55 protein-coding genes and 1 tRNA gene are annotated in these 56,731 nt (G+C 64.7%); 23 read left to right on the top strand and 33 right to left on the bottom strand.

Going from position 1 to position 56,731, the window contains the following annotated elements; genetic code table 11:
- Positions 1-64: 64 nt before the first annotated feature.
- From BM118_RS38490 to BM118_RS38475, 4 genes are all read left to right on the top strand, one after another.
- Entirely contained in the window at positions 65-856 is a 792-nt protein-coding gene (locus BM118_RS38490) for a DNA-binding transcriptional regulator (protein ID WP_092193031.1), read from the top strand.
- Between the two features lie 75 nt (positions 857-931).
- Complete coding sequence (gene mhpA, locus BM118_RS38485) at positions 932-2,440, top strand: bifunctional 3-(3-hydroxy-phenyl)propionate/3-hydroxycinnamic acid hydroxylase MhpA (protein WP_092193029.1); 1,509 nt, start codon at positions 932-934, stop codon at positions 2,438-2,440.
- A gap of 26 nt (positions 2,441-2,466) precedes the next feature.
- Complete coding sequence (locus BM118_RS38480) at positions 2,467-3,318, top strand: fumarylacetoacetate hydrolase family protein (RefSeq protein WP_092193028.1); 852 nt, start codon at positions 2,467-2,469, stop codon at positions 3,316-3,318.
- Between the two features lie 46 nt (positions 3,319-3,364).
- The gene (locus tag BM118_RS38475) at positions 3,365-4,576 is read left to right on the top strand and encodes an ABC transporter substrate-binding protein (protein WP_092193026.1); all 1,212 of its coding nucleotides are present in this window, start codon (positions 3,365-3,367) and stop codon (positions 4,574-4,576) included.
- A 3-nt stretch (positions 4,577-4,579) separates the two neighbouring features.
- Here BM118_RS38475 and BM118_RS38470 read toward each other — a convergent pair whose 3' ends face one another.
- From BM118_RS38470 to BM118_RS38460, 3 genes are all read right to left on the bottom strand, one after another.
- Positions 4,580-5,422, bottom strand: a complete 843-nt coding sequence (locus BM118_RS38470) for a hypothetical protein (protein ID WP_092193025.1) — start codon at positions 5,420-5,422, stop codon at positions 4,580-4,582.
- Between the two features lie 207 nt (positions 5,423-5,629).
- Positions 5,630-6,121 (bottom strand): SRPBCC family protein, encoded by a 492-nt coding sequence (locus tag BM118_RS38465; protein WP_092193024.1) that lies wholly within the window; start codon positions 6,119-6,121, stop codon positions 5,630-5,632.
- Between the two features lie 2 nt (positions 6,122-6,123).
- Positions 6,124-6,510, bottom strand: coding sequence for an ArsR/SmtB family transcription factor (locus tag BM118_RS38460; RefSeq protein ID WP_177235068.1), 387 nt, complete (start codon positions 6,508-6,510; stop codon positions 6,124-6,126).
- Between the two features lie 240 nt (positions 6,511-6,750).
- Between BM118_RS38460 and BM118_RS38455 the strand changes: the two genes are divergently transcribed.
- Together BM118_RS38455 and BM118_RS38450 are read left to right on the top strand one after the other, a co-directional pair.
- Positions 6,751-8,220 (top strand): outer membrane protein, encoded by a 1,470-nt coding sequence (locus tag BM118_RS38455; RefSeq protein ID WP_177235063.1) that lies wholly within the window; start codon positions 6,751-6,753, stop codon positions 8,218-8,220.
- A 224-nt stretch (positions 8,221-8,444) separates the two neighbouring features.
- On the top strand, positions 8,445-9,500 hold the full coding sequence (locus tag BM118_RS38450; RefSeq protein WP_177235062.1) for a serine hydrolase: 1,056 nt from the start codon (positions 8,445-8,447) through the stop codon (positions 9,498-9,500).
- A 71-nt stretch (positions 9,501-9,571) separates the two neighbouring features.
- On the opposite strand, the gene BM118_RS38445 is transcribed toward BM118_RS38450, so the two are convergent.
- A complete protein-coding gene (locus tag BM118_RS38445; protein ID WP_092193016.1) occupies positions 9,572-10,396 on the bottom strand; it encodes an outer membrane protein in 825 nt (274 codons plus the stop codon).
- Positions 10,397-10,668: 272 nt separating this feature from the next.
- Positions 10,669-11,373, bottom strand: a complete 705-nt coding sequence (locus BM118_RS38440; RefSeq protein WP_092193014.1) for an SDR family oxidoreductase — start codon at positions 11,371-11,373, stop codon at positions 10,669-10,671.
- A 100-nt stretch (positions 11,374-11,473) separates the two neighbouring features.
- On the opposite strand from BM118_RS38440, the gene BM118_RS38435 reads away from it, so the two are divergent.
- Positions 11,474-12,316, top strand: coding sequence for a GNAT family N-acetyltransferase (locus tag BM118_RS38435; protein WP_092193012.1), 843 nt, complete (start codon positions 11,474-11,476; stop codon positions 12,314-12,316).
- A gap of 13 nt (positions 12,317-12,329) precedes the next feature.
- On the opposite strand, the gene BM118_RS38430 is transcribed toward BM118_RS38435, so the two are convergent.
- The 7 genes from BM118_RS38430 to BM118_RS38400 form a co-directional block, all read right to left on the bottom strand.
- Entirely contained in the window at positions 12,330-12,788 is a 459-nt protein-coding gene (locus tag BM118_RS38430; RefSeq protein ID WP_177235061.1) for a hypothetical protein, read from the bottom strand.
- Positions 12,789-13,048: 260 nt separating this feature from the next.
- Positions 13,049-13,330 carry a hypothetical protein gene (locus BM118_RS38425; protein WP_092193010.1) on the bottom strand — a complete coding sequence of 94 codons (282 nt, stop codon included), beginning with the start codon at positions 13,328-13,330 and terminating at the stop codon, positions 13,049-13,051.
- Between the two features lie 12 nt (positions 13,331-13,342).
- Positions 13,343-13,783 (bottom strand): curlin, encoded by a 441-nt coding sequence (locus tag BM118_RS38420; protein ID WP_283806390.1) that lies wholly within the window; start codon positions 13,781-13,783, stop codon positions 13,343-13,345.
- 65 nt (positions 13,784-13,848) lie between these two features.
- Positions 13,849-14,271: a curlin gene (locus BM118_RS38415; protein ID WP_244550335.1), complete on the bottom strand. Its 423-nt coding sequence runs from the start codon at positions 14,269-14,271 to the stop codon at positions 13,849-13,851.
- 26 nt (positions 14,272-14,297) lie between these two features.
- On the bottom strand, positions 14,298-14,690 hold the full coding sequence (locus BM118_RS38410) for a curlin (protein ID WP_092193004.1): 393 nt from the start codon (positions 14,688-14,690) through the stop codon (positions 14,298-14,300).
- Positions 14,691-14,755: 65 nt separating this feature from the next.
- Complete coding sequence (locus BM118_RS38405) at positions 14,756-15,157, bottom strand: curlin subunit CsgB (RefSeq protein ID WP_177235060.1); 402 nt, start codon at positions 15,155-15,157, stop codon at positions 14,756-14,758.
- 166 nt (positions 15,158-15,323) lie between these two features.
- Positions 15,324-15,983, bottom strand: a complete 660-nt coding sequence (locus tag BM118_RS38400) for a response regulator transcription factor (RefSeq protein ID WP_092193000.1) — start codon at positions 15,981-15,983, stop codon at positions 15,324-15,326.
- Positions 15,984-16,583: 600 nt separating this feature from the next.
- On the opposite strand from BM118_RS38400, the gene BM118_RS38395 reads away from it, so the two are divergent.
- The 5 genes from BM118_RS38395 to BM118_RS38370 all read left to right on the top strand — a co-directional run bounded on the left by BM118_RS38395 (position 16,584) and on the right by BM118_RS38370 (position 23,267).
- Positions 16,584-18,014: an efflux RND transporter periplasmic adaptor subunit gene (locus BM118_RS38395; RefSeq protein ID WP_092192998.1), complete on the top strand. Its 1,431-nt coding sequence runs from the start codon at positions 16,584-16,586 to the stop codon at positions 18,012-18,014.
- Complete coding sequence (locus BM118_RS38390) at positions 18,011-18,736, top strand: ABC transporter ATP-binding protein (protein WP_092192996.1); 726 nt, start codon at positions 18,011-18,013, stop codon at positions 18,734-18,736. Before BM118_RS38395 ends, BM118_RS38390 begins: the two co-directional genes overlap by 4 nt.
- Positions 18,733-19,956: an ABC transporter permease gene (locus BM118_RS38385; protein WP_092192994.1), complete on the top strand. Its 1,224-nt coding sequence runs from the start codon at positions 18,733-18,735 to the stop codon at positions 19,954-19,956. Before BM118_RS38390 ends, BM118_RS38385 begins: the two co-directional genes overlap by 4 nt.
- A gap of 52 nt (positions 19,957-20,008) precedes the next feature.
- The gene (locus BM118_RS38380; RefSeq protein WP_177235059.1) at positions 20,009-20,326 is read left to right on the top strand and encodes a response regulator transcription factor; all 318 of its coding nucleotides are present in this window, start codon (positions 20,009-20,011) and stop codon (positions 20,324-20,326) included.
- A gap of 1,075 nt (positions 20,327-21,401) precedes the next feature.
- Entirely contained in the window at positions 21,402-23,267 is a 1,866-nt protein-coding gene (locus BM118_RS38370) for an alkaline phosphatase family protein (RefSeq protein WP_177235058.1), read from the top strand.
- Positions 23,268-23,303: 36 nt separating this feature from the next.
- Here the strand turns inward: BM118_RS38370 and BM118_RS38365 are convergent, their stop codons facing one another.
- Complete coding sequence (locus BM118_RS38365; protein ID WP_092192988.1) at positions 23,304-23,876, bottom strand: hypothetical protein; 573 nt, start codon at positions 23,874-23,876, stop codon at positions 23,304-23,306.
- A 392-nt stretch (positions 23,877-24,268) separates the two neighbouring features.
- On the opposite strand from BM118_RS38365, the gene BM118_RS38360 reads away from it, so the two are divergent.
- On the top strand, positions 24,269-24,928 hold the full coding sequence (locus BM118_RS38360; protein WP_092192986.1) for a peroxiredoxin: 660 nt from the start codon (positions 24,269-24,271) through the stop codon (positions 24,926-24,928).
- A 146-nt stretch (positions 24,929-25,074) separates the two neighbouring features.
- On the opposite strand, the gene BM118_RS38355 is transcribed toward BM118_RS38360, so the two are convergent.
- Positions 25,075-26,805 (bottom strand): methyl-accepting chemotaxis protein, encoded by a 1,731-nt coding sequence (locus tag BM118_RS38355; protein ID WP_092192984.1) that lies wholly within the window; start codon positions 26,803-26,805, stop codon positions 25,075-25,077.
- Between the two features lie 162 nt (positions 26,806-26,967).
- Here BM118_RS38355 and BM118_RS38350 point away from each other — a divergent pair, with 162 nt between their 5' ends.
- On the top strand, positions 26,968-28,359 hold the full coding sequence (locus BM118_RS38350; protein ID WP_244550336.1) for a cryptochrome/photolyase family protein: 1,392 nt from the start codon (positions 26,968-26,970) through the stop codon (positions 28,357-28,359).
- Positions 28,360-28,425: 66 nt separating this feature from the next.
- Positions 28,426-28,713 carry a histone gene (locus BM118_RS38345; RefSeq protein WP_177235057.1) on the top strand — a complete coding sequence of 96 codons (288 nt, stop codon included), beginning with the start codon at positions 28,426-28,428 and terminating at the stop codon, positions 28,711-28,713.
- A 72-nt stretch (positions 28,714-28,785) separates the two neighbouring features.
- On the opposite strand, the gene BM118_RS38340 is transcribed toward BM118_RS38345, so the two are convergent.
- From BM118_RS38340 to BM118_RS38330, 3 genes are all read right to left on the bottom strand, one after another.
- Positions 28,786-29,529 (bottom strand): hypothetical protein, encoded by a 744-nt coding sequence (locus BM118_RS38340; RefSeq protein ID WP_177235056.1) that lies wholly within the window; start codon positions 29,527-29,529, stop codon positions 28,786-28,788.
- 95 nt (positions 29,530-29,624) lie between these two features.
- Positions 29,625-30,497 carry a DMT family transporter gene (locus tag BM118_RS38335; RefSeq protein WP_092192979.1) on the bottom strand — a complete coding sequence of 291 codons (873 nt, stop codon included), beginning with the start codon at positions 30,495-30,497 and terminating at the stop codon, positions 29,625-29,627.
- Positions 30,498-30,592: 95 nt separating this feature from the next.
- Positions 30,593-31,039 (bottom strand): hypothetical protein, encoded by a 447-nt coding sequence (locus tag BM118_RS38330; RefSeq protein WP_092192977.1) that lies wholly within the window; start codon positions 31,037-31,039, stop codon positions 30,593-30,595.
- A 292-nt stretch (positions 31,040-31,331) separates the two neighbouring features.
- Here BM118_RS38330 and BM118_RS38325 point away from each other — a divergent pair, with 292 nt between their 5' ends.
- Positions 31,332-31,595 carry a hypothetical protein gene (locus BM118_RS38325; protein WP_027549261.1) on the top strand — a complete coding sequence of 88 codons (264 nt, stop codon included), beginning with the start codon at positions 31,332-31,334 and terminating at the stop codon, positions 31,593-31,595.
- Positions 31,596-31,625: 30 nt separating this feature from the next.
- Here BM118_RS38325 and BM118_RS38320 read toward each other — a convergent pair whose 3' ends face one another.
- Positions 31,626-32,087 carry a host attachment protein gene (locus BM118_RS38320; RefSeq protein WP_177235055.1) on the bottom strand — a complete coding sequence of 154 codons (462 nt, stop codon included), beginning with the start codon at positions 32,085-32,087 and terminating at the stop codon, positions 31,626-31,628.
- 321 nt (positions 32,088-32,408) lie between these two features.
- On the opposite strand from BM118_RS38320, the gene BM118_RS38315 reads away from it, so the two are divergent.
- The 3 genes from BM118_RS38315 to BM118_RS38300 all read left to right on the top strand — a co-directional run bounded on the left by BM118_RS38315 (position 32,409) and on the right by BM118_RS38300 (position 36,429).
- On the top strand, positions 32,409-32,693 hold the full coding sequence (locus BM118_RS38315; protein WP_092192974.1) for a hypothetical protein: 285 nt from the start codon (positions 32,409-32,411) through the stop codon (positions 32,691-32,693).
- A 457-nt stretch (positions 32,694-33,150) separates the two neighbouring features.
- A complete protein-coding gene (locus BM118_RS38305; RefSeq protein WP_092193061.1) occupies positions 33,151-34,113 on the top strand; it encodes an AraC family transcriptional regulator in 963 nt (320 codons plus the stop codon).
- Positions 34,114-34,365: 252 nt separating this feature from the next.
- The gene (locus tag BM118_RS38300) at positions 34,366-36,429 is read left to right on the top strand and encodes a hypothetical protein (protein WP_143099595.1); all 2,064 of its coding nucleotides are present in this window, start codon (positions 34,366-34,368) and stop codon (positions 36,427-36,429) included.
- 121 nt (positions 36,430-36,550) lie between these two features.
- Here the strand turns inward: BM118_RS38300 and BM118_RS38295 are convergent.
- The 3 genes from BM118_RS38295 to BM118_RS38285 all read right to left on the bottom strand — a co-directional run bounded on the left by BM118_RS38295 (position 36,551) and on the right by BM118_RS38285 (position 38,032).
- Positions 36,551-36,627: transfer RNA gene (locus BM118_RS38295), tRNA-Arg, on the bottom strand.
- 152 nt (positions 36,628-36,779) lie between these two features.
- On the bottom strand, positions 36,780-37,295 hold the full coding sequence (locus BM118_RS38290) for a hypothetical protein (protein ID WP_092192970.1): 516 nt from the start codon (positions 37,293-37,295) through the stop codon (positions 36,780-36,782).
- Between the two features lie 170 nt (positions 37,296-37,465).
- Entirely contained in the window at positions 37,466-38,032 is a 567-nt protein-coding gene (locus BM118_RS38285; protein ID WP_177235053.1) for a hypothetical protein, read from the bottom strand.
- 182 nt (positions 38,033-38,214) lie between these two features.
- Between BM118_RS38285 and BM118_RS38280 the strand changes: the two genes are divergently transcribed.
- Positions 38,215-38,601 (top strand): VOC family protein, encoded by a 387-nt coding sequence (locus tag BM118_RS38280; protein ID WP_092192966.1) that lies wholly within the window; start codon positions 38,215-38,217, stop codon positions 38,599-38,601.
- A gap of 57 nt (positions 38,602-38,658) precedes the next feature.
- On the opposite strand, the gene BM118_RS38275 is transcribed toward BM118_RS38280, so the two are convergent.
- Positions 38,659-39,156 carry a hypothetical protein gene (locus BM118_RS38275; protein WP_092192964.1) on the bottom strand — a complete coding sequence of 166 codons (498 nt, stop codon included), beginning with the start codon at positions 39,154-39,156 and terminating at the stop codon, positions 38,659-38,661.
- Between the two features lie 258 nt (positions 39,157-39,414).
- Between BM118_RS38275 and BM118_RS38270 the strand changes: the two genes are divergently transcribed.
- Positions 39,415-39,768, top strand: coding sequence for a GrlR family regulatory protein (locus tag BM118_RS38270; protein WP_027549252.1), 354 nt, complete (start codon positions 39,415-39,417; stop codon positions 39,766-39,768).
- Here the strand turns inward: BM118_RS38270 and BM118_RS38265 are convergent, their stop codons facing one another.
- From BM118_RS38265 to BM118_RS38210, 11 genes are all read right to left on the bottom strand, one after another.
- On the bottom strand, positions 39,769-42,456 hold the full coding sequence (locus tag BM118_RS38265; protein ID WP_092192962.1) for a PAS domain S-box protein: 2,688 nt from the start codon (positions 42,454-42,456) through the stop codon (positions 39,769-39,771).
- 128 nt (positions 42,457-42,584) lie between these two features.
- On the bottom strand, positions 42,585-43,499 hold the full coding sequence (locus BM118_RS38260) for a DMT family transporter (protein ID WP_092192960.1): 915 nt from the start codon (positions 43,497-43,499) through the stop codon (positions 42,585-42,587).
- Between the two features lie 78 nt (positions 43,500-43,577).
- On the bottom strand, positions 43,578-44,375 hold the full coding sequence (locus BM118_RS38255; protein WP_092192958.1) for an NUDIX hydrolase: 798 nt from the start codon (positions 44,373-44,375) through the stop codon (positions 43,578-43,580).
- Between the two features lie 4 nt (positions 44,376-44,379).
- Positions 44,380-45,333, bottom strand: coding sequence for a dihydrodipicolinate synthase family protein (locus BM118_RS38250; RefSeq protein WP_092192956.1), 954 nt, complete (start codon positions 45,331-45,333; stop codon positions 44,380-44,382).
- A 104-nt stretch (positions 45,334-45,437) separates the two neighbouring features.
- Complete coding sequence (locus BM118_RS38245; protein ID WP_092192954.1) at positions 45,438-46,316, bottom strand: SDR family oxidoreductase; 879 nt, start codon at positions 46,314-46,316, stop codon at positions 45,438-45,440.
- A 194-nt stretch (positions 46,317-46,510) separates the two neighbouring features.
- Positions 46,511-47,371 (bottom strand): MaoC family dehydratase, encoded by an 861-nt coding sequence (locus tag BM118_RS38240; protein WP_092192952.1) that lies wholly within the window; start codon positions 47,369-47,371, stop codon positions 46,511-46,513.
- A gap of 222 nt (positions 47,372-47,593) precedes the next feature.
- Positions 47,594-47,983 carry a Zn-ribbon domain-containing OB-fold protein gene (locus BM118_RS38235; RefSeq protein ID WP_092192950.1) on the bottom strand — a complete coding sequence of 130 codons (390 nt, stop codon included), beginning with the start codon at positions 47,981-47,983 and terminating at the stop codon, positions 47,594-47,596.
- The gene (locus BM118_RS38230) at positions 47,983-49,140 is read right to left on the bottom strand and encodes a thiolase domain-containing protein (protein ID WP_092192948.1); all 1,158 of its coding nucleotides are present in this window, start codon (positions 49,138-49,140) and stop codon (positions 47,983-47,985) included. The genes BM118_RS38235 and BM118_RS38230 overlap by 1 nt, the downstream gene beginning before the upstream one ends.
- 1,003 nt (positions 49,141-50,143) lie before the next feature.
- Complete coding sequence (locus tag BM118_RS38220) at positions 50,144-50,614, bottom strand: immunity 26/phosphotriesterase HocA family protein (protein WP_177235052.1); 471 nt, start codon at positions 50,612-50,614, stop codon at positions 50,144-50,146.
- Between the two features lie 35 nt (positions 50,615-50,649).
- Positions 50,650-51,156 (bottom strand): DUF4262 domain-containing protein, encoded by a 507-nt coding sequence (locus BM118_RS38215; protein WP_092192942.1) that lies wholly within the window; start codon positions 51,154-51,156, stop codon positions 50,650-50,652.
- 182 nt (positions 51,157-51,338) lie between these two features.
- Positions 51,339-54,830, bottom strand: a complete 3,492-nt coding sequence (locus tag BM118_RS38210) for an indolepyruvate ferredoxin oxidoreductase family protein (RefSeq protein ID WP_092192940.1) — start codon at positions 54,828-54,830, stop codon at positions 51,339-51,341.
- A gap of 292 nt (positions 54,831-55,122) precedes the next feature.
- Here BM118_RS38210 and BM118_RS38205 point away from each other — a divergent pair, with 292 nt between their 5' ends.
- Both BM118_RS38205 and BM118_RS38200 read left to right on the top strand, forming a co-directional pair.
- Positions 55,123-56,349, top strand: a complete 1,227-nt coding sequence (locus BM118_RS38205; RefSeq protein ID WP_092192938.1) for a c-type cytochrome — start codon at positions 55,123-55,125, stop codon at positions 56,347-56,349.
- A gap of 151 nt (positions 56,350-56,500) precedes the next feature.
- On the top strand, positions 56,501-56,731 hold a 231-nt coding region (locus tag BM118_RS38200; protein WP_143099594.1), incomplete at its 3' end, for a DUF4372 domain-containing protein.

Here is a 56,731-nt window from a genome sequence, read left to right as displayed (position 1 = left end):
GATCGCTTCGCGTTTGCAATGACGATAGTCGCGGAGCGAAGCGGCACAAGGGAGGAAATGCGAAGTGTCCAAGGAGCGGACGCGGACCGGAGCGCCGCGGCAGTCGGAGGGCGTCCGCGCCTTCAAGCGTGGCCTGGACGTGCTGCACGAGGTCAACCGGTCCGGCGGCATCCGCGCGGGCGACGTTGCCCGCGCACTCGACCTGCCTCGCCCGACCGTCTACCGCCTGCTCGAGACGCTGGAGGAACTCGGCTATGTCGCCCGCAGCGCCAGCGACGACCGCTTTCGCGTGACCCGGCGCGCGCTCAGTCTCGGCGACGGCTACGATCCCGGCGTGGTGATCTGCCAGGTGGCGGCGCCCTATCTGGCTGAGCTGAGCAAGAACCTGGTCTGGCCGGTCGATCTCTCTACATATGAGAACGCGGCGATGGTGGTACAGGAAACCACTCATTCCCGCAGTCCGCTCTCGATCGACCGCGGCATGATCGGAAAGCGCCTGCCGATGCTGCGGACGTCCGCGGGCCGCGCCTATCTCGCCGCCTGTCCCGTGCGCGAGCGCGACCTGATCGTCAGTCATCTCCGCCGCATCGACGAGGCCGACGATCGCCCCTTCCTCGACGAAGCCCGCCTCGACCGCATGATCGCGGAAACCGCCGCGCGCGGCTATGCGATCCGCAGCGAGGGCGAATACAACCCCAAGACCGCCTCGATCGCCGTGCCCATCGTTCGGAACGGCGTCGTATTCGGCTGCATCTCCATCATCTGGATTCGCTCGGCTCTCGGGATCGAAGAGGCGGCGGCGCAGTTTGCAGGACAGCTTCAGGAGACGGCGTCGGCCATCCCGGTCGAGGTCTAGCGGGTCCGTCCGCTGGGCGGACACTTGGCGCAGCGGCATTGATGCTGCGGCGCGGCTTGGGGAAGAGATAGCCCCATGCAGGATAAATCCACCCCCGAAGAGTTTGATGTCGTGATCGTCGGCCGTGGCCCGGTCGGCGCGACACTTGCCAATCTGCTCGGCCTGTGCGGCGTCCGGACGCTGGTGCTGGACCGCGAGGCGCGCACCTATCACCTGCCCCGCGCGGTGCATTTCGACGACGAATGCATGCGCGTGTTCCAGACCATCGGCCTCGCCGACGCGATCCTGCCGCATGTCATCCTCAGCCCCGGCATGCTCTTTCTCGACGCCGGCGGCAGGATGCTGCTGGACTGGTCGCGCCCGCAGGCGCTCACGCCGATGGGCTGGAATCTCAGCTACCGCTTCCACCAGCCCGATCTGGAGGACGTGCTGATCAGCGGCCTTGCGCGCTGGCCGCACATCGCCTTGCGCAGCCGCTGCGACGTGTTCGCACTGGATCAGGACGAGACCGGCGTGCGCGTCCGCTACGAGGATCTGGCCAACGGACAGCTCAGCGAGGTCCGCGCCGGCTATGTGATCGGCTGCGACGGTGCCCGCTCTCTGGTGCGCCGCTTCATCGGCTCCGGCATGGACGATCTCGGCTTTCACGAGCGCTGGCTGGTGATCGACGTGCTGCTCAAGCGCGACCGCGGCGACCTCGGCGACTACAGCATCCAGCACTGCGATCCCCGGCGGCCGGCGACCTATGTCCGAGGCACCGGCACCCGGCGGCGCTGGGAAATCACGGTCCTCCCGGACGAGGATTCGCAAGATGTGGCGCAGCCGGCCAAGGTCTGGGAGTTGCTGTCGCGCTGGATCACGCCCGACGACGCCGAGATCGAGCGCGCCGCGGTCTACACGTTTCATTCCGTCATCGCGCAGCAATGGCGGAGCGAACGGCTGCTGCTCGCGGGCGATTCCGCACACCAGACCCCGCCCTTCCTCGGACAGGGCATGTGCGCCGGCATCCGTGATGCGGCCAACCTCGCCTGGAAACTCGGCGCGATCATCCGCGACGGCGCCGCGCCTGAATTGCTCGACACCTATCAGAGCGAGCGCCAGCCGCATGTGCGCGAATTCATCGAGCTCGCCATCCGCCTTGGCGGTGTCATCAACACCAAGGCGATCGAAGCGGGCCTGGCGGTCGGCGAAGCCCGCGCGAATGCGCCGGTCAAGCTCGAGGTGAAAAAGCCCCTGCTCGGCCCCGGGCTTGCGCTCGACGGCCTGCCATTGGCCGGGCATCTCGCACCGCAGTTCGAGTTGAGCGACGGACGCAGCAGCGACGACCGGACCGGGTATAACCATGTGCTGCTCGTCGAGACTGCGGCCGCGCTGCCATCGCGTCTCACCCAGTCGCAGGCCGGGATCGCGATCCTGACCGGCGACGACGCCGAAGGCGTCGGGCACTGGCTGTGTGAGCACCGCATCATCGCCGCGCTGGTCCGTCCCGACCGCTACGTGCGCGGCACCGCCCGCAACGACTCCGAGCTCGAACGGCTCGTCGCCGCCGTCACTGCTCCAACCCACGTGCCGTCCGCGGCCTGACCGAACCCGCTTTCCAAGGATATCTCATGAAGCTGCTCTCTTTCATCGCCGACGGTCGCGCCTCCTTCGGGGCCATCAAGGACAACGACGTGGTCGATCTCGGCGCGCGCATGGCAGGCCTCAGGACACTGAGGCAGCTGCTCGAAGCCGATCGCGTTGCCGAGGCGGCAAAGCTCGTCGCCTCCATGACGCCCGATCATGCCCTCGACAAGATCAGCTTCGCACCCGTCATCCCTGATCCGGGCAAGATCATCTGCGTCGGCCTGAACTATCGCGACCATGTCGCCGAAACCGGCCGTACCGTTACCGAGAAGCCGGCGCTGTTCGTGCGCTTTCCCTGTAGCCAGGTTGGCCATCTCCAGCCGATCGTGAAGCCAAAAGTCAGCGACGATTTCGACTATGAGGGTGAGCTTGCGCTCGTCATCGGCAAGGAAGGCCGCCACATCCCCGCGCACCGCGCGCTCGACCACATTGCCGGCTATTCCTGCTACAACGAAGGCAGCATCCGCGACTGGCAGCGCCACACCAGCCAGTTCCTTTCCGGCAAGACCTTTGCAGAGAGCGGCAGCTTCGGCCCGTGGCTGGTGACGGCGGACGAGATCCCCGATCCGTCAAGGTTGACCTTGCGGACCCGGCTCAACGGCACGGTGGTACAGGACACCACCACCGATCTCCTGATCACCGCCATCCCCGGGCTGATCGCCTACATCTCGACAATCTGCCCGCTGGTCCCCGGCGACGTCATCGTCACGGGCACGCCCGGCGGCGTCGGCGCAAAGCGCACGCCGCCTTTGTGGATGCGCCCCGGCGACACCGTCGAGGTCGAGATCTCCGGCATCGGAACCTTGCGCAACAAGGTCATCGCCGAGGCGGAGTGACCTCTGCCTTCGATCAAATCAAAACGATAACAAATCAGGAAACGCCATGGCCATTCACCGCACGACCTCCACCGCCATCCTGCTGATCATGCTGGCGCTCGCAGGCACCGCCGCGCGCGCCGAAATCAAGGGCGAAGCCATCCGGATCGGCGTCCTCACCGACATGAACGGGATTTTCGCCACTGCCATGGGCCCGGGCTCGGCCGAGGCAGCGCGCATGGCTGCGGAGGAGTTCGGCGGCAAGATCAATGGCAAGCCCGTCGAGATCCTGCAGGCGGACCACCAGAACAAGCCGGACCTCGCAGCCTCACTCGCGCGAAAGTGGTTCAGCGACGGCGTGCAGGCGATCGCGGACGGTGGCAGCTCGGGCGCGGCGCTCGCGGTGCAGGAGCTGGTGCGCGGCAACGGCAGGATCTTCCTCGTCTCCGGCGCAGGCGCCAACCAGCTCACCGATGAGGCCTGCGCGCCAACCAGCGTGCAATGGACCCAAGACGCCTACTCCACCGCGACTGCCGTGGTCTCCGGCATCATGCAGACCAGCAAGGAGCCGTGGTTCTTCATCACCGGCGACTACGCCTTCGGCCATTCGATCGAGGCGACCGCGCGCGCCCGCATCACCGAGCTCGGCGGCAAGGTTGCCGGCAGCGTGAAAGCCCAGCTCGGCACGCCCGACTACAGCTCGTTCCTGCTGCAGGCGCAGTCCTCGGGTGCAAAGATTCTCGCAATCAACGTCGCCGGCGACAACGCCACCGCGATCAAGCAGGCCGAAGAATTCGGGCTCGCCGCGCAGGGCATGAAGATCGTGCCGATGTCGTTCCAGAATGTCGACATCGAAGCGGTCGGCCTGAAGGCGACGCGCGGCGACCTTATCGTGACCTCGTTCTTCGAGGACGTCTCGCCGGCGGCGCGGAAATTTTCCGATGCGTTCCATGCGCGCCGCAAGGCGATGCCCTCGCAGATCCAGGCAGGGGTCTATTCCGCCGTACGCCACTATCTGCAGGCCATCAAGGACACCGACTCGGACGACAGCGCGATCGTGATGGCCAAGATGAAGGCGACGCCGGTGTCGGATGCCTACACCACCAACGGCCGCATCCGCGATGACCAGCGCATGGTGCACGATCTCTATCTGGTCCAGGTCAAGACGCCGGAAGAGTCAAAAGGCCCGTGGGATTTCGTCAAGCTGGTCGCGACGATCCCGCCCGACCAGGCCTTCCGCCCGCTCGACCGCAGCAAGTGCAGCCTGGTCGGCAAGTAACGCTCAGGCCAGATAACGCGTCAGATAGCCTTCCATGGCGTAGAGCGCGCAGAGCGCCAGGCTCGACCACACCGCCGCGCTGAAATACAGGAACATCCAGGTCAGCTCGCCCTTCCAGTGCGCGATGTCGTGGGTCACCACCCAGCGCGTCGAGACGTCATGCAGGCCTTCGAGGAAGCCCAGGAACCTGCCGCCCTCGGCATGCCCTGCCCGCCAGCGGCTGAGATACATCGGCACGTCCACCGTGACCAGGAACGCGAGGAAGCAGGCGATGCCGACGATGCCGGCGATCAGCGCCCAGCGCACCACGCCTTGGAATTCCGGCATCAGCCGGCACAAAGCGATGCCGGCGAGGAAGAAGGTGACTGCCCACAGCGAATTCTCGATCGCGTTGTAGAGGAAGTTGGTCGTCACCACCGCGTACCAGGAGAAACACTCCGCGATGATGATGATAGGCACAATCACGAGCGCGATGTTCACCGCGGTCTCCGCACCCGTCATGTGACCTAGCTGATACAGGATGATGGCCCATTGCGCGGCAAAGCAGACCTCGGCCACGGTCGCGACCGAACGGCCGACGACGACGCTCGACAGCCAGGTGTCGAACAGGCAGATGCGCTGCACGTCGGCGCGCGGCAGGAACGAGCGGAAGGCGCAGCCGAACACGTAGCCGGCGCAGAGCAGGAACATCAGCCCGATGTCGGAGCCGCCGCCGACGCTGCCCGCAACCGTCGGGTAGAACTCGCGATACAGCATGAACCAGACGAGGATGTTGGCGCTGCTGACGAGCGTGAGCGACCCCCACCACCACGCGAGGGGATTTGACCGCGCCTGCCACTGCAACATGAATCGCTCCGCCGTAATCGATCTGACATTCAGCGGTAGCAATTCTGTCATAAATCCGTCGTTGGGGGCGACAAAAATCTGCGTTATGGCACTGTCATAATTGCGCTATGCGATGTCATATTCGCGAAGGCGATCTGCCCTCCACCAATTTTCTACACCCATTCCGGAGCCGCCTTTTTGAGGCGCCCCCGGAATGATGCGAGGAGCTTATTTCTTCATCCCGCCCACATAAGCCGCCAGCTTGTCGAGCGTCTGGTAGCCGTATTCGACCGCGCCAAACCCGATCATGCCGTCGCGCTGCTCCGTGCTCGAGGCCAGTTGCCGCATCATCAGCACGGTCTTGCCGTTGCTCTGCTCGGCGAACGTGACGGTGAAGCGAAACATGCCGGGATCGTCGTCCTGGTCGGTGCCGTGATCCATCTCCATCAAGGACGGCCGCTCGATACGGCGGAAGCGCATGCGGTTCGGATAGACCGTGCCGTCGGGGCCGATCATGTTGAAGCGCCAGACGCCGCCGACCCGCACGTCGATCTCGAAGGTCTCGACCTTGAAACCCTTCGGCCCGAACCATTGCGGCAGATGCTTGGGGTCGGACCAGGCCTCGAACACCAGCTCGCGCGGCGCGTCGATCACGCGCGACATCACGATCTCACGGTCGAGCGACCATTGCGACAAGGCGGGGTTGGCAGAATTCGTCATCGTCAGGCACCTTTCCGTTTGGTTGTGCGGGACGGCCGCTTGGCGGCCGCCCTCTCCTTCTCTTTCTTGAGCTGCATCACGTAGGCCTCGAACCGGTCGAGCCGCGCCTCCCAGATCGCGCGCTGCTGCTGGAACCAGTCTTCGGCACCGAGAAGCGCGTCCGGGCTGAGGCGGCACGTGCGCACGCGGCCGGACTTCTCCGACAAAACGAGCCCGCTCGTCTCCAGCACGTGGATGTGTTTCATGAAGCTCGGCAGCGCCATGTCGAAGGGATCTGCGAGCTCGCCGACGGATGCTTCGCCCACGCAGAGCCGCATCACGATCGCCCGCCGTGTCGGATCGGCGAGCGCGGAAAAAACCTGGTCAAGTCGGGACAATTGGTTAGCCATGTAGCTAACTATAGCCGGCACCCGGATCGACGTCAACAATTGTTAGCTTATTGGCTAAGTGATGCCCGCCCCGCCGGTGTCAGCGAGGCCCCGCGGTGCAGGCCCGCCGGCTGAAATACCTGCGATTGTGGCGGCCGGGTTACAGCCGAAAAGCAGGTCCTTGTGCTGAAATGACACAGGACCATTTTCGATTCATTTTCAGCCCGATTTGGAATGGCAATGCGATTGAACCGGATTGGCTTGGGAGCAGCGATCCTGGCAGCGTCGGCGTTCGGCGCATCGGCTGCCGACCTTCCCGTCAAGTACAAGGCGCCGCCGCCCGATCCCTGGAGCTGGAGTGGCCTCTATGGCGGCGTCAACGCCGGCTACAGCTTTGGCCGCGACACGTTTGACCAGTCTCTCGCAGGCATTCCGCCCGGCCGCGAGCAGCAGGCGTCAGGCAGGGTGCTGCCGACCGGCGGCGTGTTCGGCGGTCAGCTCGGATACAATTGGCAGGCCGGACGCTGGGTACTGGGGCTCGAGGGCGACGCCCAATGGACCGGCCAGCGCGACCCAGGCTGCGGCGGCTTCGAGTGCATCCAGAACTACAATGCCGAAATCGGCGCCGCGCGCGTCCATCACGAGCTCGAATGGTTTGCGACCGCACGCGCCCGGCTGGGCCTCGCCAATGCAGGTTACCTGCTTTACGTCACCGGTGGCGGCGCCTGGGCCGGCGTGCGCGAAACGGCGACGCTCCAGTTCGACGACTCTGTCGCCTCGTCCACGGTGAGGAACACCGTCGCCGGATGGGCGTTCGGCGGCGGCATCGAGGGACGGTTGTGGCAGAACTGGACTTTGAAGGTCGAGTATCTGCATCTCGACTTCAGGCCGACGACCACGACGACGCGCATTGCCACGACCGGCGGCCTCTTGCCCTTCGACGAGACGAACACCGTGAACAGCCACGTCACCGACAACATCATCCGTGTCGGACTGAACTACCGGCTGTGGAATACGCAAAGCATGGCTCCCGTGCCGGTCGATCCGGCCGCCAATGCGTGGCGCTGGACCGGCGTCTATGGCGGTCTCAACGGCGGCTACGGCGTCGGCAACACCTCGTTCCGGGAATTCAAGTATTTCGACCCGGCCGCGCCTCCGCTTGCCGGCGAGCTTACCCATTACATCTCCTCCTTCGCGCCGCAGAAGGTGTCGCCGCAGGGCGCGCTCGCCGGCGGGCAGCTCGGCTACAACTGGCAGACCGGCCATGTCGTGCTCGGCGTCGAAGGCGATGCGCAATGGAGCGGCCAGAAGGACACCGCCTGCGCCATGAGCTGCTTCACGGCCGGCGGTCCCATCGAGACGGTGTCGCAGCGCTTCAACTGGCTCGCGACCGTGCGCGGCCGGCTCGGCTATGCCGACCGCGGCTATCTGCTGTTCGTCACGGCGGGCGGCGCATGGGCCGAGGTCGAGGAGACCGACGTGTTCTCCGGCGCGGCCGTCTACACCTCGGCCTTCAAGCAGACCAAGGGCGGCTGGGTCGCAGGCGGCGGCATCGAGGCCTGGCTGTTCGGCAACTGGACCGGGAAGATCGAATATCTCCATTTCGATCTCGGCAACATCAACCACACGTTCGCGACGCCCGATCCCGGTTTCCCGACCATGGGGGCCCAATCCACCGTGCGCAACGACGTCATTCGCGTCGGCGTGAACTACAAGCTCGGCGGCGGCTAGAAGGTCCGCCGCGGAACTTCCAACGCGCGATTGTGAATTGAGGCGGGACGCGGTTTGCAGGTACGACTGCCGCCGGGGGCGTCGGCAATCTGTTCATCAAGCGCGTGCCCCTACTTGTCACCTCACGACCTCTTTCGATCAGCCGGCGTGGCTTCGCCAAGGCGGCCCTGCTTCCACTCGCAATCGGCCTCATCAGGCCGCGCGAGGCGGCCGCGGATTCCGACATGATCGCGCAGATGCGCGACATCGTCGCCAACGAGCTGGCGCCGACCGCGACGCCGGACCAACCGGGCGGCCTCGCCGCCGCACTCTATGCCGGCCGCCATGTCGAGTTTTTCAACTACGGCTTTGCCGACGACGCAACGCGACGGCCGGTGACATCGGACACGTTGTTCAACCTCGGCTCGCTGCGCAAACCGTTCGAGGCGGCGCTGGTCGCGCTCGGCACGCTTCGCGGCGAGTTGCGGCTCGACGATCCCCTGCCGAAATACCTGCCCGAGCTCACCGGCGACACCATCCGCCGCGTCACCGTCGGCGAGCTCGTCACGCACACGTCGGGACTGCTGCTGCCGACCGACCATCCGCCCTGGCCCAACGAGCAATTCTCGCGCGCGCAGTTCATCGAGATGCTCAACACATGGAGACCGCGGACTGGCGAAGCGCCCGGCAGGCAGCGCATCTACAGCCATGCCGGCTATGTGCTGCTCCAGCTCGTGCTCGAACGCTGTTACGGCGCGCCGATCGCAACCCAGTTCGAACAGCGCATCTTCAAGCCGCTGGGCATGACCGCGACCTCGGTGCCCGAACGCGGCGAGGACAACCGCGCCGTCATGGATGCTGCGTGGATGCAGCGGGTCGTCCAGGGCTATTCGGATCAGGGCATCGCGATCGGCCCGCCCGGCAACCAGCAGAGCTATTTCGACTTTCCCGGCACCGGCCAGGTGTTCTCTTCGCCGCGGGATCTTTCGACCTTCGTTGCGGCCTGCGTCGATGGCCGCTCGGTCGATCCGCACTTGCGCGAGGCATTGCGGATGACGCAGCACGAGGCCTTCCGCGTCGACGAGAAATTCGGGCAAGGCATGGCCTGGGAGACGGTGCATCTTCCCGAGGCCACCGTTGTCGACAAGCCGGGCGGCCTCAACAATGCCTCCGGCTATATCGGCCTCGTGCCGTCGCGGCGGATCGGCATCGTGCTGCTGGCCAATCGCGGCGAATATCCGCACGAGATCGCGCGCTACAGGATCCTGCCGGCGCTGGCGAAGCTCGTGGCCTCGCATTGAACCCGGCTCTCGAAACGGAAAGCCCCGGCTGAGCCGGGGCTTTCCGCACCAGATTCGGAACGGGATGAATCTCAGTATCTGGCGACGACCGGTCCGCCGAACTTGTAGTTCACGCCGACGCGCACGATGTTCGACTTGAGATCGACGGAGTGGGTGAAGGTCTGGGCTGCCAACGCCAAACCGATATTCAGATTGTTGCTGGTCATGCTGCTGCGACCGAGATCGACGTAGAGGTATTCGGCCTTGAGCGACCAGCCATTGCCCACCGCGTATTCGCCGCCGAGGCCGGCGGTCCAGCCGACGCGGGTGTCGCGGATCGATCCGGACTCGGTCGCGCCCGCAAAAGTATCGGTAAAGGTGAAGTTGCCCTTGACCTCGGCGATCGCCGCGCCGCCGGTGGCATAAAGCAGCCAGCTCGGCGTTGCGAGGAAGCCGATGCGGCCGCGGATGGTGGCGAGCCAGTCGGCCGAGACCGACGACGACACGGTAAAGCCGGTCGGCGCGCAGCAGGGATAAAACGCCGAGCCGGTCGCACTGCCCTTGAAGCCGAAATAATTGATGTCGCCTTCGAGGCCGAGCACTGCGTTGTTGACCTGCCAGTTGTAGCCGGCGGTGAAGCCTCCGGTCACGCCGGAGCTGTTGATGTGCTGGGCGCCGACCGCCGCGATGGCATCCACGCTTGAGTTCGCGAAATACGTGGCCACCGGAAACAGCGTCGTGGTAGCCGGGTTCGCGCTGCCCCACTGCCCGCCGACATTGCCGCCGACGTAAAATCCGGTCCAGTTGTAGGCCGCCGCCATCATCGGTGCCTTGGTGTAATGCGCCGCGAGGTCGGCCGCCTGCACGGATGCAGTGCCCAAAACAACCGAAGCGACCGCCAGCAAAAACTTCTTCATTCCAGTCTCCTTGCCCACGCGATCAGCTCGCGTTTCAAATGCGCGCGGGCGGGAGGCATCCGGCGCAGATCGGGCATAGGCTGCCGGCCTCGTTCCGTCTTGGGCTGCGGCGAAGTTCATAGAGACTGTGACGTAGTGTGCGCCCCACGTCGTGCGAACGGATGAGGAGTGTGGCCCGTGAGCCACGCCACATCCTTCATCGGCGGCGCGCAGCGCGCGGCCGTGTCGCATCACGACAAGGTCCGCGCGAACGTGATGCGAATCCGCCGGCGTCAGACCGAGCGCGTCAGCCCGCCGTCCACACGGATGTTCTGGCCGGTGATGTAGGCTGCGCCGTCGGACGCCAGGAACGAGATCGTCGCCGCGATCTCCTCGACCTTGCCGTAGCGCTTCATCGGCACGCTGTCGCGGCGCGCATCCAGCTGCGGCAGGCTGTCGATCCAGCCCGGCAGCACGTTGTTCATGCGGATGTTGTCGGCGGCATGGGTGTCGGTGAAGATCTTGGTGAAGGCGGCAAGGCCTGCGCGGAACACCGCCGAGGTCGGAAACATCGCGCTCGGCTCGAATGCCCAGGCGGTCGAGATGTTGATGATGGCGCCGCTCTTCTGCGCCTGCATCACCGGCGTCACCAGCCGCGTCGGCCGGATCACGTTGAGCAGATACGTATCGAGGCCGGTGTGCCACTGCTCGTCGGTAATCTCCGTGATCGGCGCGCGCGGTCCATGGCCCGCACTGTTGACGAGCACGTCGATGCGCCCCCACTTCGCCATCGCGTCGTCGACGAGACGCTTCAGATCGTCATTCGACTTGTTGGAACCGGTGACGCCAAGCCCGCCGAGTTCGGCCGCCAGCGCCTCGCCCTTGCCGGAGGACGACAGGATCGCGACGCGAAAGCCGTCGGCCGCAAGCCGCCGCGCGGCCCCTGCCCCCATGCCGCTGCCGCCGGCGGTGACGAGTGCGACTTTCTCTGCTGCCATGACCGATCATCCCTGTCTTGAGGCGAGCCGCGGGCCCGGCCTATCATGAGGCCTTCTACCGCCAGACTTGCCGGCAGGTCCACCGTCGAAGGCATCCGTCATGAGCGATTTGCAGATCCGCAATCTGCGCCCCGAGGAGATCTCCATCGCCATCGACTGGGCCGCGGCCGAGGGCTGGAATCCGGGCCTGTCCGATGCCGCCTGTTTCGCGATCCCCGACGCGCAAGGCTTCTTCGTCGGCGAGCTCGGCGGCGAGCCGGTCGCGACCATCTCCTGCGTCAATTACGATGACCGCTTCGCCTTTCTCGGCTTCTACATCGTGCGCGAAAGTTTTCGCGGCTCCGGCCACGGCCTGCGCATCTGGAACGCGGCGATCGCGCATGCGCGTCCCCGCGTGATCGGCCTCGACGGCGTCGTCGCGCAGCAGGACAATTACAGAAAGTCCGGCTTCCAGCTTGCCTACGCCAATATCCGCTATGGCGGCACCGTCGCCGCGCCACCGGGGTCACCCGCCGACGTCGTCGCGCTCGACACCATCCCGTTCGCACTCGTTGAAGCCGACGATGCCACGGTCTTTCCCGCGCAGCGCAGTGCCTTCCTGCGCGCCTGGATCAAGACATCAGGCCATGTCGGCCGCGCGCTGCTGCGCGACGGCAAGCTCGCCGCATGGGGCGTGATCCGCCCGTGCCGGACCGGTCGCAAGATCGGCCCGCTCGTCGCCGACGATCGCGCGGCGGCCGAAGCGGTCGTGCAGGCCTTGCTGGCGAGCGCGGACGGCGGCGAAGTCTTCCTCGATCTCCCCGCCGTCAATCGCGAGGCCATCGCACTCGCGGAACAGCTCGGCCTCAAGCCGGTGTTCGAGACGGCGCGAATGTACACCGGGCCGATCCCGCCGTTGCGGCTCGACCGCGTCTTCGGCGTGACCAGCTTCGAGCTGGGTTAGCGCAACGCGCCGCTCAGTAGCAGCGCATGATGTTGACGGTGTGATCGCCGCCGCCACGGCCGGGCACCGTCACCTGCTCCGTCGGGCAGCTCGGCACATAGGGCCGGTCCGACGGCACCACGTTGGGCGGGAAGCGATGCGTCCAGTCCCAGGGAACGTCATAGGTGTAGGTGTAGCGCACGTCGTTGGAGAGCGGCGGTCCGGCATCGGCGAAGGGCTGGCCATAGCCTGCACTGTCGTAGAAGAACCCGCCTCCGCCCGGCCAATAGACCCACGGCGTGTTGCGGCCGCGGAACCGCGCACCCGGCGCGATCGGCGGACGCATTGCCGCAGTCGGCGGCGCCGCAGTGAACCCATGCGGAGCGGCGCCGCCGGGCCTTGAAAAACTGTCGCTGGACGAAAGGAGCAGCGCGGCTGCGCTGAGCGAGGCGAGCAGCGCCCCAAATGATCTGCCATGTGATCTGGACATCATGATACGCACCAACTCGTTTGGCTTCGGCGGCTCCCCACCGCAGGCTAGGCCGGGCTGTCGCCCACCCGCAAACGTATAATTAATTATTGGTTAAGACACGGGATTAACGGGGAACCCGGTGCGGCAGAACGCCCGGAATTCTGTGCTGATTTCAGACACTTCGTTCCCACGGCGTGTCGCTTGATGATGAGTAGATCATGTCAGCCGAATGGGTCCGGAACGACGGCCCACCTTCCCGGTGGACGGTGGGCCTTCGTGCGTCAGCGGCCCTGGTGCTTGCGCAGCCAATCGAGCATGTCCTGCGCATTTCCGGTGCCCTGCGTCACGATCGCGGTGTTTCCGCCGCTGCGCCGGTACACGGTGGTGCGCCCGGGCTCTTTCTCGATCCTGACCTCGGCCTGCGCGGGATCGCCGCTTTGCGTGATCGCCGCCGTCCCGTTTTCGTCCTGGACCACCGTGGTATGGCCATCGCCGGCTCCGGCCGGTGCCATCGCAACCACGCTCATGAATCCTATTCCGGATGCGAGCAGGAGCAATCTCATGTCATACCTCCATCATCGGCCGAACTGAAAGATCGCCAGCCAGTTGAAACGTCCGAACTGCCTTACCGCTCCCGAGTTCATGTCGCCGATCTGAAGCAGGAGCGCGTTGGTGGAATTGCCGATCTGGGTGATTTCGGCGGTGTTGCTGACGCCGGACTGACCGATCGCCGCGTTGGTGGTGCCGCCCACCTGGATCACATTGGCATAGTTGCGCGTGCCGTTCTGGATGATGGTCGCATCCACCGTTCCCGTTCCGCCGATCTGGATCACCCGCGCGATATTGATGCGGCTGTTCTCCTCGATCGTAACAGGTTGAACGTCGTTGCCGAATTGCACGATCGTCTCGATGCTCACGTTCCGGTTGGTCACGCTGCGCTGGACCGATCCGGCCGGCGCCGGCGTCGCCATGCCGACGGCGACAAGCAACGCCGCCGCGGCCAGAACCCGCTTCAAGACCTCTCTGCCGCACCGCATCGCGCTTCCCCGCTGGTTCCCGACGCCGATGAGTTCGCGCGTCCTTACGGACCGGTCTGGACGATCGTCGACTTGTTGACCGTGCTGAATTGCGCCACCGTGCCCGTGTTCATGGCGCCGAGCTGCGACACCAGACTGGTCGCCGACTGGCCGGTCTGGCCGACGAAGACGAAATTGTTCGTCCCGGCCTGCCCGATCGAGGCCGAATTCGTCCCGCCGAATTGCAGGACGCCCGTGGCATTGTTGGTGCCATTCTGGACGACGGTCGCACTGGTGCTGCCGCCGATCATGAACACGCCCGCCATGTTGAGCTGACTGTTCTGGTTCAGCACGACCGGCGGTCCGCCGACCGACACGATGGTCTTGATGTCGGCGGTCTGGGCGCCGGCCGATCCGGCGCCGGCGCAGCCGAGAGCGAGCATTGCGGCACTCGCGCTTCCCAAGAGACGTTTCAAGAGACGTTTCATGACGTGCCTCACCACTTCCGAATTGCTCACGGTGTCTGCTGGAGAATCGTCGAGCCGTTCAGGATTCCGAGCTGCCCGACGCCGGCCACATTGTTCGCGCCGATCTGGCCGATCAGGCTCGAATTGGCGCCGCCGATTTGGCCGGTCAGCGCCGTGTTGGACGCCGTCGCGGTGGTGCCGCCCTGCCCGGTCACCGCGGTGTTCACGGTGAGCAGCGAGCCCGTCTGCAAGGTGGTCGCCGTATTGGTCGCGCCGAACTGCAACGTCGTGGCGCTGTTGCTGGTTGAGCCCGTCTGCGAGATGAAGGAGTTGTTGGTCGTGCCGAACTGCAGCACGCTCGCCGAGTTGCCGGCCTCTGCATCGACGGCAGTCAGCGCACCGAGCGCCGCGACCATCGCAACGAGATAGGTGATCCGCATGTCATTTCCTCCAGAATGGCCCGGACGCACCGCAACTGGGTGCGCCCGGCCGAACGGTACGTGGGTCAGTGCGCCGTCTGCGAGACGGTGCTGCCGTTGACGCCGAACACGCTGAGCTGGCCGACGCCGGCGGAGTTGTTCTGGAGCGCGGCGGGTCCGAACGAATTCTGCGTGATCGCACTGGTGTTGTTGCCGAACGCCACCTGGCCGGTGGTGGCCGAGTTCTGCACGCCGATCTGGTTGACCGTGCTGGCGTTGTTGAGCGAGGCAGAGCTGGTTCCCTGCATCGTGGACGCAGTGTTCACGAGGCCGAGCTGGCTGGTCGAGGAAGTGTCATTGGTGAGACCGTTCTGCGTGACGCTCGAGCCGTTCACGAGGCCGACCTGCACCGTGGTCGAGGTGTTGGCAGCCTGCGCCGCGGAGGACAGGGCGAGCACGGCAATGGAAGCAAAAAACAATTTACGCATGGAGTATTCCTTTCGGGCCAAGTTGTTTGACTGGGTTCGGATGCCGGTCCTGAATGCGACTGACATCGTGGGAATACTCTGAACTGATCATGTGCCGCGCGACAGACTGCAGTTCATGCTAATCGGTACGGACTAGACGTTGCGCGGCATGTCGCCACTCGCAACCTCAGTTTTGCGGCTGTCCCGCGCCGGCGCGCGTCGTCTCCGCTTCGCGTCCCATGCTGTCGATCAGCCGCGCCACCTCGATCGGCGAACGCAGCTCCAGCTTTCGCATCATCCGGGCGCGATGGACCTTCACCGTCACTTCGCTCACGCCAAGCCTCGCCGCGATCTGCTTGGCGACGAGCCCCTCGGCCATCAGCAGCATGATCTCGCGCTCCCTCGCCGTCAGCGTCTCGATGCGCTGCCGGGCGTCGCGCACGGCATCTTCGCGCTCGATCCGCCTGCGGTCGCGCTCGATGCCATGCCTGATCGCGTCGAGGATCTCCTGCTCGCGAAAGGGTTTTGGCAGGAATTCGACCGCGCCGCGCTTCATCGCCTCGACCGAGACGCGGACGTCGGAGTGGCCGCTGATGAAGATGATCGGAATGGACACGCCCGTCTCGGCGAGCCGGCGCTGCAGCTCGAGACCGGTCGGCGACGTCCCGGGAAAGCGAACGTCGAGTACGAGGCACGAAGGCCCGCCGGAAAGACTCTCCGCCAGAAACTCGTCGGTCGAGGCAAACAATCTCACCTGGTGTCCGGTCTCCTCGCAGAGACTTCCAATCGCAGTTCGAATCTGAACCTCGTCGTCAACGACGTAAACCGTGGCTTGACCTGAACTCATGGCAAACGGACTCCCCGGCTTGGGACTCGATGAGCAAGCAACGAGCCATCCATTCTTCTTGCAAGCGAGATCAAGGCGCTCGGATGAATTCGCGCAGATCGAACGAGTCTCGTCGATCCACCGGTACGACGTCTTAGGGCCAACACTCCGTGAAGACGAGTGAAGGCGTTCACACTTCGGGCTTCGTGATTGCGGGGATTCGGTCCGGCCACCGGCGGCATCGCGGCGAGATGCAGCATCGGGCATGCGGCAATCCGGCATCCTGGCCGCGATATCGCCGACTGCGTCATGGCGTCACTACCCATGGGCTGACGCGAACGCCGGCGACTGACCGCCTCGGCCAGATCATACGGGACGTTCAGCCAGCTTATCGAGTTCGATACCGCGCGCAACCTCTGGCATACGCCGGGTATTCGATTCACGCAAATCACGAAAGGTCGCGCCCGCGCATTTTACTTCTGGATCGTTCAGCGCGCCCGACCGTCGCCCCGGTCGCGACGACATACTGACGTATCGATATTGATTTCGACAATTTGCAACCATAGCGCGATCTCGCTCAGCGCCGGCAACGAAGCCATTTCAAGCAGGCGGGTTTTTGATATGCGATTTGTGCCAATTATTGCCCTGCTCGGAACTGCATGCGGCCTCGCCGCAGTCTTCGCCGCGGAGCCGGCCGTCGTCGCGGGCGCCGCCGGAAGCGCGGCAGACACGGCGGCTCACGCCTATGACTCGACGAAGCGGCTGCTCGTGCCGGGCGGGCGCGAAGCTTCGGCCTTCGGGTCGGATGCGCCAATGTTCCGCTATGCCGCGATCCAGCGCGGCAGCATCGAGCAGACGATCACCGTCACCGGCGCGCTACAGCCGGTCAAGACGATCGAGGTCGGCTCCCAGCTGTCGGGGCAGCTCGCCCGGGTCTATGTCGACTTCAACGACACCGTCAGCAATGACCAGCCGCTCGCCCTGATCGATCCGCGCAGCTTCGCGGCCAAGGTCGACGAAGCCAAGGCGTCCCTGGCGGTCTCCAATTCCCTGGTCGACATCGCGCGCGCCAAGCTCGATCGCGCCAGGATCGACCTGCAGAACGCCAAGGGCAGCCGCGACGTGCTCGCCGCCAAGCTCGAGAGCGCCCAGGCGGTCAAGAGCTCGGCACAGAAGACCTTGCAGCGCAAGCTGGCGCTCCAGTCGCAAAACGTGGTGGCGACGACGACGGTCGACGACGCGCAGACCGAGTTCACGGCACGTCTGGCCCAGGAGCGCGAGGCCGAGGTCCTCATGTCGCTCAACGCCTACTCCGTGGACGGCGTGCAGGCCGACGTCCGCCGGATCGAAGCCGAGCTGCAACAGGCCCGAATGGCGGTGCCGGAGAAGGCGGCCGTTCTCGCCGCGGCGCAGGCCGATCTCGACCGCACCGTGATTCGCTCGCCGATCGACGGCGTCGTCGTCGGCAGGTTCGTCAACGAGGGCCAGACGCTCGCGGTCGGGCTGGAGTCGCGCACCACCTTCGTGGTCGCCCATCGCCTGGAAGACATGGAGATTCACGCCCAGGTCGACGAGGCCGATATCGGGCGCATCGCCTCCGGACAGCGCGCCTATTTCACGGTGGATGCCTACCCCGACCGCCGCTTCGAGGCCGTGGTGCGGCAGGTGCGCAAGGCGCCGCAGAACCAGCAGCACGTCGTCACCTACACCGTCGTGCTGTCGACCTCCAATCTCGACGGCGCGCTGCTGCCTGGCATGACGGCCCTGGTGAAGATCGTGATCGAGCGGCAGGACGACGTGCTGAAGGTGCCGCTCGCCGCGCTGCGTTTCCAGCCGTCCGGCGCGCGTCCGGACCCGACCACCGCGCACAGCGGCGTGTGGGTGCGCACTGCCGGCGGCTCGCTCCAGCGCATTGCGGTGACGGTCGGCGCGGCCGGAACCGAACAGGTCGCGCTCAAGAGCGGCGACCTCGTCGAAGGCAGCCAGGTCGCCGTCGGCCAGGCCATCCGGCCGGCGGGCATGGAGTTTTTCGGAATCAGGTTCGGATCATGACCGCCCCCCTTCCCCTCATCAGTCTCCGGTCCGTATCCAGGACCTATCGCACCGACGGGGTCGCGGTGGCGGCGGTGCGCAACGTCAGCTTCGACATCGCGCAGGGAGAGATCGTCGCCGTGATGGGACCGTCGGGCTCCGGCAAGTCGACGCTGATGAACATGATCGGGCTGCTCGACCTGCCAAGCGAAGGCGAGGTCCATCTCGAGGGAGCGAATGTCGCCGAGCTCTCGGAAGATCGCCGGTCGTCCTTGCGCGCCCGCAGCATCGGCTTCGTGTTCCAGTCCTACAATCTGCTCGCGCGCCACAATGCGATCGAGAACGTCGCACTGCCGCTGGTCTATTGCGGCGTCAGCCGCAAGGCGCGCCTGGCGCGCGCCGAACAGAGCCTTCAGGCCGTCGGCATGCTGCACCGGGCCCATCACTTTCCGCGACAGCTCTCGGGCGGCGAGCAGCAGCGCGTCGCGATCGCGCGCGCACTGATCGCCTCCCCGCTGATCGTGCTCGCCGACGAGCCGACCGGCGCGCTCGACAGCCGCACCGGCGCCGAGATCCTGGCGCTGTTCGCCGCGCTCAACCGGACCGGCCAGACCATCGTGATGATCACGCATGACCCCGGCATCGCGACCCAGTGCCGGCGCACGATCCGCCTGCACGACGGCGAGCTCGTCGGCGACGAGACGCTGGTTCCGCTGCTGCCGAAACGGAGCGCCGTGTCATGACGATGCTCCAGGGTTTTCAGATCGCCCTGCACGCCCTGCGCCTCAATCCATTGCGCAGCTTCCTCACCATGCTCGGCATCGTGATCGGCGTCGCCTCGATCGTGACGGTGTTTGCGATCGGGTCCGGCGCACAGCTTCGCCTCCAGGAGCAGATCCGCTCGATCGGCGCCAACGTGCTGATGATCACGCCGGGCGCGGTCTATCAGGGCGGCGTGCGCCTCAAGGACGGCAGCAAGCTGACGATGACCGAGAGCGACGTACAGGCCATCCTCGAGCAGATTCCGGAGATCCAGGCCGCGGCCGGCTCGATCGCCGGAACGGCGCAGGTCATCCACGAGAGCAAGAACTGGAATACGACCATCAACGGCACGACGACGGGTCACTTCATGGTGCGCGACTGGCAGCTCGCGGCCGGACGCTATTTCTCCGGCACCGAAGAGGCCGGCGCCGGCAAGGTCGTGATCCTCGGCAGCACGGTCGCACGCGAGCTGTTCGCGCCGGGCGACGATCCGATCGGCGCGCAGATCAGGATCATGAAGGTCCCGCTCGAAGTGGTCGGCGTGCTCGATCGCAAGGGCCCGGCGCAGGACGACGTCGCCTTCGTGCCGCTCAGCACGGCCAAGCTGCGCTTCCTCGGCAGCGCGAGCAACATCAACCGGGATTCGGTCGCCTACATCATCGCCAAGGTGGCCGCGGACGGTCAGATGGCGGGCGCGCGATCGGAGATCGAAAGCCTGCTGCGGCAGCGCCACCGTATCCCCGCCGGCCAGGAGGACGACTTCAAGGTCCAGGATCCGGCCGCCGCCATGGAAGCGCAGCAGGGCGCGATCCGCACCGTGGCGCTCCTGCTCGTCGCCATCGCCTCGGTCTCGCTGCTCGTCGGCGGCATCAGCATCATGAATGTGATGATCGTCTCGGTCACCGAGCGCACGCGGGAGATCGGAATCCGCCGCGCGCTTGGCGGCCGGATGCGGGACATCCGCCTCCAGTTTCTCTGCGAGGCGCTCGTCCTCTGCCTGCTCGGCGGCGCCATCGGCGTTGCCGGCGGCATCACGCTCTCGATGACCGTCGCCCGCATGGCCGGATGGATCACCTCGATCGACGGCGAGGCGATCGGCCTTGCCCTCGTCTTCTCGATCGCGACCGGCCTGATCTTCGGCTTCTACCCCGCCCACAAGGCGTCCAGACTCAGCCCGATCGAGGCGCTCAAGACGGAGTGAGAAGATGCCCGGGGGCGGCCGCATCAACCAGAAGACCAGGGAGGAGCCAGTCATGAGCCCGGATCCGAAGGATTCGATTACACCGACGCCGCGTGAGCGTGAGCTGATGATGTTGATCGCGCGGGGCATGCAGAACAAGAACATCGCCTACGAGCTCAAGATCTCGGAGAACACGGTGCGGGCGCATATCGGCAACATCATGCGCAAATACCGCCTCCAGAACCGGACCCAGATCGCGATCATCTATGCGCTCAAGACAGCCCCGCTTTCGCTGCGGCGCGATCGGAGCAGGAGCGCCGCCAACCCGGCCGCCGTCAAGCCGGCACAGGCCCTCGCGCAGGCTCCGCGGGTGCCGACGGCGCCGGAATGACCGCCCCGGCCACAATCCCTTGGCAGCCCGTCGGGCAAGACACCCAAGACCGGGGTCAAGCGACCAGCATCGAAATAATTCTATTTATTCGAATTCGGAATTTTGTTAGATATTATTCACTCCGGCCCAAGGAAGAGGGGCGTATCGCGATCGTCACGACACGCGGGCCGGGCAGCGGTGGACGCAGGCTTCACTGGCGCGAAGGCTTCGCAGGGCGGAGAGCCGTGAGCGAAAAGCGTCGCGCACACGACCGGTGCAGCTTGCGTACGGCAAAATCGTGTGGTCCTGGCGCCCGGGGTCTGTGCGTCAAGTCTTGCGGTGATGTTGCGGCCCGACCGGGTACGCGCATCAGTCATCCGCACGGCGACGGGGGCAATAGTGCATCGCTCCCCGGGGAGCTCACGACATAAGCCGTTCCAACCATCCGCGCAGGGAAGGCCGGGATGTCTCCGGTTGCCCTGTGGTTTTTCCGCCTGTGCTTTGTAGCGCAGCCTATCTTGCGCACAGGCGGCCATGGGAGCCAGCCGGCTCCCGGCCTTCCCTGCGCCCTCTTTCATTGATGAGGGTGAGGCGACAAAGCAAAACTCGGGCGAAACGCGCCGCGAGGATGCGGAAGTGCGTCTGCTCGAATGCCAGCGTTGCTGCGAGCACCGATCTGTGACCGTCACCCTGAGGTGCTCGGCTTGCGAGCGTCCGCATCGCAAGCCTCGCACATCAGGATGACGGGATGGATACTGTCACTGCGGAAAGATTCTGGATTGCTTCGCTGCGCTCGCAATGACGAGGTTGATGCAGTTTGCGCACGCCCCTCTCCAACGTCGTCCTGGCGAAAGCCAGGACCCATTACCCCGGGTCAGCGTGGTCTTGGCGCGATGGGGCCCCCAGCGGTCGCGACAACGCGGTTCGGCGGCTATGGGTCCTGGCTTTCGCCAGGACGACACCGAGGGTGTTGCCGCCGCCCCCCCAGCCCTCTTGCATCGGCAACAGGTCTTGTAACAAAACTGTCACGCAGCAAAACTAAACGATGGCAGGGCCGCGGTCGCGGCCGTGCCGCCTCACCGTTAGGAGAGATTTGATGCGCCGTTCACTGGTGTTGCTGTCCGCCGGACTGACTGTGCTGTCCACCGGACTTTCCACAGGACTTGCCTCCGCCCAAAACAACACCCCCCGCAACCTCATCCTGTTCATCCCCGACGGGCTGCGCGCGCTGAAGGTCACCCCTGAGACGACCCCCGCGATGGCCGAGGTTCGCGACAAGGGCGTCAACTTCAAGAACCCGCACTCCCTCTTCCCGACCTTCACGATGGCCAACGGCTCGGCGATGTCGACCGGCCACTATCTCGGCGACACCGGCGTGTTCTCCAACACGATCTGGACCAACTACACCTCCACGCCCGCCGGCGACACCGTGGTCCCCTTCATCGAGAACGACGCCGTGCTCGGCGACATCGACGAGCATTTCAAGGGCGACTATCTCAACGAAGAGACCATTCTGAAGATGGCCCGCGACAAGGGGCTGAGCACGGCGGCGATCGGCAAGGTCGGCCCGACCTACCAGTTCGACCACACCGACAAGCCCGAGAAGCCCGGCCTGCATTCGGTCGTGTTCGACGACTCCACCGGCGGCAAGAACGGCGTGGCGCTGTCGGACGAGGTGAAGGCGGCGCTGACCAAGGCCGGCCTGCCCCTCGCCACGCCGCCGCGCGGCGACAACAGCAAGGCCGGCGATGCCAAGACGCCCGGCACCACCGTCGCCAACGTCGCGCAGCAGGCCTATTTCGCCGACGTCGCCGCCAAGGTGGTGCTGCCGATGTTCAAGGCGCGCAACAAGCCGTTCGTCCTGGTGTTCTGGTCGCGCGATCCTGATGGCAGCCAGCACAACACCGGCGACAGCCTCAACCAGATCTCGCCCGGCATCAACGGGCCGACCTCGATGGCCGGCATCAGGAACGCCGACAACAACCTCGCCCAGCTCCGCAAGGCGCTCGACGAGCTCGGGCTCGCCGCCTCGACCAACATCATCGTCTCCGCCGATCACGGCTTCTCGACCATCTCCAAGGAAAGCAAGACCAGCCCCTCGGCCAAGGTCAGCTATGACGACACGCCGAAGGACTTCCTGCCGATGGGCTTCTTGGCGCTCGACCTTGCCAAGGCGCTCGACCTGCCGCTGTTCGACCCCAACGACAAGAACGCGAAGATCGAGGGCAACAAACATCCCAAGGCCGGCAACGGCGTGCTCGGCAAGGATCCGGAAAAGCCCGATCTCGTCGTCGCCACCAATGGCGGCTCGGACCTGGTCTACCTGCCCAGCAAGGACAAGAAGCTGGCGGTGAAGACGATCAAGGCCCTGCTCGAGCAGGATTACGTCTCCGGCCTGTTCGTCGACGACTCGCTCGGCCGCTTCCCCGGCACGCTGCCGCTGTCGCGCATCAATCTGCGCGGCAAGGCGGCGACGCCGACGCCGTCGATCGTCGTCAACTTCCGCTCCTATGCCAGCGATTGCGGCGAGGCGCCGACCAACTGCTCGGTGCAGGTCGCCGACACCGTGCTGCGCCAGGGCCAGGGCATGCATGGCAGCTTCAGCCGCGGCGACACCATGAACTTCATGGCGGCGATCGGTCCGGACTTCAAAGCCGGCTATGTCGACGAGATCCCGGTCAGCAATGCCGACGTCGGCATGACCGCCGCCCAGCTGATGGGCCTGCGCGGCGCCCACAACGGCGGCCTGATCGGCCGCGTGATGTCGGAGGCCCTGCCCAACGGCGTCGTGCCGAAGGCATTCAAGGGCGTCGAGAAGTCGAAGATGTCCGAGAACGGCCTTCAGACCGTGCTCAACGTCCAGCGCGTCGGCAGCCAGCGTTATTTCGACGCCGCCGGCTTCCCGGGCCGCACGCTCGGCCTCGAGCCGGACACCGGCAAACAAAAAACGGCGAGGAAATAACCCCGCCGCTCCTTCGCGCTCTCAAGAGACGCAAATCTACACGCCGATGTCGAACACGTTCGGCCATTGGCCCGCCAGAGGCAGCGCGGTGGCGCCCAGGAAGGTCGCCACCATCGCCATCAGGCGACGGTTGTTCTGGCGCTTGCCGCGCATCTGGCCGGCGATCCACTCCAGCATCTCGCTGTTGACCTTGGAGGCATAGGACGGCGCCCAGCTCTCGATCTCGGTGTCGGCCGACAGCGCAACGCTGCGCGGCGGCACCTTCAGGCCCGAGGCGCTCGCGGCGTAGTGAGCCACGGCCTTGGCAAGCAGGTCGTCGAACCGGCCGCCATCGCTGCGCTCGGTCGCGGCCTCGTTGATCTCGAACAGCGCCTCGGCTTCGGCGCGGCTGACCGGCTGGTCGTTGACGGCGGTGGCGGTCAGGATGCGCGTGCACCAGGCGGTGTCATCGGCATCGAGCGAACGGGAAAAGTGCACCCGGCCCTTGGTGGTCGGGCCTTCGCCCGTGATCACGCCGTCGCGCACGATAGAGAGAGCATGAGCCGCGGTATCGCGGCAGGACGGTTCGAGGGACGGCGACTCAACAGACTTAGGCGCAGCGGCAGACATAGTTCACTTCCAGATTTCTTCTGATCGACCAGCATTTTCATGCGGGCGTAAAGGGGTGGTTAATGATTCGATACGGGGATCGCGACTTTTCTCAATGGTTGCCGATTAGTCGCTATGAGGACCATTTCGGTTCCGGAGAGCGTCGGGCGGGCGTGATGCGGGTCATAAAAGGCTTTATCGGGGCAATCGAGACCGTGAGGCTCCGGTGGAGATGTTTCGCCGCAGGTGCCGCTGTAACAGAAAGGTGCTAGGAAATCGGCTCTTCAGAGAAGGAATTCACATTTTACTTGAAGCGGTTCACTTGGCGTTCACTTGGCCTTCGCAAGTCCCTATACTGAGGGTGACGGCCAGTGACAAATTCACAAGCAAATTCAATGTGATGAGGTAGAACCATGACACTTCCGATTGGCGCCACCGCCCCCGACTTCGAAGCCGAGACCACCGAAGGGAAGATCAAGTTCCACGACTGGATCGGCAATAGTTGGGCGCTGTTGTTCTCGCACCCCAAGGACTTCACGCCGGTTTGTACGACCGAGCTCGGCGCGCTGGCCAAGCTGAAGCCGGAATTCGACAAGCGCGGCGTCAAGCTGATGGGCCTCTCGGTCGATCCGGTCGACCGTCACACGAAGTGGTCCGAGGACATCAAGGAGACGCAAGGCGCCGCCCCCAACTACCCGATGATCGGCGACATCGATTTCAACGTCTCCAAGCTCTACGAGATGCTGCCGGCCTCGACCTCGGGCGATCCCCTCACCCGCACGCCGGCCGACAACCAGACCGTCCGCAACGTCTTCATCATCGGGCCAGACAAGAAGATCAAGCTGGTGCTGGTCTATCCGATGACCACGGGCCGGAACTTCCAGGAAATCCTGCGCGTCGTCGACTCGCTCCAGCTCACCGCCAAGCATCGCGTCGCAACCCCGGCCGACTGGACGCAGGGCGAGGACGTGATCATCGCAGGCTCGGTCTCCAACGACGAGGCCAAGACGATCTACCCGCAGGGCTGGAAAGAGCCGAAGCCCTACATCCGGATCGTCCCGCAGCCGAAGTGACTTTTGGCGGCCGCGCCAAGCGGCCGCAAAAAATCATCCCGGGATGGTCCGAAGGACCAGACCCGGGATCTCGAGATTCTCTGGTGCGCAATTGCGCACCAGAGCTCGGTGCTTCGCACCGCCCCGGAATGACAGTGTTGGATCAGTTAAGCCGCGTGAACACGCTCGAGGAAGCCATCGACCTCGGCCTTCAGATGCAGGCTCTCGCCCGACAGCGCCTGCGCTGAGGCAAACATCCGGCTCGAGGTCTCGCCGGTCTCGCTCGCGCCCTTGGCGGCGTGACGGACGTTGACGGCGACCTCGGCCGTACCCGAGACCGCGGCGCGAACGCTGGCCACGATGTTGTGGGTCGCGCTCTTCTGCTGCTCGACCGCAGCCGAGATCGAGCCGGCGATGCCGCTGATGCGCTCGATGGTCTGGCTGATCGCCCTGATGGCGGCGACCGATTCCTCGGTCGCGAGCTGCATGCTGGCGATCTGGTTCGAGATCTCGTCGGTCGCCTTGGCGGTCTGGCCGGCGAGCGTCTTGACCTCCTGAGCCACGACCGCAAAACCGCGGCCGGCATCGCCGGCACGCGCGGCCTCGATGGTGGCGTTCAGCGCCAGGAGGTTGGTCTGCTCGGCGATGGAGGTGATCAGCTTGACGACGTCCCCGATGCGCGAGCCGGCCTCGGAGAGCTGCGCGATGCGCTGGTCGGTGGCCTCGGCCTGCCTCACCGCCTCGGCGGAGATCTCGTTCGATTCCTGCACGCGCCGGGTGATCTCGGAGATCGACTGGGACAGCTCGTCGGAGGCTGACGCCGCCGAACGCACGTGTTCCGAGGCGTCCTCGGACGCCCCGGCCGACTGCGCCGACAGATCGGCGGTCGAGCGTGCGGTGTCGGTCAATTGCCGCGCCACCCGCTCGAACTCGCCTGACGACGTCAGCACCTTGTCGAGGATGCCGCCGACGCTGCCGCGGAACTGCTCGACGAAGTTGCGCAGGTCGGCTTTGCGCTGCTCGACTGCGGCAGCCGTAGCCGCCGCCTGCTCGCTGCGCATGCGGGCTCGCTCCAGCGAATTGCTCTTGAACACGGCGACGGTGCGGGCGATCTCGCCGATCTCGTCGGCGCGATCCTCGCAGTCGATCTCGACGTCGCTCTGGCCGTTCGCCAGCGCCGTGAGCGAGCGCGTGACCGAGGTGAGCGGCCGGGTGACACGGCGGACGATCAGCAGGGTAAGGACCAGGACCAGCAGCGCGGCGAGCCCGGCGGCGGCGGCCATGCTCTCGATCGCCTGGGTCAGCATGCTCTCGAACTGGGCCATCGGGATGCCGACATAGAGAATGCCGGCGACCTTGCCGGTTGCGTCCGCGATCGGGAAATAGGCGGTCATGAAGGACTTGCCGAACAGAACGGCCGGGCCCTTGTAGGCCTCGCCACGGCGCAACAGGGCCTGGGCCGGATGATCGGCGGCAAGCTGGGTGCCGACGGCGCGGTCGCCATTCTCCTTCTTCACATTGGTCGAGCGGCGGACGAACTGCCCGCTCGCCTCGTCGAATGCGAACAGGGTCGCGTTGCCCCCGACATAGGACACCGCACGATCGACGATGGCGTGATCCTTGAACTCGGGCATCTTGGGGATCTCGGCGCGCGCGACCGCGCCATCCCTCACCGTGATCCTGGCGTCCGGAACGGTCTCGGCAAAGGCCAGCGCCAACGTGCGCAGATTGACCTCGATGTCGCGCAGCGCGCGATCATTGAAAGCGGACGTGAGCGACCAGTAGCCGGCGCCGACCACCAGCGCCGTGTTCACGGCGATCAGCAGCACGGCGCACAGGACGGCCTTGGTGCCAAGTTTGAACTGCGGCAGATACTTCGCCGTCGAAAGGCTGGACATGAATGGAATGACCCCCGTAATTCCTGCATAATCGTGCAAGGGGCTTACGGCCGCATTAACGGCGGTTCACGCCGCCCCATGCTTTACAAATTGTAAACGAGGGCACCCCTGACCACGCCAAGCGCGCCGCCCATCATCGTCTGGTTTCGCGATGACCTTCGTCTGGCCGATCACCCCGCCCTCCACGCCGCCACCAAGACTGGCGCGCTGGTGATCTGCCTCTATGTGCTGGACGAGACGGCCGGACGCGCGCCGGGCGGCGCGGTGCGCTGGTGGCTGGCGCGGTCGCTGCGGGCGCTCGCTGCCGAGATCGCCGCGCGCGGCGGGTCACTGTCCCTGCGCAAGGGACCGGCAGCCGCGGTGATCCCCGAGGTGGCGCGCGAGAGCGGCGCCAGCGCCGTCTACTGGAATGGGATCGCCCAGGCGCCGCATCAGGCGATCGAGCGGCAGCTCGAAGCGGCGCTGGCAAAGCTCGGCGTGGACTCGCAAAGCTTCCCGGGCGACCTCCTGGTCCCGCCCTCGGCCATCCGCAACAAGGACGGCCGGGGCTTGCGCGTGTTCACGCCGTTCTGGCGGCGCGTATTGTCGCTCGGCGATCCGCCAAAGCCCCTGCCCGCACCGAAGCAGCTGCGCCCGAGCGGGAAGATCACGAGCGAGACGCTGGAGAGCTGGAAGCTCGAGCCGAGCAAGCCCGATTGGGCGGGCGGCCTGCGCGAGCGCTGGAAGCCGGGCGAGACCTCCGCCCGCACGCGCCTGCGCGACTTTCTCAAACACAACGCGCGAGGCTATGTCAGCGATCGCGACCGCCCGGATCGGGAGGGCACCTCAGGCCTGTCGCCGCATCTGCGGTTCGGCGAGCTCAGCCCGCGGCAGGTCTGGCACGCCGCACGCTTCGCCGCGGACGCGGATCCGGCGCTCAGGCCCGGCTTCGAGAAATTCCTGAGCGAGCTCGGCTGGCGCGAGTTCTGCCGCCACCTCCTCCACGACCACCCCGACCTCGCCACCGAAAACCTGCAAGCGAACTTCGACGGCTTCCCGTGGCAGCCCGACGGAAAGGCGCTCGCCGCCTGGCAGCGCGGCCGCACCGGCTACCCGATCGTCGATGCCGGCCTGCGCGAGCTCTGGCACACCGGTGTGATGCACAACCGGGTGCGGATGGTGGCGGCGTCCTTCCTGGTCAAGCACCTCCTGATCGACTGGCGCGATGGCGAGGCCTGGTTCTGGGACACGCTGGTCGATGCGGATGCCGGCAGCAATCCCGCCAACTGGCAATGGGTCGCAGGCTGCGGCGCCGACGCTGCGCCCTACTTCCGCGTGTTCAATCCGCAGCTCCAGGGCGAGAAGTTCGATCCCGATGGAACCTATGTCCGGCGCTGGGTGCCGGAGCTGGAAGGACTGCCGGCGAAGCTGATCCACCAGCCCTGGCAGGCGACACCGATCGAGCTGGCGAGCGCCGGCGTCATGCTCGGCAAGACCTATCCGCAGCCGCTCGTCGATCACGCCAGGGGACGCGAGCGTGCGCTCTCCGCCTGCGCAAAGATCCGCAAAGGTTGAGGGTTGCTTTGACACAATTTTGAAACCCGCTATCGTCATCGCTCCATACAAACCGTGGGGGACGATATGGACGACGATAAGCCGATCACCGAACAGGCAATAGAGACGATCACCACCGCCGTGGAAACGACCAAGGACGCCGCAGTCACTGCCGTCAAGAAGGTCAGGAAAGCCGCCAAGAAGGTCGCGAAGAAAGTAGCGCCGAAGAAGGCCAAGAAGGCTTCCAAGAAGAAGGCCAAGAAGGCCGCAAAGAAGTCGTCGAAAAAAGCGGCCAAGAAGACCGCGAAGAAGGCCGTGAAGAAATCCGCGAAGAAGGCCGCCAAGAAGAAGAAGGCCAAGAAGTCCAAGCGCTGATCGCGCTCCCGAGAACGGACACGAACAGTCCTCCGGGTGCGAACGCGCCCGGAGGCATCTCCCGGCAACAACCTATCCTCGCCGCTTGGCTGCGCGCCGGCCCGGGTGATGGACCCCTTTCGGATCGCGAAATTCGCTGCGATGGCCGCGCCGGTCCTCCCTGGCAAAGCGCCGCCGTTTCTCAGGCGAGCCGAACTGCTTGATCACCCGCCTGCCGTTGACCTTCTTGATGACGTAGCCACCCTCGGTCATCGAGAACGGCTCCTTCAGCGTTCCCTTGTGGTCGAACTTGGTGCCGCGCGGATGCTCGAACGGCTCGAACCAGGATGGGTAGACGAAGTTCGACATTTCGAAGCCGTCGACGAAGAAGGAGTCCTCCTCCACGGCGTCGCAGACCTCATAGGCATATTGCGTGTTCCTGTTCTTGTCGGCCCAGAGATTGGCCATGGGGTCGAGCACCATCTCGAACAGCTCGTGCGAGGCCGCGACGCTGACGGGCTCCCCGTCCAGCGCCTTGACGAAGACCTTCGAGATCGGCTGGCCGCGATGCGTCAGCTCATGGCGCCCGAGCAGCCCCTCATGCGAGGCGTCGTCGAAATAGACGAGCTGCCAATCGGCAGGCTTCGGCTTCTTCGTGACGTAGAGATCGACCGGATAGCCCCACACCGGCAGGAAATGCTTGTCGTAACACTTCTGGAGCGCCGCGGTGAGCTGGCTCATTTTGTTGCCGCTGATCGACTCCTCCGCAAAGTTGATGCAGGCAATCCGGACCGGCCTCAGGGATCGGCCGAGCAGCGCACGTCTCGTCTTCTGCATGGACATCACCGCGTGAAAGGGAAACTGAAATGCGGCCACCCTAACACGGCGCGCTGCACACGTCAGGGATGTATTCTGCCGCCTCGCCTGTCAGCCTAGACGCGCCGGTTGACCACGAACACCGCGGCCGCGCACATCGCCATGCCGGCAATCGCCAGCGCATCGAGCTTCTCGTCGAACAGTGCGTAAGCCATCAGCGCGGTCACGGCGGGCACGAGGTAGAACAGGCTCGCGACCGACGTCGCCGCGGCGTGGCGGATCAGCCAGTACAACAGCCCGATCGATCCGATCGAGAGCGCCACAGTGAGCCAGGCGAGCGCGAGCACGAACTCCCGCGTCCAGTGCACCATGCGATCCTCGAACAGGAAGGCGCCGATCGCGAAGAAGATGGTGACGGCCACATATTGCACGAAATTGCCGGCGCGCCAGTCGATGTGGTTGCAGTAGCGGCGCTGATAGAGCGTGCCGAGCGTGATGCTGACCAGCGAGACCACCGAGGCGAGCCAGCCGAGCCCGGCTTCGCCCGTCATGGGGCGATTATGCAGGATCAGCACGACGCCACCGAGGCCGAGCACGAGCCCCGCCCATTGCACCGGCGTCACCTTCTCGCCCAGCCAGCGGTTGGCGATGGTCGAGGTCAGGATCGGCTGCAGGCCCGGAATCAGCGCGGAGAGCCCGGCTGGAATCGAATGCGCGATCGCGATCGCGGTGCCGCCGAGATAGAAGCCATGGACGAGGATGCCGGCAACCGCGCTATGCGCGATGCCGATTCGGTCCGGCCATTTCGGCCGCGCGATGCCTGCGATGGTCGCCATCAGGCCGACCACGATCGCCATGCGGATGGCGAGATAGGTCAAGGGATCGGCATTGTTGATGACGTATTTGGTGCCGATAAATCCGGTGCTCCAGAGCAGGACGAACAGGATCGGCGCAGCGCGGGCGGTCAGGGCTTCTTGATTATGGTTCATTGCCGCCCTCATTGCCCGATGGGGGCCTATGCGGCAATGCGAATTTCGACCTGAGCGACGCTGCGCTGCGACGGACAGCGGCTCGGATCAGCCGCTCACCATTCGTCCGGACAGGGGTCGATGATCTTCCAGAGCTCGACGCCGTTCTTGATCTTCTTCATGTCGGTGGTGAGCCCGCCATTGCGGCGGATCCAGTCCTTCACCGTGTCAGGATAGTAGGACATCAGGTCGGACGTCCCTTCCGAGCTGGTGACCTTGATGCCGAAGGTGAAGGCCTTGTCGTAATAGGCCCGATGGAAGCCGAGGCTGGCGCGCGGCGTCACGCAGATCTTGTTCATCGGCACGATGCCGAGCACGAGCGTACAGGCCGAGTTGCAGATGCCGTCGATGATGACGCGCTCACCCTTCTCGCGGACGCGCTTGTACTTGGCCTTGTACTCCTCGACATAGCCGCCATGGTCGCGGGTGATGTGCAGCTCGGCCCGCGCTGGCGTGGCGGCGGCGAGACAGAGCAACAGCAGGCTCAAAAGCGTGATGCGCATGGCGGCGGACGACGAAAGCCTTCAGGAATGGGACCGGCCTCGAAGGACCCCCAAAGGGCCGGCAACAGGATTCTTATCCGAATTCTCTTTGGTCATACTTGTGTGGGGAATTCGTTAAGCATCCCGAAAAGGCCAAAAATGGGCAGGATCCGGCCGCACTTCCGGCAATTCTGTCACACCCACCCGGGAATCTGCGGGACTGGCCCCGTTTTCCGGCTTCCGGACGGGTGTCCTGGCGGCCTGAAATGGCTATAACCGGCTGACCTATTCGCGCGGGTTCCGGAGAATCGAGATGAGCAAGTTGAAGCTTGTAGCCGCGGTTGCTGCCCTGTCGGCCGCAATCCTAGCCCCTGGCCTCGCGGAGGCGCGGGGACATCACCGCTACCATCGCTCCTACGCCAACCCGCTGCCCTACCCGATCAGCTATCTGCACAATTACGGCCCCGGCATCACCCCCGGCACCTTCGCCTATTACGACGGCCCCTCAACCAACCACTGCTACCAGAGCGCGGCCGCCTATGTCGGCCAGGACCGCCGCCGGCACCCCTGCTACTGAGGGGCGCTGGCGCGTCCGCTGCGGGCGTCCCTACCGGGCGACGCCCGACAGCAGCAATTGCTTCTCGATCTCGTAGACCGGCAGCTTGACGAGGTCCTTGCCCACCTCGCCCTGAAGCGCCTTGCGCACGACGTCCGAATAATCGGCGCGGATCATGCCGAGCGCACGCGGTGAGGCCACCATGGTCAGGGCCGACGTCTCGCCCGAACTGACCGCGGCGTCGAGCCGGCTGGCCAGGCCGCGCAGGAAGGCGCGCTCGGCCTCATCGTGCCAATCGGTCTGCTCGACCGAGCTGCGCGCACCGCCGGCAGCGCCATGCAATCGGCCCGGCGCGTCGCTTCCTTGCGCGCTCGTCGGGGGATTGGGGTGCTCGTGCACCTCCCTGGTGTGGAGGTTCGGAAACATCGCGTCGCCGAGGTTTTCCAGAATGAGCGCCTTGCGCCCGTCGCACACGACCAGCCAGTCACCCTTGTCGATTCTCATCTTGTCCATTGCACAGCTCCAAGCAAACAGTGGGCGACCGATGCGTACGACCGGCCGAACGCTCTTCGTATTCCGCGAAGGACGGCCCACGGCGACAAGACTAGGGAGGAAGCATCAAGGGCGAATTGCGCAGGATCAAGGATGATGGCGATGTGCCGCGAGGCGAGCACGGCATGGCCAGAAGCGCGGAGCTGGCGTAGTCTGGCGGAGCTGGATCAGGCCCGCGGCGGAGCAACTGAAGGTTTGTTCATCAGCATTACATTTCGGTTCCGCCACAATTTGATCAGAACAACTTCGATATCCTGTATTGCGTAAGCAGAGGAAGACATCATGAATCTCAAGATTGGCCTCGTCGCCGCGTCCCTGTTCGGTGCCCTCGCGGCATCGCCGGCGGCGTCCGCCATGCCCATTGCGCCGGCACCTGCGGTCCCGCAGATCTCTGACGTCGAGCAGGTCCGTATGGTCTGCGACGCCTGGGGGCGCTGTTTCTGGCGTCCGAACTATTATGGCTATTACGGCCCGCGGCCGTACTACGGCCCCCGATATTATGGACCGCCGCGCTACTACGGCGGCTACGGCCCGCGCTATGGTTATTACGGCTATCGCCGCTGGTAACATTCGAAGGGGCCCTCGGGGCCCCTTCGCTTTTGCGAGATCGCGGATGGCCCACGCGCCTGTTCGGCCGGTCTGGAGCAATTCCAAAACTGATCCAGATCAAAGAGGAAAATTCGCCGCGCCGTCATTCTATGGCGATGGCCGATTTGATTGTTTTTCGATGCCCCCAGACGGGCATGAATGTGCAGACCCATCTGGAGAAGCAACAGAGACCGGAGGGACGCAGCTTCGAGTCCTTCGCCTGTCCTGCCTGCACGCGCCTGCATTTCATAGACCTCGCCTCCGGCCAACCGATGAGCCGAGAACGTTGACGGTGACAATGATCTGACGGACGTCATGGCATGATGTCCGCAATACTACGGCCCGGAATCCCGTTTACTGACGCGCGATGTTTCGCCATTGATGGCGATGTACCGACGTTCATTTGATTGTCACATTGCAGCAGCCGACCAGACGCATGTTCGACGCCCTCGCCCCGTCCTCCGCGCTTCAACTGATCGGCTTTGCCGATGTCGATGCCTTTCGGCCGATCGAGTCGATGGAGGATGCCCGAAGCATTCCGCTCGACGTCCCGAACTTCGCCGCCGCCCGCGCCGTCGTCTCTCTGCCGGCGTGCCGCATCATCGTGATGAGATCCTTCGCGCGCATCCTCGACACCGCCTATCGCATGCCGGGCGGGATGGTGATCCTGTCGATGACCGACGACCTTCAGGTCAATTCCAAGGGAATGGATCTCGACGCGCGCTTCTTCGTTGCGCTCCGCGGCAACGATGAATGCCATTTCGTCGAACCCAAAACCAATTATCACGCGATGATCATCTTCTCTCCGGGCCTGAAAGACCGGGGCTGGTTCGATCATGCCGACGATTTGCGGGCCTATGTCGCGAACCGGCCCGCGCTGCTGCACATGCGGCAACTCCTGCTCGACATTCTGCGAACCGCGTCGGTGCAGCCGCTCCTGTTCGAGACCACCGAGGTCGCCGCCCATCTCCAGGAAGGCCTGCTGCTCGCGCTCGACGATTTGTTTCGGATCGATGCGCGCCCGGATCGGAGCACCTCGGTCCAGGGCGGGCGGTCGATCAAGCTCGTGCAGTGGGTCGACGATTACGTCGCGGCCTATCCGACCGCTCCGATCTACACGGCCGATCTCGCCGGTGAGTTCGGCGTCTCGATCCGGACGCTCGGCGGCGCCGTCAGCAAGGTGCGCGGCATGAGCCTGCACCAGTACATCCGCCTGAAGAGATTGTGGGCGACACGCGCCCGGCTGCTCAAAGGCGGCGGCGCCACGGTTGCCACCTGCGCGCGCGCCCAGGGTTTCCACCACATGGGCGAGTTTGCCGCGGCCTACCGTGCCACCTTCCACGAGGCGCCCTCAGACACGCTGGCGCGGGGCCGGCAGACCAGGCTTCCGGCAAGCTGACGCCGCCAGCCGCGCGCGACCAATCAAACGGCCGAATAAGCGGTAGTGCGGCGCCAGTCTTCGCGATGATATGTGAGGACAAGCTCAACATCGGTTGGTGCTCAGAGCACCGAAGCAATGTTCGGCGGATTCCATTGGGGGCAAAATCATGCAGCTGCTTCCGAGTTCCAGGAGCAGTCGATGAAAAGGGTAGCGACCCGGCAGCGGCGCGAGCTATCCTGACGCCCGACAACATCGGGTTGGGGCACCGAAATGAAAGCAAGAACAATGGCGGGAGGTCCCGCGATCAGGATTTCGCGTCTTATCAAGCCAGCGACAGAATCAGAGCTTAGCCTTTGGAGGTTTCAGAGTTTTGCGGCGTGGGGGGCATGTGTCGGCGCTATTGCGGCTGGCATATTTGCCTATCTGATCTTGAACGCCACCAAGCTGGACCTAAGCGCAAACCTCGCGCAGGACTTCCCGGTCGTCCAATCGGATTTTTCGGACAGTGCAGCAGTCAAGCGTGCTGAGAAAATCTTCTATGTCTTGTTCTACGCGTTCGGTATCGCCACAGCCTTCGCAGCGCTCAGGCTCAGGAAGTTCTTTGAAGGCCGTTCGCTGATCCTGTTCGCCGTCTCGGCGCTGGCAATTGTCTTGGCGCTCGAGGCATTTCTCCAGGCTGCATTCCAGCAAAAACCTGAGATGATCGCGCTGGCCCTCTCGGTCGCAGCGATCTTCATTCCCTTCGTGACACGCATCCGGGCCCAAATCAGCATCCAAGGCGCCCCGGCGCTCCAGTCGATCAAATTTTTTGAGTTTGGATGGATTGACGCTGTGCTGATCACGGCATTGCTCGCCCTTACCCTACCAGCGAGCGTGCAACGCTTGGCTGGGATGGCTGCGGGCAACGCCCACGCCGTATCGTATCTGGTTGGGCCGGCACTCTATCAATTTACTGATGGCCTGGTGCCCGGCCGCGACTTCCTGTCCTTCTACGGATACGGACCCACCTACTTATTTGGTCGACTGCTCCGCGCTGACACAAACGTTCTGTATTTGCGTTACATTGGGTTCGTTGCTGCATGTCTCGCGATCTATCATCTATCGGCTTATTGGGTGCTGCGCGACTTCTTCCAGAGCAGAGCACTGCCGTTTCTCCTGGCGGTCGCATTTCTTGTAATCTGTCAATTTGGCGACGGCGAAGCGCTCAGCGCACCGTCTGCTCTCGCCATTCGGTACATGCTCGTGTTCATTGCCTCTGGCATCCTTGCGCATTACCTGGCGCAACCTTCAGGTCGGTTATTGGTGGCGATGTCCGCCGTCTGTGCTGGCTCGATTTTCTGGAACACCGAGACGGGGATCTATACTTGGGCCGTGGGCTGCGCCGCGTTGTCAGTGCGGCTGTTCGAGAAACGCTGGCCTTGGGAGGTCGCTGCATTCACCGGACTCTCCATCGCGATCCTGATCGCGTTGTTCGTCGCCGCCTTCGGTCCGGCTGTTCTTTCGCTGGACTTCCTGCATGCCTTTCTCGCGCCAATCGGGCTGCACAGCGTCTCGAATTGGGTGGGGGTGACGATGAACTGGCGTCCCGGATTTGGGACGATTTACCAATTGATCTTGCCGGCGATGGCCATCGGCACAATTGTTAGCGTTGCCGCAACGTGGGCCAACTGGCGCAGCATCGAGCGCGCGTATCTTCTTGTACTGTCACTCGTCGCGCTGGTGTTCATGGCGAAGTGGATGAATCGGTCACTTGACGCGGTGTGGCAGCAAAACGCCTTTGCTTATCTTGCGGTTTGCGCTTGGTGGTGTCGATCTGCATTCCGCGTCGTCCTCGGCCAAACGACCTCGCAACTCGCCCCAGCGTTATCGTTGGCGGCAACAGCAGCGATCTCGGTTGTGGTGTTGCTGGGCGCGCAGGACAGACAACAGAGCGTGACGATCGGGTTGCGGTCGTACTTGCAATATCCAAGCATCGCCAGACTGAAGTTGGGACGAGGAGCGGGAGAGGTTCGGATCTCGCTCGACAGCAGCGATATCGATCTGGTCAACAAGGTCGTGCCACGCGATGGTCGCATCTTGCTATTGTCCGACCACGATTGGCTCGTTCTTGTGGCCCTTGGCAGGGCACCCAAGAGCTACTTCCTCCCTTTCCGGGATACGTTCAGCCCGGAACATGTCGCTCGCAGCTTTGCCGAGGCTGACCATTTTATTTTGGAGCGCGACGCGACCTATCAGTACGATTGGCTGAAGGAGATGTCCGAGCGCATCCTCTTGGACCAGTTCGAACGTACGGAAGAATCGACCCGGTTCGTCCTGTATCGGAGGAAATCATGAGCATCGGGGGATGTGTCCGGATCCATGCCGACCTGCGGCCGAATAGCAAAGGCCTCGCCCCAACAAAAAAATGTCAATCCCATCAATTGCTTGGGGTTATCATGGGTTTCCGCCAACAGCTTGGCGCGCTCGGAAGGATTCGAACCTCCGACCCTCGGAATCGAAATCCGATGCTCTATCCAGCTGAGCTACGAGCGCCCTGGCCCGGGTATTGGACCGAGACCGAAACGTGCCGGACCGTTGCTGGCGAACCAGCATACCGGGCGGCGTTCGGACGCGTTCGAATTAGCAGAGAGGCTGGCCAATAAAAAGCCCTTCCCGCCTCCAGCGAGGCGGATCAGAGCCGGCTCTCACCAGGTCGTGTTGAAAAGACCGAAATGCGGCTGCTGGGCCACCAGCATCATCGGCCGGCCGGGCTGCTGCGGCGCCGGATGCGCCCGCACAACCTTGCGCTTGGGCTGAGCCTGGGCCGGAGAAGCCTGGGCCTGAGCCTGCGGCTTGGCGTCGGTCTTCTTCGCTGTGGCGGCATCAGCCTTCTGGCCCGGCGTGAACTGGGCGAACGTCTCGCGCACCCGCGCCTTGGCCGACATCTCGGCGAGCGCCGCCGAGGCGGCATCCTGCACCGGCGGCTGAGGCGCAACGACAGCGGCGGTCTTCACCGCGGGCGGGGCAATCGTCGGCTGGCTGGTGTCGAGCACGACACGCTCAGGCAGGTGCCGATCGGACCGGATCCGGATCAGCGGCTGATCGTTGCCGGCGGTCGCGACGGCTTGCGTCACGGGCGAGGCCGGCAGAGCGAAGTTCACTGCCAACAGCAGTGCGAGCAAGGCTCCACCGACAAAGAGAAAATACCGAAAGATGGGCATTGGCCGCACTCCGCCCCCCGCATCCCCGCGTGGGCACTCCGCCTTAACAGGCGATACTTTAATTGGTTCCTGGCCCAGCCGTTCGGTTCAAATGGCGACGCCAAGTTTTTTGCCAAGGACCGGCAAGGCCTGGAAAGGGTAACTTTTCCGCTACCCGAAAATGCCGCCCTTTACGCGCGACGGGCTGCAACCAGCGAGCATTTGGCCTGATCGGCATTAACGTTGACGTAGCCGACAGTGATGCGCGCAAAGGTCTTGCGGCTCTTCATGCTGACCGTGTCGGCCAGAACCCGGCTGCGGTCGGTGAGATGACTGCCATCGCGCCGTGCGAACGCGCAAACGATCGCCACATCCTTTACGGCATAGTCATTGTCATTTCGCAGCGTGAACGTCACCAGCGCCTTCGAGCCAAGCCCGCCGCGGCGCCAGGTCTGGGAGGAAATCCTGAGACGGTCGAGTTCTGCCAGAGCCTGGGCTTCGGACGCCGGCGTGACCGCAGCTGCCGCATCGCCCGTAGGCGCCGTCTCGACGGAGGCCAGCTCCGGCTTCGCCGGTTCAGCGCTGTTGCCTTTGGAGAGCGGCAGCAGCATCCAGACGCCGCCACCGACGATGATGGCGGCCAGCAGCCACAGAAGGCTTCGGCCAAATGAGACTCTCGCGACCGTCACGATCCGTGCCAGGCGCTCGCCCATGCCGGCGAAGCGTCCCAACCCGACCCGCTCAAACCCTGCGCTCATGGCTGTATCACCGATGGTGGCCGCAACAGGTTCAACGGCGGACTCGGCCACTGCTTACCTTAATCCGGGAGACGAACTAAGGTTCCCGCGCTTCAAGCGAGTCGGCAACGACGGTGGCGATCACTGGCCGGGGCCGCTAACATGCGCCGCAATATCGAAAGACCCTGTTGGGAGAACATGAAATGCCAATCGCCGTCACTTGGGATCACGTCCATCTGCGCAGCCCCGATCCGGAGGCCACGGCGGCCTGGCTGCGGGACATCCTCGGTGGCGAGATCGTGCGCGCGCCGGGACGGATCGACGTGAATCTCGGCGGCGCCAGGATCTTCATCGCGCCGCTCGAGGGCGACAACGCCGTCAGCCCGCCGCCGCCGCATCCGCACCAGGGCCTCGACCATTTCGGACTCACGGTGAAGGACATCGACGCCGTCGCCGCCGAGATCAAGGCCAAGGGCGTCACGTTCACGCGCGAGCCGACGACGATCCGGCCCGGCGTGCGCATCTGTTTCATCCGCGGCCCCGAAGGCATTTCCATCGAGCTGCTCGAGCGCGACAAGAAATACACCTGACGCGGCGCACGCCGCATCGGCCATCAGCGAGACCAGGCGACGTGCCGCCCGGCGCGGCTATGTCATGCTGCCGGGCATGAAGCAGCGGATGGTGACGCCCATATAGCCGTAGATGGGCCATACCATGGTGCGGCCGACCCTGTTCGGCTCCGAGATCACGGCCTCCTCCGGCACGTCGACCCAGACGAGTTCCTGCTGCTGGCCCTCGAGCGCGTAGCCATAGCGCGGGACGCGGACACGATAGTGCCCGTCCTTGCTGTCCCAGTCGGTGTCCGAGAGCGCCGAGCCGTCGGCATCGGAGCAGCAAGGCCCCTTGCCGCTTCGCAGGCTGTCGAACCAGGCCTTCAAATCCGCATTGGTGTTGACGAACTGGCCGCGGTCGCGGGCGTGCCCGAAGGGGGCTGCTAGCGCAATCAAGGCCACGGCGCATGCCAACCTCGTCACGCTTCGCCAGCGTGCCGCTCGACCGATCCGCCGTCGTTCGCTTTTGCAATTCGTGGGACGCGCACTGTACTGACGCGGCTGATCGCCGCTGGAATCGATCCAGTTGCTCACGTTTGTCTTGCTCCAGCACCCCGCGGCCAGTGCAACAATGGTTATGCATTTCGCGGGCCAACTTGATTCGCAACGACTGGCCACGCCTCATGATGAGACCGTCATCACCGCGTCATAGACAAGTCGGGACAATTACGGTCCGCGCCACGGAACAGCTTGCCGGCCGGCAAACTGCCGCGTTGCGCGAGGGGATGCGCTTTGGCATAAAAGCTCTACCGGTTACGCCATTGGGCGATGGCGGCCGGCCTGCGGGACGTTATGAAGAACGGCCTCTATTCGATCCACGTGAACCTGCTCGATGGTCGAGTCGGCAAGGGCAGCGGCGTGATTCTTTTCCGCGACGGCAAGATCCTTGGCGGCGATGCGTACCTCTATTACACCGGCAGCTACGTGGTGAAGGATGACCACTCCTTCAAAGGCGAGGTGCTGGTGCAGCGGCACACCTCACCGCGGGGCGACGACAATCCGCTGTTCGGCGGACCGGCGCCGGTCGGCATCGGTGTCAGCGGGACCTACACGGACACCCGCGCGGAGATGACGGGAACGGCGCTCGTCGGCAAGGCCAGCCTGATTTTCGGCGCGACGCTGCACAAGCTCGCCGACGTGGATTAGCTATTCCGCAGCCTGCTCGAGCGGCGCCGTGCGCGGCAGGATGATCTGGATGCGCGTGCCCCCGCCCGGCTCGGAATCGAGATCGAGCCGGCCGCCGAGCCGGTTGGTGACGATGCTGTAGACGATGTGCAGCCCGAGTCCCGTGCCGCCTTGGTCGCGCCGCGTCGTGAAGAACGGATCGAAGGCGCGGCGGCGCACGTCGAGCGACATGCCGCAGCCGTTGTCGGAGAAGATGATCTCGACATTGTCCTTGCCGGACTCGCGCACCTGGATGTCGATGATGCCCGGACGCCCGTCGGGAAAGGCGTGCGCCACCGAATTGAGGAACAGGTTGGTCAGCACCTGCCCGTAAGGGCCGGGATAGCTGTTCATGGTCAGGCTTGGCTGGCAATCGACGTTAAGCGTCAAATTGTGTTTGCGCAGGCCCGGCCGCAGGCTCATCACCACCTGCTCGGTAAGGTCGCCGAGATCGAAGCTGCGCTGGTCCGAATAGTTGCGGTCGGCCGCGACCTGCTTGAACGACTGGATCAGCTCGGCGGCGCGGTTGAGATTGGAGACGAGCTGCGAGGATGCGTCGCGGCTGGTGTTGAGGAAGTCGTTGAGCGTGGAGCGGCGGAGCTCGCCGCGCTCGACCTCGGACGTGAACATCGCGGTCTTGCGCTCCAGCGCGGAGGCGACCGTCAGGCTGATGCCGACGGGATTGTTGACCTCGTGCGCGACGCCGGCGACCAGCCGTCCGAGCGCGGCGAGCTTCTCCGCCTCGATCAGCGAGGCCTGGGTCTCGCGCAGATTGCGCAGTGCAGTCTCCGCCGATTCCTTGGCTTTGCGCATCTCCTGCTCGCCGCGCTTGCGCTCGCCGATGTCGAGCGCGACCGTGACGATCCGCTCGATCTCGCCCTCGGCATCGAGCAGCGGCAGCTTGTTGACCAGCCATTGCCGCATGTTGCCGGAGCTATCCTTGTACTCCTCCTCGTAGAAGCCGAGGCCCTTGCGGAGCTTGAGTACGCGCTTGTCGTTCTCGTCGGTCTTGGCCGCACCGTAGCGCGACATCAGGTCCGCCGTTGTGCGGCCGAGCGCGTCGCCGGGCTCGATGCCGAAGATGCCGGCCATGTAGCGGTTCATCAGCACATAGCGCAGGTCGCGGTCCTTGACGTTGATGACAGCGGGCACGGTATCGATGACCTGCTGGAGCAGGCGCCGGCCTTCGGCGATGGCGTCTTCCGCCCGCTTCTGGTCGGTGATGTCGCGCAGCGTGCCCTCGTAGCGGATGATCTTGCCCTGCTCATCCCGCACGCCGGTCGCGCTGTCGGAGAGCCAGAGGATGTCGCCGCTGCGCTGACGCACCTGGTACTCGAACTCACGCACCATGCCGTCGCGATGCATGAGCCGCTGATACTCGACGCGCGCCTCGGGATGGACGTAGATCGTGTGGGCGATGTCGTTGATGCTGTCGATCAGGTGCTGCGGGCTGTCATAGCCCATCATCCGCGCCAGCGCCGGGTTGGCGTTGAGGAGGTCGCCGGCCGGTGTCGTCACGTAGATGCCGTCGACCGAGCCCTCGAACAGCTTCCGGTAGCTCTCTTCGGCGAGGCGCTGCTCGGTGAGCGCGCGCACCGCCGCCTCGCGCGCGGTGTCGGCCTCCTCCAGCGCGCGGCGGAACACTTCGGCAGCGCGTGCGATGTCGCCGATCTCGTTGTCGACATCGGCGGACGGGATCGAGGTATCTTTCTGGCCGGCCGCAAGCGCGCGAATCGACCTTGCGATCTGGGCCAGCGGACGCACCGTCCGCCGCACCACGAAGCCGGCCGCGAGGATGCCGATCAGCACGCCGATGCTGCCGAGCACGATGCTCTGCCACCGCGCCTCCGTGAGCGTGCGGGCAAAATCGCGCGCCAGCACATGGCCGCGCCTTGCGCTGACCTCGCGCAGCAATTCGGTGACGCGGCCGATCAGCCGGCCCTCGGTGCCCAGCACCTCGCGGTCGATATCGGCGATCTGCCGCTCCCGGACGGCGACCGCCATGATCGCCTCGGCGTAATCATTCACGGCCGTCCTGAGCTTGGCGTCGGCGATGTCCATCGTCCGCATGTTCTGCGCGGCCTGCTCGGCCGCGGAGGGATTGCGCGCGAGCAGCCCGAGCGCGATCCGGCTCTGCGCCTCGGACAGGCGGGAGGCGAGCTCGCGGTCCGCGGTGCCGGAGACAGCCGCGTCGAACTGCTCGCGCAGCGGCGGCAGTCCGGCGAGCAGCTGGGCGCGGCGGTCGATCAGGGTGGAGATCCGCTCGAGGCCGTTGCGATAGGTCGCAAGGCGCTCGGTGACCCCGTCGATCATGTCCTGCTGCTCGGGCGCGAGCTCGATGCGGGTCTTCTTCAGGATGTCGCTGAGCGTCGAGGCCGCCTCGCCCACCTGCTTGAACTGGATGCCGGCGCCGGGGTCGGTGACGAAGTCGCGCGCCGCAAGGCGCAGCTCGTTCATGCGGCGGTCGATGTCCTCGGCGAGGTCGCCGACGCTCTGGAGCCGCTGCAACTCGGCAAAGGTCGTGTCGATGTGCCGGATCGCGATCACGCTCGCGGTCGAGGTGACGATGATCACCGCCAGCACCAGGATGAAGCTTCCGAACGTAAGCTGGCCGATGGACAGCGAGAAGATTCGCTTTTTCTCGGGGGGCGGCGTCAATTCGGCGGACATTGGTGCGTTGAGGGACCGGGCTGCTACTGGAAGCCCAATATACGACGTATTGCACGCCCGGGGGAACATGCCTCCCGCCTCGGAATATCCTTAATATCGTGGTTCTCGGCCTGCCCTTCCCGCCGGCTTTATGACGTTTTGACGCTCGTCCGCCGCCGGGCCGGGATCGTCATGGCGGCGACGCCGAGGACGACGCAGGCGAGCCCGATCCAGGCGGTCCGGCTCAAGGTCTCGCCGAGGAAGGCGACGCTGATGGCGACCCCGATCGGCACGCGCAGATAGGCCTGCGCGGTGGTCCCGACCGAGCCCAGGGTCTGGATCAGGCGGAAATAGATCGCGAACGCGGCCGCGGTCGAGAACACCGCGAGCGCGAGCAGCGCCAGCACGGAACTCGGCGACGGCGACAGCGTCCAGGGCTGCTCGACGACCAGCGCGGCCGGGATCAACGCCGCCGCACCCGCCAGCAGCGAGCCGGCGGCGGGCGCCATCGGGTCGAGGCCCTTAAAACTGCGGCCGAAGATCGCAGCGCAGGCGTAGCAGATGGTGGCGGCAACGATGACAGCCTCCGCGACGAGGCCGTTGCCGATGCTGTGAAAGGCATCGACGCCGACGATCAGCAGGATGCCGGCCATCCCTGCCACGACGCCGAACAGCTTTCGCGGTGTCGTCACCTCGTGGCGGGTCACGACCGCCGTGAGCAGGAAGGTGAAGATCGGCCCGGCCGAGTTGAGGATGGTGGCGAGCGCGGCATCGACATGGCGCTCGCCCCAGGCGATCAGCGTCCAGGGGATGACGCTGTTGAGCACGGCCTGGAACGCGAAGCGCTGCCAGGTCACGGCATCCGTCGGCATTTTGATGCCGCGCGCCCACATGACGACCAGCAGCAGCAATCCCGCAATCGCGGTGCGCGCCGCGATCAGCGTGATCGGCGGGATGGTGGCGACGCCGAGCTTAATGAAGGTGTAGGAGCCGCCCCACAGCGTTGCGAGCACGACCAGCAGCGCCAGCTCGACGGCGATATTGGTGTCCTGCCGGTTGTCCATTCTGCGCCCCGTCCATTCGCGATGGACGGAACCTAGCGCGTCCGCAGCAGGCAATACTTCGCTGCGTGTCGAAGTGTATTAGCCGACTGCGCCGACCTCGAACACCTCGCCGTCATAGCCGGCCTCGCGGGGAATGCGGAGCTGGCGGCCGGTTTCGGTCTTGGTCATGACAGGCATCACCGTGACGATGGACATGCCGCGGGCGTGCTCCAGCGCGGCATCAACGCTGCCCTGCTTGGCAAGCCGGATCAGATTGCGCGTGGTCGGGAACGGTAGTTTGAAGCGGCCGCTCTCGCCGCCCTCCACCGCCTCGCGCGGCGAGACCCAGATCGAGTCGGTCGACTCGCGGCCGTCATGCGCGCCGAGCTGGTCCGGGGGCGCCGCGGCCAGGAAGAACCAGGTGTCGAACCGCTTCGGCATGCCCTCGGGCGTGATCCAGTGTGCATAGGGCACGAGCGTGTCGAGCGCGAGCTGGAGGCCGTTGTCGGCGAGGATGCTGAGGAAGCTGATCTTGTGCTCGTTGAGCGCGACGCGATGCTTGTCGGCGAGCTCGCCGGCACGCCTGGCATCGATCGGCGTGCCCGAGTCCTTCGCGCGCGCCAGCAGGATGCCGCTCTCTTCAAAGGTCTCGCGGATCGCGGCGATACGAAAACCGCGCTCCGCTTCGCTTAAGACTTCGCCACCAGAATAGAGGAAGGCGCGGGCGACGATCTCGTTGTCGCCGGCATCGACGCTGCCGCCGGGAAACACCAGCGCGCCCGAGTTGAACTCGATCTGATGATGGCGGACCATCATGAAGACCTCGATTTCCTTCGCGGCGCCATCGCGCAGCAAAAGGATCGTCGATGCCGGGCGTGATGCTGATGTCTCGGCCATTCAGCTAACCTGCGGCGCTGGATTGCGGGCCAAGATTGGCCCGCTTGTCGACGCGGGCAACGCGCGACAGCAGGTACTCGACCTCCGCCTTCGCCGTCGCCGTGATGGTCGCGCCTGGCTTGCGCTGCGCGCTGGAGGCGATGATGCCGCGCTTCTGGAGCACGTATTTGCGCACAGCAAGGCCGGCGCCCGGCTGCTGCTCGTAACGGATCAGCGGCAGATGCGCGTCGAACAGATCATGCGCGGCATCGCGCTTGCCGGCCTTGGAGAGGTTCACGACGTCGATCAACAACTCGGGGAACGCATAGCCGGTCATGGCACCGTCAGCGCCGCGCTCCATCTCGAAATCGAGGAACGTGCCGCCATTGCCGCAGAGGATCGAGAGCGGGCGGAGCGAGCCGTCCTTCTGGAAGCCGCGCAGTGTCGTGATCTTCTCCAGTCCCGGCCAGTCCTCGTGCTTGAGCATCACGCAATTCGGATTGTCCATGACGATCTTGCGGATCACAGCCGGCGTGAACACCACCTGCAAGGTCAGCGGATAGTCCTGAAGCACCCAGGGCACGTCGGGGCCGATGGCCTCGGCCGCCTGCTTGAAATAGCCCACGATCTGGTCGTCGGTGCGAAGCGAGGGCGGCGGCGCGATCATCACACCGGCCGCGCCCGCGTCCATCGAGGCTTTCGCCAGCGAACGCATGGTGGCAAATCCCGGCGCGGAGACGCCGACGATCACCTGCATCTTCTTGGCGCGCTTGACGAAGCGCACCGCCACCTGCTCGGCCTCGGCGGCATCGAGCTTCGGCGCCTCGCCGAGGATGCCCAGCACCGTGACGCCGTCGCAGCCGACCTCCTCGTAGAAATCGGTCAGGCGGTCGATCGAACGCTCGTCGATCCGGCCATCGTCGTGGAACGGCGTCGGCGCGATTGCGAAGGTGCCCTTGGCGTCGGCGGTCAGTTTCATCAGTCTCTCTCTTTCTCCGTCATTCCGGGGCGCGCGCAGCGCGAACCCGGAATCTCGAGGTTCCGGGTTCGGCTCTTCGAGCCGCCCCGGAACGACAACAACAGCTAAAACCGCCGCGCCCCCATCTTGATCTGCTCCTCGGAGAAGAAGATCTCCTTGGCATGATCGGCGATGTCCTGGGCCTTCCAGCCCGAGTGCGGCGGTTTCCAGCCTTCCATTTCCATCATCCGCATTTCGCGCACGCCGCGGGGCCCGGACACGCCCAGCACCTTGCCGGTCTGGTCGCCCGACAAGTCGCTGACCATGTATAGCACGGCCGGCGCGATGCCGTCCGGCCCCAAGGCCGCCGAGGGGTTCTCCTTATAGCGGGGAAGGTCTGCGGTCATGCGGGTCAAAGCGCCCGGGGCCAGCGTCCAGATCCGGATGTTGTATTTGCGGCCCTCGATCGCCAGCACGTTGGACAGGCCCCAGATGCCGCCCTTGGCCGCGCCGTAATTGGTCTGGCCGAAATTGCCGATCAGCCCTGATGTCGAGGAGGTGTTGACGATGACGCCGCCGCCATTTTCCCGCATCCAGCGAAACACCGGCATGGTGCAACAAAAGGTACCCTTCAGATGGACCCTAATGACCTTGTCCCAGTCGGCCTCGGAGGCCTTGGCGAAGGTCTGGTCGCGCAAGATTCCGGCATTGTTGACGAGGATGTCGGCGCGGCCGAAGTGCTCGATGGCGTCGTCGAACACCGACTGGCCGCCCTCCATGGTGGAGATGTCGGCGCCGTTGGCGACCGCCTTGCCGCCCTCCGCCTTGATCGCGTCCACCACGAGCTGTGCCATCGACTTGTCGGCACCGGAGCCGTCGCGGGGGCCGCCGAGGTCGTTGACGACGACGGATGCCCCTTCCCGCGCGAACAGCTTCGCATAGGCCTCACCGAGCCCGCCGCCCGCACCGGTGATCAGCGCAACCTTGCCCTCGAGTAGTCCCATGGTGGCTTCTCCCTGTTTCTGTTTCTTGCTTCGCCTCTCCCCGCTTGCGGGGAGAGGCCGGAAATCAAGCGCAGCTTGGTTTCCGGGTGAGGGGGAGTCTCCGCGAACTCGACTGTGACCGTCCCCGGGGAGACTCCCCCTCACCCCACCCTCTCCCCGCAAGCGGGGCGAGGGAGCGAACCGCCGGTGCCTCCCTAACCCAGCACCGTCCTGCCGTTCTTGATCACGGTTACGCCGCGCGACTTCACCTTGGCTTCGAACGAGACCACGTTGCCGTCCTTCCAGAGGTCCATGGTCACGGTCTCGCCCGGATAGACCGGCGAAGAAAACCGCGCGACATGCTGGCGGAAGGCGGAGGCGTCGTAGTCGGCGTAGGTCTGGAGCACGCCGCGGCAGGTGATGCCGTAGGTGCACATGCCGTGCAGGATCGGACGCGGGAAGCCGGCTTTCTTGGCAAACTCGGGATCGCTGTGCAGCGGGTTGCGGTCGCCGCACAGGCGATAGACCAGTGCCTGGTCGGGACGCGTCGTGATGTCGATGGTCTTGTCGGGGCTGCGCGAGGGGATCTTGTGCGGATCGGGCTGGGTCAGGTTCGGGCCGCCAAAGCCGCCATCGCCGCGGGCAAAGCGCGAGGCGACGAGCGTCACCAGCTTCTCGCCCTGCTCGTTCTTCAGCACGGTCTGGTGGCTGATCACCACGCCCTTGTCCTTGCCCTTGTCGTAGACCTCGAGCACCGTGGAGTCGGCGGTGATGTGCGCGGCCACCGGCAGCGGCTGGTGAAAGGTGATGTCGCGCTCGCCATCGACCACCATCACGCGGTTGAGGTTCATCTCGCCAGGACCCGAGCCCCAGGCAGCAACGGAGGCGAAGGTCGGCACCACCTTCAGCGGCCGCGGCGTCAGCGTGCCCTCGTTGACGAAGGCGAGCTCCTTCTCGTCCATCGGATCGGCACCGAGCCCGATGCCGTAGGCGTAGAGCATCACCTCGCGATCGCTGTAGGCGTATTTCTGGCCGATGTTTTTCAGGCCTTTGAGTTCTTCGTATCTGGCGGACATGTTGTTTGTCTTCCTCCCGAGTTTCTCATCCGCAGGCGGCGATGCCCGCTAATGTGCCCTCTCCCCTTGTGGGAGAGGGCAGCACCGCTCTTGCAACAAACTCACTCGGGTGAGGGGTTGGCTCCGCAGTGACACATTTCGTGTGGAGAGAGACCCCTCACCCGGCAGCCTTCGGCTGCCACCCTCTCCCACAAGGGGAGAGGGTTACAACTTTGTTTCGCGTCAGACCGGCGTGAAGAACGGCAGCGGCGCGCCGTCGGTCGGCTTGAACACCACTTTCACCTTCTGGCCGATCTTCAGCTTCTCGAGATCACAATCGACGAAGTTGGTCTGCACCGACGGACCTTCCTTCAGCGTGACGTAGCCGATGGCATAAGGACCGGTCGGCGACTTCCGCATCAGGCTCCAGGTGTAGATCGTGCCCTCGCCCGAAGCCTCCTCCCACACCGTCTTGTCGGAGTAGCAGAACGGGCAGATCGAGCGCGGGAAGTAGTGCGCTTCGCCGCACGCCGTGCAGCGCTTGATCATGAACTTGCCCTGCTTCGCGGCGTCCCAGAACGCGGCGGTTTCGGGGTTCGTCACGGGAGCTGGATACTTCTTTGCTTCGCTCATCACACGCGCTCCAGAATGGCCGTCGAGGCGGCGTGGCGGACGCCGAGAAGGCCGCCGGTGCCGTGGGCGATGGCGAGATCGCAGTTCTTGACCTGCACCTTCGGATGCGCCTCGCCGCGCAGCTGCCTGACGGCCTCGATGATCTTGGTCATGCCGCCGCGGTTGACGGGATGGTTGCTGCACAGCCCGCCGCCGTCGGTGTTGAACGGCAGCTTGCCGACACCCGAGATCAGATTGCCGTCGGCGACGAACTTGCCGCCCTCGCCCTTGTTGCAGAAGCCGAGGTCCTCGAGCTGCATCAGGACCGTGATGGTGAAGCTGTCGTAGATCGAGGCGTATTTGATGTCCTTCGGCGTGATGCCGGCTTCCTCGAACGCGCGCGGCCCGGACCAGATGCCCGCGGAGTAAGTGAGATCGAGATCCTTGCCGCCGCGCGGGCCCTTCATCGCCTCGCCATGGCCGATCAGCTTGACCAGCGGCTTCTTCAGGCTCTTGGCGATCTCCGGCGTCGTCACGATCAGCGCGCCGCCGCCGTCGGAGACGACGCAGCAATCCATGCGATGCAAGGGATCGGAGATCATCGGCGAGTTCAGGACGTCCTCGACGGTGACGACGTCCTTGAGCATCGCATGCGGATTGTACTGCGCGTGGTGCGAGGCCGCGACCTTGATCCAGGCGAGCTGCTCGGAGGTGGTGCCATAATCGTGCATATGACGCATGGCACACATGCCATAGGCATTGTGCGTGGTCGCGCCGTAAGCGGACTCGAAATCAGCTTCGGCGCCCGCCGCACGCGGCGGCATCACGCCGGTGCGCGGCTTGCCGGCCAGCGTGATCAGCGCGATCGAGCATTTTCCCGCGGCAATTGCTTCGGCCGCATGGCCAAGATGGATGATGTAGGAACAGCCGCCGGTCTCGGTGGAATCGACGTGGCGGAGTTTTTTCGTGTTCAGGCCGAGATAATCGACCATCGGCCAGGCGCCGCCGGGCGCGTCGCCCGCGCAGAAATAGCCGTCGACATCGTCCTTGCTGATCCCGGCATCCTCGATCGCGCCCTTGGCGACCTCGGCATGGAGCTGGGCGGTGGATTTGTCCGGCGCATGCCGGGTCGGGTGTTCGTAGATCCCGGCAATGTAGGCCTTGCCCTTGATGGTCAAAACGTCAGGTCTCCGCGCTCGCGTTTCTTCTTGCTCCGTTTTTCTGAACCGCGGTGACCTGATTGGCAAGCGCGGAAATATTCCGTCGGGCGAGAGGGCAGCGGCTTGGCGCAACTTGGTTCGCTTAACCCGTCATCCTGAGGTGCGAACCGTGGGGCGCGACGCGCCACATGGTGAGCCTCGAAGGATGAACGGCCGAGATGCAGCCGGGCCGTCGCCCTTCGAGGCTCGCTGCGCGGTGCTGCGCACCGCCCTGCTCGCACCTCAGGGTGACGGCGATGGAGCGCTCCTCCGCCTCCGCATCGTCATTGCGAGCGCAGCGAAGCAATCCAGACTGCCAACCGCGGAGAGATTCTGGATTGCTTCGCTGCGCTCGCAATGACGGAGTTCGTGGGCACGGACGGCGCTGTTTCAACTCAAAACTGGCTCGTAGACACACCCCCGCGTCCTCGCGGCATGTCCTGCCCGAGCCATGCTTCCGTCTTGCTCCTCTGTCGGAACAGAGGGCGCAGGGAAGACCGGGTGCCGGCCGGGCACCCACGGTCCGCTGTGCGCGAATTGCGCGAAGAACAGATGCACAGCGGCATACAGGTGCAGCCAAACAACCGGCCTTCCCTGCGCAGTGGCTTTACGGCTTATGTCGTGCTCTCCCCGGGGAGCGATGCACTATTGCCCCCGTCGCCTTGCGAGCGATCGCAAGACTTGACGCACAGACCCCGGGCGTCAGGACCACACGATTTTGCCGTACGCGAGACCGCGCCCGTCGTGCCGCGAGACAATCGCTCGCGTGACGCAGCCCGCGTCCACCGCCGCTCACCCCGCGTTTCGTGACGATCGCGATACGCCCCTTTGAGAGGGATGAGGTGGCAGCCAAATACGACAATTCCGAATTTCGGTAAAGCTGAATATTTTTGCGCGCCCGGATTGACCCATGGCGTGGGTGTTTTGCCCGACGGGCAACACAGGGGACGGTGTCGTCGGTCCGGGAGTCAACCGGAACGTCTCAGCCTCCAGAACGAGCCAGCAGCTTCGAAATTCTGAACTCGGCCGCTCCGGCACCAAATAAGCCATCGCCGTCCGATCCTTGTAGGTCGTCGTAACCCAAAAGGGGCTCCGACACGCTACTTATCGGATCACTGTCGGTGTAGCGAATCAACCAAGCTCTTTTCGATATGGGATCTCGCCTGACAAAGTCGGGGATGGGCCAATCCGCTCGACGCCAGAGCGGCACCTTGCCAATGACCGTCCAGCGCCCCTCGATCAAACCGAGATCTCCGAAGCGCAATCTGGCGACAGCACGATCAGGATGAAGCTCATCAAGTGTCGCCGATGCCGCCTCTTCGAGAGGCGGACCAAAGAAATATTCGACCAGGACTCTCCCCCGCCGGGCCGATCGCGCCACCACACCACGAGCAAATCCTTCGTTTCGAAGTGGCAGCACAAATACTGAGCCTTCTTCGTAGGGTAGCGTCATTTTACTATCCATGGCGCTTTGCGCCTTTGCCTACCCTACGAGACCTTGCGTAGTCCCTGCCAGTTGCCGTCCGTCAGGTCGGGCTGTGCAGCGCGGGCTTCGGCAGATGCTTCCGCGGCCCAGGGAAAATGACCGTCGCGATCGGGGTACACGAGGTGGAGACACTCGAACTCGTCATTGCCATAGAACCACCTGCTCCAGCCAAGGTAGTTTGGGTATTGCCGCAACGACACCGGCAGAAAGACCGCGGCGACGTTCTGAAAGACCGCATCGGTCGGCTCGCCGATCGGCGGGCGCCGCCCTGCCTCAAGCTCGCGATAGATCGTCCAGAACGTATCCTGAGCGGTCTGTTGCCGCATCGAGAACAGGATCACCTCCGGAAAGCCAAACTTCAGCCAAAAGCCGGTCGTGTAGATGAAGCCCGGCCCCTCGCTGTCGGGCATGACATGTGTGCCGAACCAGCCGTGGTTGCGAATTTTCTCGACGAAATTCTGCTCGTGTTTATCGAGCCGTTCGGTAGGCGCATCAAGGGCTGTGAACATCGCTCGCGCACCCTGTACTGGGAGAAGCGCGGATACGATTACCAAACCGCCCGGAACGGGTAAACCGCCAGTCTACTGCCTTGTAGTGGGCGTAGCCCGGATGGAGCGAAGCGTAATCCGGGGTCCTCGCCTGCGGTTGCAACTGTCCCGGATTGCGCTTCGCTCCATCCGGGCTACGGGCCCTACTCCGCCGCGATCTGCCTTGGCGCGGGCGGCGGGCTCGCCAAGTCCGCGGCGAGCTGGGCGTAGCGGGCCTTGGCGTCGGCGACGGCCTTCTCCTTCACCGGGCCGTAGCCGCGGATGCGGTCGGGCAGCGACAGCAACTCCACCGCGGTGTCGATCGTGACCGGCGACAGCAGGCCGAGCACGGTGGCGACGTCCTTTTCGTAACCCACGATCAGATCGCGCTCGAGCTTGCGGTCGGCGCTGCGGCCGAAGATGTCGAATGGCGTGCCGCGCAGGAACTTGAATTTCGCCAGCACGCGGAAGACGTTCAGCATCCACGGCCCGAAGGCGCGCTTCTTCGGGCGGCCCAAGGCATCGACGCCACTGGCCAGGATCGGCGGCGCGAGATTGAAGCTGAACTTGAAATCGCCCTCGAACTGGTCGCGGAGCTGCTGCTCGAAAGTGCCGTCGGTGAAGAGGCGCGCGACTTCGTATTCGTCCTTGTAGGCCAGCAGCTTGGCATAGTTCACCGCGACCGCGCGCGGCAGCGCGTCGTCATAGCCACCTTGCCTCGCGGCATCGCGAACCTGGTCGACCAGCTTGCGATAACGCTTGGCAAGACGGTTATTCTGATAGGCGGTCAGGTGCTTGGCGCGGTGCTCGACGATCTCATCGAGCGTCATCGCATCCAGCGTCTTGGGCGCGATAACCTCATCCGTTCCCTTCAGCATGCCTGCAAGACGCTGGGGATCGGCGACCGCGAGACGGCCGAGGCGGAAGGCTTCCTTGTTCATCTTGATCGAAACGCCGTTGACCTCGATCGCCTGCTCGATCGACTCCGCTGACAGCGGGAAGAGGCCCTTCTGATAGGCATAGCCCATCATCATCATGTTGGTGGCGATGGAATCGCCCAGCAGCTGCTCGGCCGGCTTGGTGAAGTCGAAGAAGACCGAGTCCTTGTGCAGCGCCGTTTCCAAGAGTCCGTTCAGCTTGCGGGTCTGGAAGTTGAAGTCGCGGTTGAGGACGAAGTCGGCGGTGGGAATGACGTGGCTGTTGATGATGCCGCGGGTGCGGCTGGTGTCGCAGAGCGAGATGGTGTCCTTGGCGACCGCGACCACCTCGTCGGCGGCAAGCACGAGATCGGCCGTGCCGGTGACGATGCGCGAACACGTCACCTCGGCCGGATGATCGGACAGCCGGACATGGCTCAGCACCGCCCCGCCCTTCTGCGCGAGGCCCGACATGTCGAGGATCATCGAGGCCTTGCCCTCGATGTGGGCGGCCATGCCGAGCAGCGCGCCGATGGTCAACACGCCGGTGCCGCCGACACCGCCGACGGCGATGTTGTAGGGCTTGTCGAGCGTCGGGCGCGAGGCCGGCTCCGGCAGCGCGCCGATCTCTTCAAGTTCGGCCGGCGCACGATGGCGCGGCGCGCCCCCGTCGACGGTGACGAAGGACGGGCAGAAGCCCTTCACGCAGGAATAGTCCTTGTTGCAGGACGACTGGTTGATGGCACGCTTGCGGCCGAACTCGGTCTCCAGCGGCTCGACCGAGATGCAGTTCGACTGCACCGAGCAGTCGCCGCAGCCTTCGCAGACGGCCGGGTTGATCATGACGCGGCGCGCCGGATCCTCCATCAGGCCGCGCTTGCGGCGGCGGCGTTTTTCGGCCGCGCAGGTCTGCACGAACACGATCGCCGAGGTGCCCTTGTACTCGCGGCACATCTTCATGACGTTGTCGAGCTCGTCGCGGTGATACTTCTTCACGCCGGGCGCGATGGTGTCCGCGGGATAAGTGTCGGGCGCCTCCGAGACCAGGTAGATCTCGCGGATGCCCTCGGCGTGGAGCTGGAAGGTGATCTGCTGCGGCGAGAGATCGCCGTCATGGCGCTGGCCGCCGGTCATGGCGACCGCGTCGTTGTAGAGGATCTTGTAGGTGATGTTGGTCTTGGAGGCGACCGCCTGGCGGATGGCGAGCAGACCGGAGTGGAAATAGGTGCCGTCGCCGAGGTTGGCGAAGATGTGGTTCTCGTTGGTGAAGGGCGCGATGCCGACCCACGGCACGCCCTCGCCGCCCATATGCGTGAACGTCTCGGTCGAGCGGTCCATCCACAGCGCCATGAAATGACAGCCGATGCCGGCAAGCGCGCGGCTGCCTTCGGGGACTTTTGTCGATGTGTTGTGGGGACAGCCGGAGCAGAAATACGGGGTGCGGGAGACGGGTGCGACCGCCTGCATCTGGGTGGCCTGACGGCCGTTGAACCAGTCGGCCTTGACGCGGAGCATCTCCGCGATCTCGGGGTTGAGATTAAGTCGGAGAAGTCGCTCGGTGAGCGAGGTCGCAAGTGAGGCGACGCTGAGCTCGGCGGCGAAGGTCAGGAAGCGCTTGTCGTGCTCGTCCATCTTGCCGACGATGCGCGGGCGGACGTCGTCGCGCCAGTTGAACAGCTCCTGCTTGACCTGGTTCTCGACGATCTCGCGCCGCTCTTCGATGATGAAAATCTCTTCGAGCCCGACCGCGAACTGGCGCACGCCTTCCGGCTCGAGCGGCCAGGGCATGCCGATCTTGTAGAGGCGGAGACCGATCTTGGCGGCGACCTCCTCGGTGATCCCGAGCTCGCGCAGCGCTTGCCGCACGTCCTCATAGCTCTTGCCGGACGCCATGATGCCGAAGCGCGCGTTCGGCGAATCCATGGTGACGCGGTTGACCTTGTTGGCGCGCGCAAAGGCGATCGCGGCAAAGCCCTTGTAGTCCTGGAGACGGCGGTCCTGCTCGAAGCGGTCGTCGGGCCAGCGCAGATTGAGGCCGCCAGGCGGCAGCTCGAAATCAGGCGGGATGATGAAGGGCTTCATCTCGTCGGTGAGGTCGATCTCGGCGGTGGTCTCCACCGTCTCCGTGATCACCTTCATGCCGACCCAGCAGCCCGAGTAGCGCGACATCGCGATCCCGAGCAGGCCCATCTCGATCATCTCGTGGATGCTGGACGGGTAGAGATACGGCATCAGCGCCGACATGAAGGCGTGGTCGGACTGATGCGGGACGGTCGAGGATTTTGCACCATGGTCGTCGCCGGCGAGGCACAGCACACCGCCGTTCTTGGCCGAGCCCGCGGCATTGCCATGGCGGAACACGTCGCCGCAGCGATCGACGCCGGGGCCCTTGCCGTACCAGATGCCGACCACGCCGTCATATTTGGCGCCGGGCGAGAGGTTGAGCTGCTGCGAGCCCCAGACGGCGGTCGCGGCCAGGTCCTCGTTCACGCCGGGCTGGAACTTGATGTTGTACTGCTCGAGATGCTTTCGCGCCGCAAAGAGCTGCTGGTCATAGCCGCCGAGCGGCGAGCCGCGATAGCCGGAGATGAACCCCGCGGTGTTGAGGCCATTGGCGCGGTCGCGCCGGATCTGGGCCATGGGCAGGCGAACCAGGGCCTGGATGCCAGTGGTGAAGACGTGTCCGGTGTCCTGGGTGTATTTTTGATCGAGACTGATCGGACCCTGGTTGATGCCCATGCTGTCCTCTTTCCACGCCCTGTTCAGGTCTTTGTCACTTAACGTCGCTTAAGCCGTTGCCTGCCCGTTGTTTTTAGCTAGGGCACGCCGACCATCTCCGCCACTCTATGTCGGATATTTAACGCTCCGCACCACAAATCTGGACCAAAGGGAGCGCCGGGTAAAAATCGCAATTTCGTGGCTGCAAGGCGTCAGGCATTTTCAATTTGTGTCACGATACCCCCGCCGTCGCGAAATGAATTGACGCCCCTTTCACGCGGGCGACGTCGAATGGTCGCAGGAGAGGCTTTCGATGCGGACGATTCTGGCTGGCCTGGCTGTTGTGGGTTTGGCGTTGTGCAGTGCGGTTGCGAGCACGGTCCGTGCCGCCGAGCCGTCGCCGGAGCTGATCGCCTACGGCAAGACGCTGGTCGAGGCCGGTGACTGCGCGGGCTGCCACACCGCCGATCCGGCAAAGCCGTTCGCGGGCGGAAAGCGCATCGATACGCCCTTCGGCGCGATCTATGCGCCGAACCTGACGCCCGACCGGGACACCGGGATCGGCGGCTGGGCGGATGCCGATTTCACCCGCGCCCTCCGCTATGGCGTCGCGCCCGACGGCTCGAACTACTATCCGGCCTTCCCCTATCCCTATTTCACGAAGATGACGAAGGACGACACGCTGGCGATCCGCGCCTATCTCGGCACGCTGGCGCCCGTCGTGAGCCGCAACAAACCGCCGGAGCTGCGCTGGCCGTTCGGTTATCGCGGCCTGATGCGGATCTGGAACACCATGTTTTTCAAGCCCGGCCTGTTCGAGCCGGACCAGAGCCAGAGCGCGGCCTGGAATCGCGGCGGCTATCTGGTCACCGGGCTCGGCCATTGCGGCGCCTGCCATACGCCGAAGAACTATTTTGGCGCCGACAAGCAGGCGCAGGCATTGTCCGGCAACGAGGTCGGCGGCTGGTACGCCCCAAGGCTCGATGGCGCGCCCCGCACCGGGCTGAAGTCGTGGAGCGTCGAGGACATCGCCGAATATCTGCAGGGCGGCCGCAATGCCAAAAGCCATGCCGACGGCTTGATGGCGGAGGTCGTCGTCAACTCGACCTCGAAGATGAGCGACGCCGATGTGCGCGCGATCGCGGTCTACCTCAAGAGCCTGCCGCCGGCGCGGCGCGAGACGATCGTGACGCCGCCCGACGAGGCCACGATGAAAGCCGGCCAGGCGGTCTACGCAAAATTCTGCATCGCCTGCCACGAAGCCGACGGCACAGGTAGCCCGCGCATCTATCCGCCGTTGCCCGCCAATGCGCTGCTGCAATCGGTCAATCCGTCCTCGACCTTGCGCATCACCCTCGACGGAGCCCACACCGTGACGACGCCCCGCGCGCCCAACACCGGCGAGATGCCGGCCTATGCCAAGCAATTGTCCGACGAGGAGATCGCGGCGGTGACCAACTACATCCGCAACTCCTGGGGCAATTCGGGCCCGCTGGTGACGCCGGCGCAGGTGGCGAAGGCGCGGAAGCAGGAGCCGTAATTCCCGCGCCGCCGCGAAGACGGTGCGCTCCCTCGCCCCGTTCTTACGCAGGGCTGTCCGGGGAATGATTCACTGTGTCGCGGAGCATGCCCGGTTTAACCGGCGTGAAGCAGGTACTTTCTGGTTGTCGAGACTCAGAAGGTGACCGGGCATGCGGTTTAGCGATAGCATTTTTGGAAGGCTCCTTGAACCGATCAATCGGCGGCAATTTCAGGCTGCTGTGGATCGTGTGGACGGGGATGCCTACGACAAGTCGTTCAAGAGCTGGGATCATTTGGTCGCGCTGATCTATGCGCAACTGAGCGGTCACGCCAGTTTGCGTGCCGTGGTGACGGGCTTCAACGCCAACCCTCAGCACCACTATCATCTGGGAACGGGCAAG

Source organism: Bradyrhizobium sp. cf659 (genome assembly GCF_900113725.1).
Taxonomy (GTDB): domain Bacteria; phylum Pseudomonadota; class Alphaproteobacteria; order Rhizobiales; family Xanthobacteraceae; genus Bradyrhizobium.
Note: the sequence above shows the minus strand (reverse complement) of the source record. Positions and strands in the feature narration are given on the sequence as shown.

Coding starts and splice junctions, on each gene's coding strand:
- mhpA (WP_092193029.1), top strand. CDS start 932: ATGCAGGATAAATCCACCCCCGAAGAGTTTGATGTCGTGATCGTCGGC.
- BM118_RS38480 (WP_092193028.1), top strand. CDS start 2,467: ATGAAGCTGCTCTCTTTCATCGCCGACGGTCGCGCCTCCTTCGGGGCC.
- BM118_RS38475 (WP_092193026.1), top strand. CDS start 3,365: ATGGCCATTCACCGCACGACCTCCACCGCCATCCTGCTGATCATGCTG.
- BM118_RS38470 (WP_092193025.1), bottom strand. CDS start 5,422: ATGTTGCAGTGGCAGGCGCGGTCAAATCCCCTCGCGTGGTGGTGGGGG.
- BM118_RS38465 (WP_092193024.1), bottom strand. CDS start 6,121: ATGACGAATTCTGCCAACCCCGCCTTGTCGCAATGGTCGCTCGACCGT.
- BM118_RS38460 (WP_177235068.1), bottom strand. CDS start 6,510: ATGGCTAACCAATTGTCCCGACTTGACCAGGTTTTTTCCGCGCTCGCC.
- BM118_RS38450 (WP_177235062.1), top strand. CDS start 8,445: ATGATCGCGCAGATGCGCGACATCGTCGCCAACGAGCTGGCGCCGACC.
- BM118_RS38445 (WP_092193016.1), bottom strand. CDS start 10,396: ATGAAGAAGTTTTTGCTGGCGGTCGCTTCGGTTGTTTTGGGCACTGCA.
- BM118_RS38440 (WP_092193014.1), bottom strand. CDS start 11,373: ATGGCAGCAGAGAAAGTCGCACTCGTCACCGCCGGCGGCAGCGGCATG.
- BM118_RS38435 (WP_092193012.1), top strand. CDS start 11,474: ATGAGCGATTTGCAGATCCGCAATCTGCGCCCCGAGGAGATCTCCATC.
- BM118_RS38430 (WP_177235061.1), bottom strand. CDS start 12,788: ATGATGTCCAGATCACATGGCAGATCATTTGGGGCGCTGCTCGCCTCG.
- BM118_RS38425 (WP_092193010.1), bottom strand. CDS start 13,330: ATGAGATTGCTCCTGCTCGCATCCGGAATAGGATTCATGAGCGTGGTT.
- BM118_RS38415 (WP_244550335.1), bottom strand. CDS start 14,271: ATGAAACGTCTCTTGAAACGTCTCTTGGGAAGCGCGAGTGCCGCAATG.
- BM118_RS38410 (WP_092193004.1), bottom strand. CDS start 14,690: ATGCGGATCACCTATCTCGTTGCGATGGTCGCGGCGCTCGGTGCGCTG.
- BM118_RS38405 (WP_177235060.1), bottom strand. CDS start 15,157: ATGCGTAAATTGTTTTTTGCTTCCATTGCCGTGCTCGCCCTGTCCTCC.
- BM118_RS38400 (WP_092193000.1), bottom strand. CDS start 15,983: ATGAGTTCAGGTCAAGCCACGGTTTACGTCGTTGACGACGAGGTTCAG.
- BM118_RS38395 (WP_092192998.1), top strand. CDS start 16,584: ATGCGATTTGTGCCAATTATTGCCCTGCTCGGAACTGCATGCGGCCTC.
- BM118_RS38390 (WP_092192996.1), top strand. CDS start 18,011: ATGACCGCCCCCCTTCCCCTCATCAGTCTCCGGTCCGTATCCAGGACC.
- BM118_RS38385 (WP_092192994.1), top strand. CDS start 18,733: ATGACGATGCTCCAGGGTTTTCAGATCGCCCTGCACGCCCTGCGCCTC.
- BM118_RS38380 (WP_177235059.1), top strand. CDS start 20,009: ATGAGCCCGGATCCGAAGGATTCGATTACACCGACGCCGCGTGAGCGT.
- BM118_RS38370 (WP_177235058.1), top strand. CDS start 21,402: ATGCGCCGTTCACTGGTGTTGCTGTCCGCCGGACTGACTGTGCTGTCC.
- BM118_RS38365 (WP_092192988.1), bottom strand. CDS start 23,876: ATGTCTGCCGCTGCGCCTAAGTCTGTTGAGTCGCCGTCCCTCGAACCG.
- BM118_RS38360 (WP_092192986.1), top strand. CDS start 24,269: ATGACACTTCCGATTGGCGCCACCGCCCCCGACTTCGAAGCCGAGACC.
- BM118_RS38355 (WP_092192984.1), bottom strand. CDS start 26,805: ATGTCCAGCCTTTCGACGGCGAAGTATCTGCCGCAGTTCAAACTTGGC.
- BM118_RS38345 (WP_177235057.1), top strand. CDS start 28,426: ATGGACGACGATAAGCCGATCACCGAACAGGCAATAGAGACGATCACC.
- BM118_RS38340 (WP_177235056.1), bottom strand. CDS start 29,529: ATGCAGAAGACGAGACGTGCGCTGCTCGGCCGATCCCTGAGGCCGGTC.
- BM118_RS38335 (WP_092192979.1), bottom strand. CDS start 30,497: ATGAACCATAATCAAGAAGCCCTGACCGCCCGCGCTGCGCCGATCCTG.
- BM118_RS38330 (WP_092192977.1), bottom strand. CDS start 31,039: ATGCGCATCACGCTTTTGAGCCTGCTGTTGCTCTGTCTCGCCGCCGCC.
- BM118_RS38325 (WP_027549261.1), top strand. CDS start 31,332: ATGAGCAAGTTGAAGCTTGTAGCCGCGGTTGCTGCCCTGTCGGCCGCA.
- BM118_RS38320 (WP_177235055.1), bottom strand. CDS start 32,087: ATGGACAAGATGAGAATCGACAAGGGTGACTGGCTGGTCGTGTGCGAC.
- BM118_RS38315 (WP_092192974.1), top strand. CDS start 32,409: ATGAATCTCAAGATTGGCCTCGTCGCCGCGTCCCTGTTCGGTGCCCTC.
- BM118_RS38305 (WP_092193061.1), top strand. CDS start 33,151: ATGTTCGACGCCCTCGCCCCGTCCTCCGCGCTTCAACTGATCGGCTTT.
- BM118_RS38300 (WP_143099595.1), top strand. CDS start 34,366: ATGAAAGCAAGAACAATGGCGGGAGGTCCCGCGATCAGGATTTCGCGT.
- BM118_RS38290 (WP_092192970.1), bottom strand. CDS start 37,295: ATGCCCATCTTTCGGTATTTTCTCTTTGTCGGTGGAGCCTTGCTCGCA.
- BM118_RS38285 (WP_177235053.1), bottom strand. CDS start 38,032: ATGAGCGCAGGGTTTGAGCGGGTCGGGTTGGGACGCTTCGCCGGCATG.
- BM118_RS38280 (WP_092192966.1), top strand. CDS start 38,215: ATGCCAATCGCCGTCACTTGGGATCACGTCCATCTGCGCAGCCCCGAT.
- BM118_RS38270 (WP_027549252.1), top strand. CDS start 39,415: ATGAAGAACGGCCTCTATTCGATCCACGTGAACCTGCTCGATGGTCGA.
- BM118_RS38265 (WP_092192962.1), bottom strand. CDS start 42,456: ATGTCCGCCGAATTGACGCCGCCCCCCGAGAAAAAGCGAATCTTCTCG.
- BM118_RS38260 (WP_092192960.1), bottom strand. CDS start 43,499: ATGGACAACCGGCAGGACACCAATATCGCCGTCGAGCTGGCGCTGCTG.
- BM118_RS38255 (WP_092192958.1), bottom strand. CDS start 44,375: ATGGCCGAGACATCAGCATCACGCCCGGCATCGACGATCCTTTTGCTG.
- BM118_RS38250 (WP_092192956.1), bottom strand. CDS start 45,333: ATGAAACTGACCGCCGACGCCAAGGGCACCTTCGCAATCGCGCCGACG.
- BM118_RS38245 (WP_092192954.1), bottom strand. CDS start 46,316: ATGGGACTACTCGAGGGCAAGGTTGCGCTGATCACCGGTGCGGGCGGC.
- BM118_RS38240 (WP_092192952.1), bottom strand. CDS start 47,371: ATGTCCGCCAGATACGAAGAACTCAAAGGCCTGAAAAACATCGGCCAG.
- BM118_RS38235 (WP_092192950.1), bottom strand. CDS start 47,983: ATGAGCGAAGCAAAGAAGTATCCAGCTCCCGTGACGAACCCCGAAACC.
- BM118_RS38220 (WP_177235052.1), bottom strand. CDS start 50,614: ATGACGCTACCCTACGAAGAAGGCTCAGTATTTGTGCTGCCACTTCGA.
- BM118_RS38215 (WP_092192942.1), bottom strand. CDS start 51,156: ATGTTCACAGCCCTTGATGCGCCTACCGAACGGCTCGATAAACACGAG.
- BM118_RS38210 (WP_092192940.1), bottom strand. CDS start 54,830: ATGGGCATCAACCAGGGTCCGATCAGTCTCGATCAAAAATACACCCAG.
- BM118_RS38205 (WP_092192938.1), top strand. CDS start 55,123: ATGCGGACGATTCTGGCTGGCCTGGCTGTTGTGGGTTTGGCGTTGTGC.